Origin of the sequence: Sinobaca qinghaiensis, from assembly GCF_003610495.1 — a bacterium.
Taxonomy (GTDB): domain Bacteria; phylum Bacillota; class Bacilli; order Bacillales; family Marinococcaceae; genus Sinobaca; species Sinobaca qinghaiensis.
Genome location: NZ_RAPK01000006.1, coordinates 290,643 through 348,313 on the forward strand (window position 1 = coordinate 290,643; position 57,671 = coordinate 348,313).

The 57,671-nt window shown below is 46.3% G+C and carries 53 protein-coding genes (1 of these 53 only partly in view); 42 read left to right on the forward strand and 11 right to left on the reverse strand.

Annotation, left to right across the window (positions count from 1 at the left end):
• The 3 genes in view from ATL39_RS01810 to ATL39_RS01820 are tightly spaced (at most 59 nt apart) and all read left to right on the forward strand, a layout consistent with a single transcriptional unit that may run on beyond the window.
• Window positions 1-778 carry the 3' portion of a LutB/LldF family L-lactate oxidation iron-sulfur protein gene (locus ATL39_RS01810; protein ID WP_120191577.1) on the forward strand. It extends 647 nt beyond the left edge of the window, so the window shows 778 of its 1,425 coding nt (coding positions 648-1,425); its start codon lies beyond the left edge, outside the window; its stop codon occupies window positions 776-778.
• Window positions 778-1,482, forward strand: a complete 705-nt coding sequence (locus ATL39_RS01815; protein ID WP_120191578.1) for a LutC/YkgG family protein — start codon at window positions 778-780, stop codon at window positions 1,480-1,482. Before ATL39_RS01810 ends, ATL39_RS01815 begins: the two co-directional genes overlap by 1 nt.
• 59 nt (window positions 1,483-1,541) lie before the next feature.
• The gene (locus ATL39_RS01820) at window positions 1,542-2,258 is read left to right on the forward strand and encodes a FadR/GntR family transcriptional regulator (RefSeq protein ID WP_120191579.1); all 717 of its coding nucleotides are present in this window, start codon (window positions 1,542-1,544) and stop codon (window positions 2,256-2,258) included.
• Window positions 2,259-2,619: 361 nt separating this feature from the next.
• Here ATL39_RS01820 and ATL39_RS01825 read toward each other — a convergent pair whose 3' ends face one another.
• The gene (locus ATL39_RS01825; RefSeq protein ID WP_120191580.1) at window positions 2,620-4,059 is read right to left on the reverse strand and encodes a carbon starvation CstA family protein; all 1,440 of its coding nucleotides are present in this window, start codon (window positions 4,057-4,059) and stop codon (window positions 2,620-2,622) included.
• Between the two features lie 255 nt (window positions 4,060-4,314).
• Between ATL39_RS01825 and ATL39_RS01830 the strand changes: the two genes are divergently transcribed.
• The gene (locus ATL39_RS01830) at window positions 4,315-6,108 is read left to right on the forward strand and encodes a solute:sodium symporter family transporter (protein ID WP_120191581.1); all 1,794 of its coding nucleotides are present in this window, start codon (window positions 4,315-4,317) and stop codon (window positions 6,106-6,108) included.
• 9 nt (window positions 6,109-6,117) lie between these two features.
• Here ATL39_RS01830 and ATL39_RS01835 read toward each other — a convergent pair whose 3' ends face one another.
• From ATL39_RS01835 to ATL39_RS01845, 3 genes are all read right to left on the reverse strand, one after another.
• Window positions 6,118-6,375 carry a hypothetical protein gene (locus ATL39_RS01835; RefSeq protein ID WP_120191582.1) on the reverse strand — a complete coding sequence of 86 codons (258 nt, stop codon included), beginning with the start codon at window positions 6,373-6,375 and terminating at the stop codon, window positions 6,118-6,120.
• Window positions 6,376-7,120: 745 nt separating this feature from the next.
• Complete coding sequence (locus ATL39_RS01840; protein ID WP_120191583.1) at window positions 7,121-8,275, reverse strand: ABC transporter ATP-binding protein; 1,155 nt, start codon at window positions 8,273-8,275, stop codon at window positions 7,121-7,123.
• A gap of 118 nt (window positions 8,276-8,393) precedes the next feature.
• Window positions 8,394-9,299 carry a PucR family transcriptional regulator gene (locus ATL39_RS01845; RefSeq protein ID WP_120191584.1) on the reverse strand — a complete coding sequence of 302 codons (906 nt, stop codon included), beginning with the start codon at window positions 9,297-9,299 and terminating at the stop codon, window positions 8,394-8,396.
• 173 nt (window positions 9,300-9,472) lie between these two features.
• Between ATL39_RS01845 and ATL39_RS01850 the strand changes: the two genes are divergently transcribed.
• From ATL39_RS01850 to ATL39_RS01905, 12 genes are all read left to right on the forward strand, one after another.
• Window positions 9,473-10,657, forward strand: coding sequence for a galactokinase (locus ATL39_RS01850; protein WP_211326957.1), 1,185 nt, complete (start codon window positions 9,473-9,475; stop codon window positions 10,655-10,657).
• The gene (gene galE / locus ATL39_RS01855; RefSeq protein ID WP_120191586.1) at window positions 10,654-11,655 is read left to right on the forward strand and encodes a UDP-glucose 4-epimerase GalE; all 1,002 of its coding nucleotides are present in this window, start codon (window positions 10,654-10,656) and stop codon (window positions 11,653-11,655) included. The genes ATL39_RS01850 and galE overlap by 4 nt, the downstream gene beginning before the upstream one ends.
• A complete protein-coding gene (locus ATL39_RS01860; RefSeq protein ID WP_120191587.1) occupies window positions 11,652-13,139 on the forward strand; it encodes a UDP-glucose--hexose-1-phosphate uridylyltransferase in 1,488 nt (495 codons plus the stop codon). Before galE ends, ATL39_RS01860 begins: the two co-directional genes overlap by 4 nt.
• Before the next feature lie 29 nt (window positions 13,140-13,168).
• Window positions 13,169-14,170 (forward strand): LacI family DNA-binding transcriptional regulator, encoded by a 1,002-nt coding sequence (locus ATL39_RS01865; RefSeq protein WP_120191588.1) that lies wholly within the window; start codon window positions 13,169-13,171, stop codon window positions 14,168-14,170.
• A 332-nt stretch (window positions 14,171-14,502) separates the two neighbouring features.
• Window positions 14,503-15,543, forward strand: coding sequence for a LacI family DNA-binding transcriptional regulator (locus tag ATL39_RS01870; protein WP_120191589.1), 1,041 nt, complete (start codon window positions 14,503-14,505; stop codon window positions 15,541-15,543).
• Window positions 15,544-15,557: 14 nt separating this feature from the next.
• Window positions 15,558-16,889 (forward strand): ABC transporter substrate-binding protein, encoded by a 1,332-nt coding sequence (locus tag ATL39_RS01875; protein WP_211326958.1) that lies wholly within the window; start codon window positions 15,558-15,560, stop codon window positions 16,887-16,889.
• Window positions 16,890-16,986: 97 nt separating this feature from the next.
• A complete protein-coding gene (locus tag ATL39_RS01880; RefSeq protein WP_120191591.1) occupies window positions 16,987-17,919 on the forward strand; it encodes a carbohydrate ABC transporter permease in 933 nt (310 codons plus the stop codon).
• Window positions 17,919-18,746, forward strand: coding sequence for a carbohydrate ABC transporter permease (locus ATL39_RS01885; RefSeq protein WP_120191592.1), 828 nt, complete (start codon window positions 17,919-17,921; stop codon window positions 18,744-18,746). The genes ATL39_RS01880 and ATL39_RS01885 overlap by 1 nt, the downstream gene beginning before the upstream one ends.
• A gap of 25 nt (window positions 18,747-18,771) precedes the next feature.
• Window positions 18,772-20,979 carry an alpha-galactosidase gene (locus ATL39_RS01890; RefSeq protein WP_120191593.1) on the forward strand — a complete coding sequence of 736 codons (2,208 nt, stop codon included), beginning with the start codon at window positions 18,772-18,774 and terminating at the stop codon, window positions 20,977-20,979.
• Window positions 20,980-21,001: 22 nt separating this feature from the next.
• On the forward strand, window positions 21,002-22,303 hold the full coding sequence (melA, locus tag ATL39_RS01895; protein ID WP_120191994.1) for an alpha-glucosidase/alpha-galactosidase: 1,302 nt from the start codon (window positions 21,002-21,004) through the stop codon (window positions 22,301-22,303).
• Window positions 22,304-22,457: 154 nt separating this feature from the next.
• Window positions 22,458-24,047 (forward strand): solute:sodium symporter family transporter, encoded by a 1,590-nt coding sequence (locus tag ATL39_RS01900; protein WP_120191594.1) that lies wholly within the window; start codon window positions 22,458-22,460, stop codon window positions 24,045-24,047.
• 22 nt (window positions 24,048-24,069) lie between these two features.
• Complete coding sequence (locus tag ATL39_RS01905) at window positions 24,070-26,112, forward strand: beta-galactosidase (protein WP_120191595.1); 2,043 nt, start codon at window positions 24,070-24,072, stop codon at window positions 26,110-26,112.
• Window positions 26,113-26,339: 227 nt separating this feature from the next.
• On the opposite strand, the gene ATL39_RS01910 is transcribed toward ATL39_RS01905, so the two are convergent.
• Entirely contained in the window at window positions 26,340-27,392 is a 1,053-nt protein-coding gene (locus ATL39_RS01910; protein WP_120191596.1) for an alcohol dehydrogenase catalytic domain-containing protein, read from the reverse strand.
• On the reverse strand, window positions 27,389-29,032 hold the full coding sequence (locus ATL39_RS01915; protein WP_120191597.1) for a glycerol-3-phosphate dehydrogenase/oxidase: 1,644 nt from the start codon (window positions 29,030-29,032) through the stop codon (window positions 27,389-27,391). The genes ATL39_RS01910 and ATL39_RS01915 overlap by 4 nt, the downstream gene beginning before the upstream one ends.
• 215 nt (window positions 29,033-29,247) lie before the next feature.
• Between ATL39_RS01915 and ATL39_RS01920 the strand changes: the two genes are divergently transcribed.
• From ATL39_RS01920 to ATL39_RS01985, 14 genes are all read left to right on the forward strand, one after another.
• On the forward strand, window positions 29,248-30,225 hold the full coding sequence (locus ATL39_RS01920) for a thiamine pyrophosphate-dependent dehydrogenase E1 component subunit alpha (RefSeq protein WP_120191598.1): 978 nt from the start codon (window positions 29,248-29,250) through the stop codon (window positions 30,223-30,225).
• 18 nt (window positions 30,226-30,243) lie between these two features.
• Window positions 30,244-31,227 carry an alpha-ketoacid dehydrogenase subunit beta gene (locus tag ATL39_RS01925; protein ID WP_120191599.1) on the forward strand — a complete coding sequence of 328 codons (984 nt, stop codon included), beginning with the start codon at window positions 30,244-30,246 and terminating at the stop codon, window positions 31,225-31,227.
• A 13-nt stretch (window positions 31,228-31,240) separates the two neighbouring features.
• Window positions 31,241-32,557, forward strand: coding sequence for a dihydrolipoamide acetyltransferase family protein (locus ATL39_RS01930; RefSeq protein WP_120191600.1), 1,317 nt, complete (start codon window positions 31,241-31,243; stop codon window positions 32,555-32,557).
• A gap of 12 nt (window positions 32,558-32,569) precedes the next feature.
• The gene (gene lpdA / locus ATL39_RS01935; RefSeq protein ID WP_120191601.1) at window positions 32,570-33,931 is read left to right on the forward strand and encodes a dihydrolipoyl dehydrogenase; all 1,362 of its coding nucleotides are present in this window, start codon (window positions 32,570-32,572) and stop codon (window positions 33,929-33,931) included.
• Window positions 33,932-34,035: 104 nt separating this feature from the next.
• Complete coding sequence (locus ATL39_RS01940; RefSeq protein ID WP_120191602.1) at window positions 34,036-34,980, forward strand: sugar-binding transcriptional regulator; 945 nt, start codon at window positions 34,036-34,038, stop codon at window positions 34,978-34,980.
• Window positions 34,981-35,110: 130 nt separating this feature from the next.
• The gene (locus ATL39_RS01945) at window positions 35,111-35,512 is read left to right on the forward strand and encodes a transcriptional regulator GutM (protein ID WP_120191603.1); all 402 of its coding nucleotides are present in this window, start codon (window positions 35,111-35,113) and stop codon (window positions 35,510-35,512) included.
• Window positions 35,500-36,051 carry a PTS glucitol/sorbitol transporter subunit IIC gene (gene srlA, locus ATL39_RS01950; protein ID WP_120191604.1) on the forward strand — a complete coding sequence of 184 codons (552 nt, stop codon included), beginning with the start codon at window positions 35,500-35,502 and terminating at the stop codon, window positions 36,049-36,051. Before ATL39_RS01945 ends, srlA begins: the two co-directional genes overlap by 13 nt.
• A 15-nt stretch (window positions 36,052-36,066) precedes the next feature.
• Window positions 36,067-37,107, forward strand: coding sequence for a PTS glucitol/sorbitol transporter subunit IIB (gene srlE, locus ATL39_RS01955; protein WP_120191605.1), 1,041 nt, complete (start codon window positions 36,067-36,069; stop codon window positions 37,105-37,107).
• 23 nt (window positions 37,108-37,130) lie between these two features.
• On the forward strand, window positions 37,131-37,514 hold the full coding sequence (locus ATL39_RS01960; RefSeq protein WP_245960889.1) for a PTS glucitol/sorbitol transporter subunit IIA: 384 nt from the start codon (window positions 37,131-37,133) through the stop codon (window positions 37,512-37,514).
• Between the two features lie 24 nt (window positions 37,515-37,538).
• The gene (locus ATL39_RS01965; protein WP_120191606.1) at window positions 37,539-38,876 is read left to right on the forward strand and encodes an NAD(P)H-dependent oxidoreductase; all 1,338 of its coding nucleotides are present in this window, start codon (window positions 37,539-37,541) and stop codon (window positions 38,874-38,876) included.
• Window positions 38,877-38,894: 18 nt separating this feature from the next.
• Entirely contained in the window at window positions 38,895-39,239 is a 345-nt protein-coding gene (locus ATL39_RS01970; RefSeq protein ID WP_120191607.1) for a bh protein, read from the forward strand.
• 134 nt (window positions 39,240-39,373) lie between these two features.
• Window positions 39,374-40,642, forward strand: coding sequence for an aspartate aminotransferase type Ic (locus ATL39_RS01975; RefSeq protein WP_120191608.1), 1,269 nt, complete (start codon window positions 39,374-39,376; stop codon window positions 40,640-40,642).
• A 270-nt stretch (window positions 40,643-40,912) separates the two neighbouring features.
• Complete coding sequence (locus ATL39_RS01980; RefSeq protein ID WP_120191609.1) at window positions 40,913-41,137, forward strand: hypothetical protein; 225 nt, start codon at window positions 40,913-40,915, stop codon at window positions 41,135-41,137.
• A gap of 84 nt (window positions 41,138-41,221) precedes the next feature.
• Window positions 41,222-42,076, forward strand: a complete 855-nt coding sequence (locus tag ATL39_RS01985; RefSeq protein ID WP_120191610.1) for an alpha/beta hydrolase — start codon at window positions 41,222-41,224, stop codon at window positions 42,074-42,076.
• 334 nt (window positions 42,077-42,410) lie between these two features.
• Here ATL39_RS01985 and ATL39_RS01990 read toward each other — a convergent pair whose 3' ends face one another.
• Window positions 42,411-43,310 (reverse strand): hydroxymethylglutaryl-CoA lyase, encoded by a 900-nt coding sequence (locus tag ATL39_RS01990; RefSeq protein WP_120191611.1) that lies wholly within the window; start codon window positions 43,308-43,310, stop codon window positions 42,411-42,413.
• Window positions 43,303-43,953: a GntR family transcriptional regulator gene (locus tag ATL39_RS01995; protein ID WP_120191612.1), complete on the reverse strand. Its 651-nt coding sequence runs from the start codon at window positions 43,951-43,953 to the stop codon at window positions 43,303-43,305. Before ATL39_RS01995 ends, ATL39_RS01990 begins: the two co-directional genes overlap by 8 nt.
• A gap of 279 nt (window positions 43,954-44,232) precedes the next feature.
• Between ATL39_RS01995 and ATL39_RS02000 the strand changes: the two genes are divergently transcribed.
• The 6 genes from ATL39_RS02000 (at window position 44,233) to ATL39_RS02025 (ending at window position 49,960) form a co-directional block, all read left to right on the forward strand.
• Window positions 44,233-45,477 carry a CaiB/BaiF CoA transferase family protein gene (locus ATL39_RS02000; protein ID WP_120191613.1) on the forward strand — a complete coding sequence of 415 codons (1,245 nt, stop codon included), beginning with the start codon at window positions 44,233-44,235 and terminating at the stop codon, window positions 45,475-45,477.
• Window positions 45,478-45,550: 73 nt separating this feature from the next.
• Entirely contained in the window at window positions 45,551-45,808 is a 258-nt protein-coding gene (locus ATL39_RS02005; RefSeq protein ID WP_120191614.1) for a hypothetical protein, read from the forward strand.
• Window positions 45,805-47,340 carry a sodium:solute symporter family protein gene (locus ATL39_RS02010; RefSeq protein WP_120191615.1) on the forward strand — a complete coding sequence of 512 codons (1,536 nt, stop codon included), beginning with the start codon at window positions 45,805-45,807 and terminating at the stop codon, window positions 47,338-47,340. The genes ATL39_RS02005 and ATL39_RS02010 overlap by 4 nt, the downstream gene beginning before the upstream one ends.
• Window positions 47,341-47,381: 41 nt before the next feature.
• On the forward strand, window positions 47,382-48,644 hold the full coding sequence (locus ATL39_RS02015) for an MFS transporter (protein ID WP_120191616.1): 1,263 nt from the start codon (window positions 47,382-47,384) through the stop codon (window positions 48,642-48,644).
• Entirely contained in the window at window positions 48,631-49,251 is a 621-nt protein-coding gene (locus ATL39_RS02020; RefSeq protein WP_120191617.1) for a flavin reductase family protein, read from the forward strand. The genes ATL39_RS02015 and ATL39_RS02020 overlap by 14 nt, the downstream gene beginning before the upstream one ends.
• A 193-nt stretch (window positions 49,252-49,444) precedes the next feature.
• On the forward strand, window positions 49,445-49,960 hold the full coding sequence (locus ATL39_RS02025; protein ID WP_120191618.1) for a winged helix-turn-helix domain-containing protein: 516 nt from the start codon (window positions 49,445-49,447) through the stop codon (window positions 49,958-49,960).
• On the opposite strand, the gene ATL39_RS02030 is transcribed toward ATL39_RS02025, so the two are convergent.
• Entirely contained in the window at window positions 49,930-50,352 is a 423-nt protein-coding gene (locus tag ATL39_RS02030) for a VanZ family protein (RefSeq protein ID WP_120191619.1), read from the reverse strand. The two genes, ATL39_RS02025 and ATL39_RS02030, sit on opposite strands and share 31 nt — an antisense overlap.
• Before the next feature lie 82 nt (window positions 50,353-50,434).
• On the reverse strand, window positions 50,435-50,857 hold the full coding sequence (locus ATL39_RS02035) for a VanZ family protein (RefSeq protein ID WP_120191620.1): 423 nt from the start codon (window positions 50,855-50,857) through the stop codon (window positions 50,435-50,437).
• 157 nt (window positions 50,858-51,014) lie between these two features.
• On the opposite strand from ATL39_RS02035, the gene ATL39_RS02040 reads away from it, so the two are divergent.
• The 3 genes from ATL39_RS02040 to ATL39_RS02050 all read left to right on the forward strand — a co-directional run bounded on the left by ATL39_RS02040 (window position 51,015) and on the right by ATL39_RS02050 (window position 54,028).
• Complete coding sequence (locus ATL39_RS02040; RefSeq protein WP_120191621.1) at window positions 51,015-52,400, forward strand: cobyrinic acid a,c-diamide synthase CobB; 1,386 nt, start codon at window positions 51,015-51,017, stop codon at window positions 52,398-52,400.
• 157 nt (window positions 52,401-52,557) lie between these two features.
• Window positions 52,558-53,739, forward strand: coding sequence for a formamidase (gene fmdA / locus ATL39_RS02045; protein WP_120191622.1), 1,182 nt, complete (start codon window positions 52,558-52,560; stop codon window positions 53,737-53,739).
• A gap of 13 nt (window positions 53,740-53,752) precedes the next feature.
• A complete protein-coding gene (locus ATL39_RS02050) occupies window positions 53,753-54,028 on the forward strand; it encodes an FmdB family zinc ribbon protein (RefSeq protein ID WP_170146806.1) in 276 nt (91 codons plus the stop codon).
• Between the two features lie 260 nt (window positions 54,029-54,288).
• On the opposite strand, the gene dinB is transcribed toward ATL39_RS02050, so the two are convergent.
• Window positions 54,289-55,401 (reverse strand): DNA polymerase IV, encoded by a 1,113-nt coding sequence (gene dinB / locus ATL39_RS02055; protein WP_120191624.1) that lies wholly within the window; start codon window positions 55,399-55,401, stop codon window positions 54,289-54,291.
• Between the two features lie 199 nt (window positions 55,402-55,600).
• On the opposite strand from dinB, the gene ATL39_RS02060 reads away from it, so the two are divergent.
• The 3 genes from ATL39_RS02060 (at window position 55,601) to ATL39_RS02070 (ending at window position 57,593) form a co-directional block, all read left to right on the forward strand.
• Complete coding sequence (locus tag ATL39_RS02060; RefSeq protein WP_120191625.1) at window positions 55,601-56,392, forward strand: SGNH/GDSL hydrolase family protein; 792 nt, start codon at window positions 55,601-55,603, stop codon at window positions 56,390-56,392.
• 86 nt (window positions 56,393-56,478) lie between these two features.
• A complete protein-coding gene (locus tag ATL39_RS02065) occupies window positions 56,479-57,177 on the forward strand; it encodes a CpsD/CapB family tyrosine-protein kinase (protein ID WP_120191626.1) in 699 nt (232 codons plus the stop codon).
• 173 nt (window positions 57,178-57,350) lie between these two features.
• Window positions 57,351-57,593 carry a DUF5683 domain-containing protein gene (locus tag ATL39_RS02070; RefSeq protein WP_120191627.1) on the forward strand — a complete coding sequence of 81 codons (243 nt, stop codon included), beginning with the start codon at window positions 57,351-57,353 and terminating at the stop codon, window positions 57,591-57,593.
• Window positions 57,594-57,671 lie beyond the last annotated feature (78 nt).

Consider the following 57,671-nt stretch of genomic DNA (forward strand, 5'->3'; position numbering starts at 1 on the left):
TGTAGCGCTGGTTACCAATGAAGGAAATGCACGGCTCTCGACAACCATTCCGAAGACCCACATTGCCGTGATGGGGATGGAGCGTATTGTGCCAACGTGGGAGGAGCTTGAGGTTCTTGTTACAATGCTATGCCGCAGCGCGGTCGGCCAGAAGCTGACCAGTTATGTGACAGGGTTGAGCGGTCCGAGAGAAGAAGGAGATCTGGACGGTCCGGAAGAATTTCATCTGGTGATTGTTGATAATGGAAGGTCCAACATCCTTGGCACCGCCTTTCAATCTGCCCTGCACTGCATCCGCTGTGCGGCCTGCATTAACGTCTGTCCGGTATACCGCCATGTCGGCGGGCATTCCTACGGATCTATCTACCCGGGTCCGATTGGTGCTGTGCTGACGCCGCTGCTCGAAGGGTATGACGATCATAAAGATCTGCCGTATGCTTCAAGCCTCTGCGCTGCCTGTACAGATGCCTGTCCCGTGAAGATTCCACTGCATGAACTGCTGATCGAACATCGGAAAGTAATTACCGAGCAGGAAAAAATGACGACGCTCTCTGAACGATTTGCGATGAAAGGATTTGGCATGCTTGCTAGCTCTCCGGCTTTGTTTCATATGGCTGAACAGGCGGCTCCGGCAATGATGTCGCCATTTACTAAAAACGGAAAAATAGAAAGTGGCCCGGGGCCGTTAAAAGACTGGACGAACGTCAGGGATTTTCCCGTTCCGGAAAAAGAGAGCTTTCGTAAATGGTTTCAAAACCGCGGCAAGGAGGAGTCATAATGGCAAAAGGCACGGTACAAAACCAGGATGCTTTTCTGCAGAACATTGCAGATAAGCTGGGGCGGGAACGCCGTTCAGAAGGGGTAAAGCGTCCTCAGTATAAACACAGCCCGCAGCATGATATTCTGCGCGGTGCGACCATAAAAGAGATGGTTGAGGTGTTAAAAGAGCAGTGTCTCGCTATTCATACCGATGTTAAAGAATCGAGTAAAGCGGATCTGGAAAACGTTCTCGAGGAAGTAATGAAAGAGTATGGGGCGGATAAAGCGGTGGCCTGGGACGATCCCAGGTTCACCGAATACGGCCTGGAGTCCTTTCTGCAGCGTCCGAATATGACGATCTGGGGAAGTGGACCGGATGAGGATAATATTAGGATCACTGAACAGGCAGAAGCCGGCATTACGTTTGCAGATTATACGCTGGCGGAATCCGGTACCGTCGTTTTGATGAACGGAGGTGGCAGAGGCCAGTCGGTCAGCCTGCTGCCTACGTACTATATCGCGATAATTCCATACAGTACGATTGTGCCGAGAATAACCCAGGCTGCCGGAGAAATTCACCGCCGCGTAGAGAAGGGAGAAAGAATACCTTCCTGTATAAACTTCATATCGGGACCAAGCAACAGCGCCGACATCGAAATGAATCTGGTGGTAGGTGTTCACGGGCCCGTGCGTGCCTGCTATATATTAGTTGATGATATGTAGAACGGGATTTCTTCTGTGATATACTTTTGAGTAACCAACAGAAAAGGGAGTAAAGGCGGATGGCATTTAAGCAGATAGAAACGAAAAAAATATCGGAAATCGTGCGGGCACAGATCGAAGAAATGATTAAACGCGGCGATGTCCAGCCCGGCGAAAAGCTTGATTCAGTTGTACAGCTTGCCAGTCAGTTTCAGGTCAGCCGTTCAGCCGTCCGGGAGGCATTGAGCGCACTTCGGGCTGTCGGCCTTGTAACAATCAAGCAGGGAGACGGCACGTTTGTAAATAAATATGATTTTTCCGGTGTGGTTGATTCAATGAAAGCAGAACGTATTATTTCGAAAAAAGAAATGATGGAGCTGTTTGAAATTCGGAAGATCATTGAAGTAGGGGCAGCTGAACTGGCTTCCATGAATCGAAAAGAAGAGCATCTCGAAGCAATGGAAGCGGCACTTGCTGCTATGGAACGGGCCTCCGGCGGGGAAAACCTTGGAGAAAATGCCGATATGGCCTTTCATATGGCTCTGGCTTCCGGCACCGGTAACAGCATTATGGCGGATATGATGCATCAGCTCTCTGACACGCTTCAAAAAACGATGTTTGAAACACGAAGAATCTGGCTGTATTCAGAAAAGAAAACATTACAGCGGCTGTATGAAGAGCACGAGAATATATACGAGGCTGTAAAAAACCGGGACGCATCCGCCGCCCGCGAGAAAATGCTGGAGCATTTAACGCATGTAGAATCAACAATGATACAAGGAATAGAAAAAGAATAAATCAAAGGGCTGTCCCAAAACCTATTTTGTGGATTTGATTTTCCATTTCATTAGAAAAAAAGAGGGCCATCAAGAAACCTCGTATTCCTTTTGAAAGGAATACGAGGTTTCTTGTATTATCATGGTGGCCCCCTTTGCTGAAACGAAGGAAAACCGCAAATGAAACAAAGATCAGGCGGGGACTCTGGCAGAACAGCCATCGGTGAGGATAAAGGGGTGTTTTTTCTCTTTAGCTGAGGCATGGCCTGCCGAAAGCTTCCGCCTGGTCCTGTTTCTCTTTTTTTATAAAAGCACCATGTAAAGGTTTCGTCTCTTAATGGACTTTTAGGACAGCCCCTTTTTAGTAATATACAATTTTCGTTTAGGAAGCTCTGGCGATTTTGTCTTCATGAGCCAGTCTTTTTCTAGTCACTACAATTTGTTTAATATACCAGGCCAGTACGAGAAGCGTCAGTCCGCCCCCGATCAGCATGGAAGGCTGGTAAGGCATGGCAAGTCCTTCAGGCGCGTAAAAGATATACGTGCAGACAACCGCGGTCATAAACATAGCCGGTATCCCGCATATCCAGTGAAATTTACCGGATTTAAGCAGGTACATACATGCCGTCCAGAGCATAACTGTCGCAACAAGCTGGTTGGTCCATCCCACATATCTCCATAAGAACGTGTAATCAATCAGCGATAAAAAGATAGTAGGAATCACGACCGGGATGGTGAGGAGCATCAGCGCTATTTTGCCTTTTGTGTGGAAAAAGCGGCTTAATAATTCAGCAAGCATCATTCGTGAAGAGCGCAGCGCGGTATCTCCTGTTGTAATCGGAAGTATAATAACTCCAAGTATAGCGAGAATGCCACCGAGCCCTCCAAGAAGAGAAATGGAAATATCATTAACAGCACCCGCCGGTCCGCCATTGGCAAGAGCTGTACCTAACCCGTCTGTGCCGCCGAAAAAAGTCATGCCGGCCGCAGCCCAGATGAGAGCAATAATGCCTTCGGCGATCATCGTGCCAAAGAAAATCTTTCTGCCTTCTGATTCCTTTTTCATCGTTCTGGCAATAATCGGGCTCTGGGTGCTGTGAAATCCGGAAATAGCACCGCAGGAAATAGTAACCATAAGGAGCGGCCAGAGCGGCAGATTCTCCGGATGAAGATTGGAGAACGTTAAATTTGGAATCGACTGCCCGGAAAAAACAAGGGCCCCCGCAATAGATACGGCCATAAAAATAAGAATACCGCCGAGGATAGGATAAATTTTTCCGATAATACGGTTAACCGGAAGCACCGAAGCGAGAAAGAAATAAACGAATATAATTGCAATCGCGGCTCCAAATGAAAGCGGGGACAGCTCAGCAATCAGCTGTGCCGGTCCTGCAATAAAAGCGGCAGCCACGAGAATCATTAAGCAGATACTTACTATGTTAATACCGACCTGCATAGGTTTCCCTAAGTATTTACCGACTAGCGTCGGGTACTGGGCTCCGTTATGGCGAAGCGAGAGCATTCCTGAGAAATAGTCATGCACGGCTCCGGCGAAAATACAGCCAATGACGATCCATATAAAAGCGACAGGCCCGTACAGCGCACCTAAAAGTGCTCCGAATATCGGCCCGAGTCCGGCAATATTTAACAGCTGGATTAAGCTGCCCTTCCACCAGCTGAGCGGCGCATAATCAGAATCGCCGGGGTTCTCGTAGGCGGGGGTCTGTTTATTATTATCGATCCCGAAGACTTTTTCGACAAAAGAAGCATAAAAAATATACCCTGCGATAAGCAAGGCAATAGACACAAAAAACGTAATCATGACGACAAGCCTCCAGATAATAGATTGCACGATTCCTTTGCTTTGATAAAGGATAAAAGTGTTCGTCAAAAAGTCTAACAACTTCCCTGCGTCGGTGCAAGGGTATTTTGACAAAAAAATTAGAAAATTCAGGAAAACGCTTCCTTTTTATTGTATGGAAATGTCTGTAAAAAGGTTTACACTCCACCAGAATCGTGAATAAATAATTAATTGGAAAAGCTGCCGGAGCAGACATTAAGGAGAGGAAGTAAAGCAATGAACAGCCTTGTATTTACCATCATTTCCTGTCTTTTTTTTATGGGGCTTATTGCCGTTTATTCTTACATAAAAACAAAAAACCAGGTAAACAGCTCGGATGGCTATTTTTTAGCCGGGAGGGGACTGACGGGGGGATTTATCGCAGGTTCTCTTTTATTAACCAACCTTTCTGCCGAGCAGTTAATCGGCTTGAACGGCCAGGCCTACAGTGCCAATATGTCTAATATGGCCTGGGAGGTAACCGCGGGATTTTCCGTTATTATTCTCGCCCTCGTCCTGCTGCCGAGATATTTAGGGGGAGCTTTTTCTACGCTGCCGGGTTTTCTGAGCAGCCGGTTTGATGACGGTGTCCGCCGCTATGTCGTTGTGTTATTTATGCTCGGATACGGCCTGGTCACGATTCCTTCTGTACTGTATTCGGGAGCGATTGCCGTGCTGCAGCTGTTTGATCTGCCGGGGTTGATGGGCATTTCTATCGATCAGGCCGTATGGATTATGGTTTGGATGATTGGGTTAATAGGAGCGGCTTACGCCATTTTCGGAGGGCTGAAAGCCGTGGCTATTTCGGACACGCTGAATGGCATAGGCCTTCTGCTCATTGGATTGACAGTACCTGTTATTGGATTGATCAGTCTGGGCAGCGGTAATTTTTTAGATGGCATTTATACGATAACGACAACCAATCCGGAAAAGCTCAATGCTGTAGGATCCAGAGACGATGCGATTCCTTTCGGCACTATTTTTACCGGTATGATATTTATGAATCTTTTTTATTGGGGAACCAATCAATATGTTATCCAGAGGACGCTCGGCGCAAAAAGCCTGGCAGAAGGGCAGAAAGGAGCCCTTTTAACGGGGTTTTATAAACTGCTCGTGCCGCTGTTAATGATGATACCCGGCGTTATTGCGTTTCATTTGTACGGCGGAGAACTGGATCCGATTGATTTAGCCTATCCAACGATAGTAGCGAATCTGCTGCCGGGCTTTCTTTCCGGATTTTTTCTGGCCATGCTTCTCGGCGCCGTATTTTCGAGCTTTAATTCCTTATTGAACAGTGCATCTACTATGTTTGCCTATGACATTTATAAAGCAGGGATTAACCCGCAGGCGACCGATACCCAGATGATCCGGGTGAGCAAATGGTTTGGTACGATTCTGGCTCTTATGTCCTTTTTCGTCGCCCCGATGTTAATGAATGCACCGGACGGATTATGGAATATTATCAGGGAGTTTACCGGCTTTTTTAACATTCCTATTATTACGATTGTGCTTGTTGGCATCTTTACGAAAAGGGTGCCCGCGGTGGGAGCAAAAATTGTTATTATTTTTCATGTGATCAGCTACTATTTTCTTATCTGGGGGCTGCCAACGTTTTTTGGAGTCGAAATCCCTATCAGCTTTGTCCATATTTCGGCGGTGCTTTTCGTTATTGAAACAGGAATTATGCTTACAGCGGGCCGGATCCGCCCATTGGAAAAAGAACATCATTTTTACGCCAACGCAAAAGTAGATATGACTCCGTGGAAATACAGCCTGCCTGTCACTGTCATTCTTTTCAGCCTGATCATTTTGGCTTACCTTGTATTTTCACCGATCGGCGCAGCCTATGCAGGAGGTGTTGTTTCCGGCTGGTTTTTCCCTGCGGTTGGCGCGCTGCTGCTTTTAACCGCTGTATTCTATGTGAAAGCCCTGCAAAGCTGGAGAGATAAATACGAACACTTTGTGCATACGACGCATGAAGAAGCAGTTCAGCGGACATTGGAACGTGAAAGGGATGAAAATTTGGGATAATAAAGGCGGTTAAGGCATCGTCAACGCATTGGCGGCTGCCAGAAGAAAGCAGAAAAAGAAAAAAAGGCTGATTCTTTTAAAAAAACGGGCTTTTTTTTCCCGGCCCTCTTCCTTCATCCGGCTGGAACGAAATAAATAGGTCAGCGTGAAAAGAAGGGATACAGACACGGCGAGCGCCGTAAGATCCTGGATGATTACAGCAATCAATGATGCAGCTGCAGCGATGAGCATGCCCAGCAGCCAGAGGGTTTCGAGTGACGCATTCATCGACTTTTCTCCTTTTTGGAAGTTTGTGTTTAGCATATCGGGATAGGGGGAATCTGTCTACTACGTGAATAGGCTGGACAATTTCCTTTTCCTCTTGTATAATGAAGAATTGTTATATGCGAAGAAAAAATATATAATGTGAAAATATAAAGATAAACAAATATTTTGGCATTCAACCTAAGGTTTATGAATAGAAACATTTTAATCACCTGGATCGGCTAAAGAGCCGTAAGAATGTAAGAGAAGGTAGGGCTTACATTGTTTAAGACGTTTTACTGAACGATAATGGTGAATTTAACCGCGGCAGCACATTATATACAGCAAAAGCAGTAACCAACAGCCTTACTGCTTCAGCACTCTATGTAAAAATGGAAATTTTATTCTATTCGCAGCACAAAGGCGCCCCTACAGTGGATAACCACTCGGGGGCGCCTTTTCCAATGCATCAGGCAGAATTTGTGCATAAAGAAAAGCATTCGGCTCGTACAAACGAGCCGAATGCTTTTCTATTGTCCAGCTGTGATCTCCAGCCCCATAAGCCTTCTTCCCATCTGTCAGCGAGTCGCGGGCTCCTCTTGCAGATGGTCCAGAAGCTAAGGGGCTGAACGGAAATCTCCGCCTTTCTTATTGTCCAGTTTCAGCGGCTAAACGCTTGGGGATTCTTCCCATTCTTCTCCGGAAGCAGGCTTCCTGCGCGAATGGTCCAGAACCCGGCGCGTCTGTACGAGCCGCTTACGCTTTTCTTTTAATAGTTAACGGATTCTTTTTCAGCATCTTTAGCCTGCTGAAGCACATCCTGATCGGTAATGGACTGTTTTGTTTCTTTATCGAAAAAGTGTACTTTGTTCATATCGATCGCTACTTTTAGGTTGTCCCCGACCGATACGTTATCGCGGGAATCGACGCGGGCGATAACTTCCTGGCCGCCCAGGTTACTGTAAAGGATAACGTCTGCTCCGTTCATTTCCGCCACTTCAATCGGGAGGGTAAACGTAGAATCCGGGAAGGAGTCTGTAAACAGCACTTCGGAATGAATATCTTCCGGACGGACGCCGAGTACAAGCTCTTTCTCGTTAAATCCGCCCTGGCGGATTTTTTTCATTGTACCTTCCGGAACCGTCAGTTCAGTTTCGCCGACGCGGAATTTGTTTTCTACAAGCTTTCCTTCCAGGAAGTTCATCGCAGGGGAGCCGATAAAGCCTGCCACGAACATATTAACCGGATGATCATATACGTGCTTTGGCGACCCGACCTGCTGAACAAAACCGTCTTTCATAATAACGATACGGGTGGCCATCGTCATAGCTTCTGTCTGGTCGTGCGTTACATAAATAGTCGTGGACTGCAGGCGCTTATGGAGTTTGATAATTTCTGCTCTCATCTGTACGCGCAGCTTTGCGTCCAGGTTGGAAAGCGGCTCATCCATTAAGAACACTTTCGGGTCTCTAACGATTGCGCGGCCAAGAGCAACACGCTGACGCTGACCACCTGATAACGCTTTCGGTTTTCTTTTTAAGTATTCTTCGAGTCCCAGAATAGAAGCAGCATTCTGAACGCGCTTATCGATTTCTTCTTTTTTGAATTTCTTAAGCTTGAGGCCGAAAGCCATATTGTCGTATACGCTCATATGTGGATACAAAGCGTAGTTTTGGAATACCATCGCGATATCGCGGTCTTTTGGAGGCAGGTCGTTTACTTTAACGTCATCTATAACCAGATCGCCGTCTGAAATGTCCTCGAGTCCTGCGATCATACGAAGCGTCGTAGACTTTCCGCACCCGGATGGGCCGACAAATACGATAAATTCCTTATCTTCAATATTTAAATTAAAATCCGTTACGGCGTTTGTGTCTCCTCCGTCGTAGCTTTTGTAGATATTTTTTAAGTCGATCGTTGCCATGTATATGTTCCCCTTTCGGTTATGTGTGATAGGTTTTATTGTAAGCGTTATCTTTACGCAAATATACAGACAAATTTCACAAAAATAAGCATAAAGCCTTCGTCATTTTGACGAAGGCTCAGCGTATAGCATCGGCGAACATTGTTTTGATCACATAATAATAGGCCGCTGCATTAGGGAAAAAGCGCACATCAATGCCGGTTATCCCCGTTATTTTGTCAATTCGATACTGCAGCGTATTACGATGCAGGTGTAGTGTTTTCGCAGCAAGACTGACATTCATACTGGATAAGAAAAAATGATACAGCGTATAAATCGTTTCCGAATCTGTCTCGAGCCGTGCAAACAAATAAGCGGCTGCTATGCGCTTGTTGGACTCAGAAAGGCCGGGAAACACAAACAGCAGATGTTCTGCTGTTTTAAACCCGCGGTATGCAGGAAACAGACGCTGGTAGGAAATAAACAAGAGGGCTTCAAACTCATACAGCTCAACGAGATTCTCCGTATGGTGCAGGTAGCGTCCTACATATATCTTCATATCAGTGAGAAGATCACTGGTCATAATTTCCGCTAATTCAACTGGATGAAACCCGCTGTACTCAAAAGGCTCCCGGCTCATAAGAATAACCAGAACCTGCCTGCGGCTGATCTCAAGAATAGTGAACGACTGCTGAAAATAAGAGTCAATAATTGCGTGAATATCCTGTCGGGAAGCTGCAATATCCTTTCCTTCTATATGAAGAAACTGGAAATAGCTGTACGTGTCCAGATCTTTAGGACGGCTGGTGCCGGCTCTTTTTAAATAAGATTCCCAGCTGTCTGCCGGAATGTCGGGCAGTTTCATGTCATCGGAAGTCAGAAAAAATTCCAGTATTTCCAGCTCGCGTCTAGTCAGGCTGCCGGGCTCCACGGCCACCCTGTCACCGTCATCAAGTGTAAAAAATAGATAATCTCCTGCTTTTTCATTGGAAACATCGGAAGTGTGCTGGATACTGGGAATGATGGATTTTAGTTCTGCAAACATAACAGGGCTCCTTTGTATGTAATACCCCAAGTGTAGCGTATGCAGAAATAAAATGAAAAGGATGTCTTAATAGAATAAAAAAGAAAAGACTAACTAAAATTTTAGTAAAATTTATTGAGTTTTTACTAATGGTTCGCTATACTTAGCAAAAGAAGGTTTAAAAAGGAGCGATTATGATGAATATAGATGATTTGGAAGTCTTCGAAGACCTGTTTGGTCGTCGGGCGGAACGAAGTTTTTTTGCACCGGGACGAGTAAATGTTATTGGGGAACATACAGATTATAACGGAGGATATGTGTTTCCCTGCGCCATTACCATTGGTACCTATGTATATGCAGCACCACGTTTGGACGATACCTGTCGATTTTATTCAGGTAATTTTTTATCGAAAGGAATGATTACGTTTACATTAGAGGACACCACCTATAAGAAAGAGCACAGCTGGGCTAACTATCCTAAGAGCATTATATCTATCCTTCAGAAGAACGGCTTTAGTCTTTCTCATGGGTATGATATTTATTTTATAGGAAACATACCAAATGGCGCCGGATTATCATCTTCTGCTTCTATAGAACTCGCCGCAGCCTATTTATTTAATGAATGGGAAGAATGGGGCCTTTCGATAAAGCAGCTGGTACTTTACGCACAGCAGGCGGAAAACGAGTACATTGGTGTACAAAGTGGCATTATGGACCAATTTGCTATCGGGTTCGGTAAAAAAGGACATGCCATGCAGCTTGACTGTCAATCGCTGGAATACACGTATGCCCCGCTGCCGGTCGATACCCATACATTACTTATTATGAATACAAATAAAGAAAGAACACTTGCAGGTTCTGCTTATAATGAAAGACGAAAAGAATGTGAAGAAGCTCTTCAAATTCTGCAGGATCATATAAGTATTCAAAGCCTTGGAGAAGTAACATCAAACATGTGGGAAGAACTGAATCATACGATTGAAAAAGCAACGGTGTTTAAACGGGCAGCGCATGTTATTTCGGAAAATGAACGGACAAAAAGAGCAGTAAGTGCCCTGCAGAGTCAAGATTGGAAGTCTTTCGGAGAGTTGCTGAATGCTTCGCATGAATCACTGAAAAATGACTATGAAGTAACCGGTCCAGAGTTGGATACACTTGTGGAAGCTGCCTGGAAACAGCCTGGAGTAAATGGAGCCAGAATGACAGGCGCAGGATTTGGCGGATGTGCCATTGCTTTTGTAGAAAATGAACATGTGGATGCGTTTATTAAAAATGTGGGAGCTGCGTATTTAAATAAAATCGGATATGAAGCTTCTTTTTATCCAGCTGCTGCTGGAGATGGTGTCAAAGAGTTGAAAATGGAAGGGGTGCAGGGATGACTATTTTAGTTGCTGGAGGCGCTGGTTATATTGGCTCTCATGCGGTTCGTCAGCTGATAGACCGTGGGGAACGTGTTGTTGTACTTGATGCGTTATTAACCGGCCATAAGGCTTCTATTCCGGAAGCGGCTGTTTTTTATGAAGGAGACCTGCGGGATCGTGAGTTAGTTGAACGTGTATTTACAGAGGAAGACATTGAGCACGTTATGATGTTTGCAGCTTTTTCGTTGGTAGGAGAATCAACGGAAAAGCCATTGGCCTATTATGATAATAATGTACACGGCACCCAGGTATTACTTGAAGCAATGGCGGCGCACGGAGTCTCTTCCATTGTGTTTTCTTCTACTGCAGCTGTTTATGGAGAGCCTGCTTATACACCAATAGAAGAAAGCGCAGATACCAAACCGGAAAGTCCCTATGGAGAAACAAAGCTGGCAATGGAAAAAATGATGAAATGGTGCGAAAAAGCATATGGCATCCGTTATGTATCATTGCGCTATTTTAATGTAGGTGGAGCCAGAGAGAATGGTGAAATTGGTGAGGATCATAATCCTGAAACACATCTTATTCCCATTATTCTGCAGACAGCTTTAGGGCAGCGGGAGCATATAACAATATTCGGTGAAGATTACCCAACACCGGATGGTACATGTATTCGCGATTATGTTCATGTAGAGGATTTAATTGAAGCGCATATCCTTGCTTTGGATTATTTAAAGCGCGGTGAAAAAAGCAATGTGTTCAACCTTGGGAGCAGCGCTGGATTTAGTGTGAAACAGATGATAGAGGCAGCTCGAAAAATAACCGGTTGTGCGATACCTGTTCGTGTGGGGGAAAGAAGATCTGGAGACCCGGCTCAGCTGGTGGCTTCTTCAAATAGAGCAAAAGACATACTGGGATGGAATCCACAGCGCACGACGATAGATAAAATTATCGCGGATGCATGGAACTGGCACCAGCGCTCCCCCAATGGCTATCAGGAAAGGGTGGAAAGATGACTACAATAAACGAGGACGCCTATGCTTTAGTACAGGCGGCAGTAAAAGCAGGCTTGATTGAAAATAGAGACGAACGCTATGCTCTTAATCAGGTTACGGATAAAATGCAGCTGTCCGCAGCTCCGGTCCCAGAAACAAAGGCCGATGAGGCTGTTCCTGTATTATTGAAGAAGCTGACTGAATATGCCGTATCTCAATACCTTATAGAAGATCTGTTGGATTTTCGTGAGAAATGGAAAGCGGATTTAATGAATATCTTTCTGCCAAGTCCTTCCCAAATTCAAAAAACATTTGAGGCTTTCTACGAAGAAGCTCCTGTAAAAGCAACAGATTATTTTTATAAGCTGAGCAAAGACTCCTATTATATTCCAATGGACCGTATTGAAAAAAATGTTCATTTTTTTCACGAAACGCCTTACGGCAAACTTGATATTACGATTAATCTCTCAAAACCTGAAAAGGATCCTAAAGATATAGAAGCTGAAAAATACGCCAAAGTGAAAAATGCCTACCCGCAATGCCTGCTTTGTATGGAAAATGAAGGATACGGCGGGCGCGTAGGTCATCCGGCGCGGTCAAATCATCGATTAATAGAAATGTCTTTAGAAGGAGAAGCCTGGTATCTGCAGTATTCGCCTTATATATATTACAGTGAACACTCGATACTATTAAGCGGTACGCATCGGGACATGGTCATAGGACGTCTTGCTTTTCAAAGGTTATTAGCTTTCGTAGAAAAATTTCCGCATTATTTTATGGGTTCCAATGCAGATCTTCCTATTGTAGGAGGCTCGATTCTTTCCCATGATCACTATCAGGGCGGCCGATATTCTTTTGCTTTAGAAAGAGCGGAAAAAGATTTCTCTTTCAACCTGCCTGGATTTTCTGTAGAAGCAGAAACAGTAAAATGGCCGATGAGTGTCATCCGCCTTCGTTCAGAAAGCATCGATTCTTTAGTGGAAGCATCGGTGCACGTATTGGAAAAGTGGAAAACGTACAAAGATGAAACTAGAATGATTCTTCCCTTTACTGGAAGTGTCCCGCATAATACAATTACACCAATTGCCAGAAAAAAAGGCACAGCGTATGAAATCGATTTAGTACTCCGGAATAATAGAACAACTGACACCTATCCAGATGGCATTTTTCATCCGCACCAGGATGTTCACCACATTAAAAAGGAAAACATCGGCCTAATTGAAGTAATGGGACTGGCGGTTCTTCCTAAACGTTTGATTGAAGAACTGGCTGAGATCAGACAGTTTATTCAGGGAGAAGTGAATACGGTCGCTGCTAAGCATTTAGAATGGGCAGAAGAGTTAAAATGGCGGTACAAAGAGACAAACGAACAGGATATAGAGGGTTACCTTCAAAAAGCTGTTGGTGAAAAATTTCTTAGAGTGCTGCATGATGCCGGTGTATTTAAAAGAAATGCCGATGGACAGGAAGGATTCCAATCTTTTGTCCAGAGAATAGGCCGATAGCTTTCAAGCAGGGAAAGGATGACATAAATATGACGACCATTAAGGACATCGCTGAAAAAGCAGGGGTGTCCATTGCTACTGTATCAAGAGTTTTGAATTACGATGAGACCCTATCTGTAGCGGAATCGACGAAAAAACGGATTTTTCAGGCAGCTGAAGAGCTGAACTATAAGAAACATACAAAAAAGAAACCTCAGAATGGATCGATTACTATTATTCACTGGTATACGGAAAAAGAAGAGCTGGAGGACCTGTACTATATGTCCATCCGTCTCGGTATTGAAAATCGCTGCCAGGACCTGCAGATAAACTACAATAAATACGTTTATGATGATTTTATTAAACAGGATCATGACGGAATCAAAGCAATTGTTGCAGTTGGGAAGTTCAGTCCCGGTCAGGCAGAGAAGCTTGGAAGCTATACTGATGCTATCGTATTTGTAGATTCGAACCCTGCTGCGGAAACTCATGATGCAGTCATTGCCAATTTTAAAAAGGTTACCCGTAAAATTATGGATCATCTGACAGTCAGCGGACACCGCAATATTGGCTACATAGGAGGTCGTGAAACATACCGCCTTGAAGAGCATCCCATTAAGGACCAACGGGAAACAACTTTCAAAAAGTACATGCAGGCTCGTGATCTGGATACCTCAATTATGTATACAGGGCGGTTTAGTGTTGAGGACGGGTACAACCTGACCAAACAGCTCCTTCAGGAGGTTGATAAAGAAAAACGTCCTACCGCCTTGTTTTTGGCGAACGATACGATGGCGGTTGGCTGTATGCGTGCGCTGCACGAGGAAAATCAGCACATCCCTAATGACATCAGCCTTGTAAGTGTCAACGATATTAGTATTTCCAAATTTATGTATCCTCCGCTTTCTACAGTGAAAGTATACACGGAATTAATGGGCGAGACAGCAGTAGATTTAGTGAACGAGCGGCTTTCTGGCCGCAGGGAAGTAAGTAAAACCGTGGAAGTAGCCACGGACTTGATTATAAGGGAAAGCAGTAAAAGTGTGAAATAGTTACTAGAAATGAATTGAGTAATTAAAAAATTCAATAATTCAATAATAAATTAAAAAACAGCTTAGGGTTATGCCTAAGCTGTTTTTCTTTATGCGACAGTTGAAGTAAACATTTACCTTTTTAATCTATTTTGTTTACTTAGTTTTACTAATAAACTTAGTGTATTTTATTATGTTAATACGCATAAAATACTATTAAATAAAGGTTTATCTATATTTTTATGTAGTAAATAAAATAAAATAAATTTTCTAAAATCATGGTTGTAAGCGTTTGCTTTATATGATAATCTAGTAAAAACAAGTAAAAAATTTACTAAAGAGGCGAGGGAGTCATGACAACGATACGCGATATTGCGAAAAATGCTAAAGTATCCAGTTCTACGGTTTCAAGAGTCTTAAATAAAGACAGCACTCTCTCTGTAAGCGAAGAAACAAAGAGCAAAATTATTATGATTGCCGATGAATTAGGCTATCAAACAATGCGCAAGCGTAAGTATAAAGAGCAAAAAAATAAACATACAGGAAAGGTAGCTATCGTTTCATTTCAGACACAGCTTGAAGAGCAGAATGATCCTTATTTCCTTCCTCTGCGTCAGGGAATTGAAGAAGAGCTCGCGGCAAATGGATTTCATGATATTCAAACGATCAGACTCCCACAGGTTTTTACGGAAACCTCTGTGGATAATATCGACGGATTCGTAGTAATGGGGAATATTCATATAGACGTGTTGAGAAAGCTCGGTGCCGAAAATAACAATATCGTTTATGTGAACTACAGTGGCAGCAGTCAAACTCAGGAATTTGATTTTGTACATTTTGATTTTAACAAAGCAACCCGGCAGGCACTCATGCATTTAGCATCGTTGGGACATAATGATATTGGATTTATAGGAGGTGCTGAACATGAATACAGTCTTCTTGGAAGCAGGGAATGTCTGGAGCAGAGAAGAGAAGTGTATAAGGATTTTATGAAGGAAAAGGGATTAACTGAATATATCCAAATATATTCAGGGTACTTTTCCATGGCAGACGGCTATAGGTTAATGAAAAAAATGATCAGCGATGGCCGGATGCCTGAAGCGTTGTTTGCAGCAAGTGATTCAATGGCCATTGGAGCTATACGGGCGTTGAGGGAAATGTCTCTTCGTATCCCAGAAGATATAGCGGTAGTAAGTTTCAATGATGTAGAAACATCTGCTTATATGACACCGGCCCTTACGACCGTTAAGGTACACAAGAAAGAGATGGGAAAGCGGAGCGTTCAGCTCCTGCTGGAGCGAGTCAAAGGAAGAAACATTCCATTAACAATCACATATCCAACGGAGTTAATTGTTCGTGAAAGCTGCGGACATCACATAAAAAAAGCTAAATAATCTGGGAGGGTTTTATGATGAAAAAGTGGATAATGCCAGTACCGTTTGTAACTGCAGCAGTAGTATTAGCTGGATGCGGCGGGGGATCAAGCAGTGGGGAAAATGGAGAACTTACGCTATTTTCTTCTATTACAAATGAATCAGAAAAGCAGGCGTTTGAGGAGCTTGTCAGCGAATTTGAGGAGGAGTCTGGAATTGCAGTGGATGTTAACCTGCCGGGTGCTGAATATGAGAGTATGCTCCGGGTGCGAATGGCTTCCAATGATATGCCGGACTTATTTGACACCCACGGATGGTCGCAAACACGCTACGGTGACTACACAGAGGATTTGGCAGGTGAAGAATGGGCAGAGCGCCTGGATGAAACCATGGACGGGGTTTTGAAAGACGAAGATGGAAAATTGTATGCTTTTCCACTCAATCAGGCATTGGATGGTATCAGCTATAACGCTACCCTTTTAGAAGAATACGGAATTGAACCTCCCAACACGTTTGATGAACTTATGGAAGCAATGCGAACGTTGAAAGAGGAAAGCGGCGGAGAAGTGACTCCGATGTTCATGGCACAATCAGAAGCAGGTGCTGTTGCCCAGTATTTTGATCAGATGGCCACCCCTTTGCTAACGGTTGATGAAGAAGAAAACTATGAAGAAGAATTAATGAATGGAACATTCGACTGGTCAAACTATACGTTTCTCCCGGAACAATTAAAAATCATGCAGGAAGAAGAATTAATTAACGAGGATGCAGTGACGGCCCGTGGAGGCCAGGCGGTAGAACTGATGGCCCAAAATGAAATTGCCTTTATATTTGCGGGAGGATCTTTCGGAGCAGACGTTACTGAATTGAATCCGGACGTTGAGGTGGGGGCTATCCCAGTGCCGTCTATCCATGGTGAAGACGGACAGCGCTGGATCGGAGGAGAGCGCCATACTCTTGCGGTATGGAATGAATCCGAAGCCAAAGAAGAAGCGCTCCAGTTCCTTGATTTCATGGCCGAAGATGAAAATGCAGCACGTATTGCAGAAGCCACCTCGATGCCGTCGCCATTGGATGGAGTCGACGTAAATCACTATTATGAAGAATCCATGGAACCATATGCAGATGTGGAAGTGGAGCCTTATTTTGACCGCGTTTATCTACCAAGTGGCATGTGGGATGTGATTGGTAATACAGGCGAGGAGCTGCTTGCAGACTCTATGACACCTGAACAGGTTTCAGATCAGATGGCATCAGAATATCAACGCCTGCGTGAAGAAGTCGGTGTAGAAGAAGGAGAAAGTCTGGAAGATGCAGAGGAAGAAGAATTGAGTGAAGAAGAAGTCGAAGAACTAGAACAGGAATAATGACAATCATTAACTAATTAGAGCTCATTGATTGAGCTCTTCCTCTTTTCAGACAGCTTGTCAGTTGTATGATGCACAGAATGGGAGTGAGTAAACAATGAATAAAGTAGAATCGCTTGATAAAAATCTGGCCGCTGCCAAAACGAAAAAACCGAAAGTGAAGAACAAAAAAGAATCTTCCCTATGGATAATGTATCTGCCGGCTTTAGCATTCATTTTTATTTTTATTGTATTTCCATTTATCAGCGGACTTCGTATTTCATTTACAGACTGGGATGGTTTTTCCCAGACGATGAACTTTGTAGGGCTCGACCAATACACAAGAATGTTTAGTGATCCCACGACTTGGCTTGTGGCAGGTAACACCTTGCTGTACGGGGTAGGGAGTACTTTTTTTCAAATGACGATTGGTTTATTATACGCAATGCTGCTGGTGCAGAGTATAAAAATGAAGGCTATTACGCGGACGATCGTATATCTGCCGGTAATTATCAGTCCTCTCATTATGGGGTACATCTGGTATTTTATGTTTGCCTACCAGGGCGGGGCCATTAATGACCTTGTTATGGCACTTGGTTTTGAACGAATGAACTTATTAAACAATCCTAGCCTGAATCCATGGATCATTGTATTCATTAATACGTATCAGTTTGTTGGTATTTCTATGATTATTTTCTTGGCAGGGCTGCAGAGTATATCTAAAGAATATTATGAAGCTGCACGTATGGACGGCGCTTCGAAACTGGCACAGTTTAAAAACATTACTATTCCTCTCTTAATGCCTTCTATAACTATTAATGTGGTTCTTAATATTATCGGCGGTCTGAAATTGTTTGATGTGATTATAGCATTGACAGGAGGCGGGCCGGGAAATGCTTCCCAGTCTATGTCGACCTTTATGTATACCCTCTATTTCGATAGGCAGGATGCCGGTTATGCAGCCACCCAGGGGGTTCTGATGGTCGCATTAATTCTTGTTATTACGGTCACTGCGGTTATTTACTTAAGACGTAAGGAGGTAGAAGCGTAATGAAAACCATCAGCAGAAAACAAAGAATTGTGCTTAATACCCTGGCAGCTTTAATCTCGATTCTTCATATTATTCCACTTTATATTCTAATTACTACGGCATTTAAAGCACCCGGAGATTTCAGCTCTATGTGGGCCCTGCCGGAACAAATAAGCTTTGAGAACTTTGTAACGGCCTGGGAAAGAGCAGATTTGGGTCTTGCTTTGTTTAACTCAGCTACTATTACATTTTTTGCTGCTGTTCTGCTTATTGTCTGCGGATCACTGGCGGCTTATCCTCTGGCACGCAGGCAGACAAAGTTGAATAAGTTTGTTTACATTTTCTTTATAGCGATTATGATTGTACCGCCGCTTACCGTTCTCGTACCGCTCTACCAAATGGTAGTTGACTGGGGGCTTATGAATACTAGATCGGTAGCGGTATTTAATAACGTTGCGGCATTCTTATCAATGACTATCTTTCTATATGCCGGATTTATTCGTGCCACCATTCCTAAAGAATTAGAGGAAGCAGCAAAAATTGATGGAGCGGGTACCTTAACCATCTTCTTTAAAATAGTTTTTCCATTGCTTAAGCCTATCACAGCAACGGTTTTAATCATTTCCTGTGTATACATTTGGAACGATTTTCAATTTGCAATCTTCTTTTTGCAGGACTCAAGCGTACAGACATTGACTGTAGCATTAAATAGCTTTTTTGGAGAAAACACATCCAATTTGAGTCTGGTTGCAGCCGCTTCGTTAATTGCACTGCTGCCTATGACCATTTTATTTCTAGTGCTGCAGCGTTTCTTCATTGAGGGACTGTCGCAGGGTTCTATTAAATAATATTGTTTATTTTGGGGGATTACTTATGCCAATTCATTATACTTCGTCGACACAAACGTTTCATTTACAGTCCAAGCAGGTCAGCTATATATTTAGAGTTCTTCAAAATGGACAGCTGGGCCATCTGTATTATGGAAAAAAACTGACCCACCGCGAAGATTATTCTCATTTACATCGGATAGAAGCAAGGTCCAACACCGCTGCTGTTTATGAAGGCAATCTCGACTTTTCCCTGGAGACGATCAGACAAGAGTTTCCTTCTTATGGCACTACAGATTTCAGAGAACCGGCTTTCCAGGTCGAACAGCCGGATGGCAGCCGGATTACCCAGTTTGAATTTATGGATTATGCCATTTCCGCCGGAAAGCCAAAATTGGAGGGACTTCCGGCTGTTTATACAGAAAAGGACAAAGAGGCCTCTACATTGATTATTCGACTACATGACGACAGGCTGAATATGGATATACATCTGTCTTATACCATATTTGAAAAAACAGGTGTTATTACCCGAAGTAGTTCTTTTACCAACCGTGGAAGCGATACGGTGAAACTTTCCAAAGGAATGAGCCTGAGTGTGGACATGCCGGATTACGATTACGAAATGGTTCATTTATCAGGAGCGTGGGCCCGGGAGCGGCACGTAAAAACGAGACAGCTTGAAGAGGGAATTCAGCAGATTGGCAGTACAAGAGGGATAAGCAGCGCCCAGCACAATCCATTTTTTGCCCTGAAGCGCCCTCATACTACCGAGCATACGGGAGAAGTATTTGGCTTTAGTCTGGTATACAGCGGGAATTTTAAAGCTCAGGTAGAAGTCGATCACTTTGGAACAAGTCGTGCGATGATTGGACTGAATGATTTTGATTTTTCCTGGCAGCTGCAGGAGGGAGAGACCTTTCAGACACCGGAAGCAGTAATGGTTTATTCCAGTTCAGGTATGAACGGGTTGAGCCATGCGTTTCATGACTTATTTTCGAAACGTTTAGTACGTGGGAAATGGCGTGATAAAGAGCGGCCGGTGCTTATTAATAATTGGGAAGGTACTTACTTTAACTTTACAGAGGATAAAATTGTAGAAATGGCAGAACAGGCCAAAGAGTGTGGCATTGAGCTGTTTGTGCTCGATGATGGCTGGTTTGGAAAGCGGGATGATGATACTACATCATTAGGAGACTGGTCCGCGGATGAGCGGAAGCTTCCTAATGGGGTGAAAGGCCTGGCTGATAAAGTGAAGGCTGCAGGAATGGACTTTGGTCTTTGGTTTGAGCCGGAAATGATTTCCAAGGAAAGTGAATTGTATAAAGCGCATCCTGATTGGCTGCTGCAGGCTGAAGGCCGACGTTCGTCTCATGGAAGAAATCAATTTGTTCTCGACTTTTCCAGAAAAGAAGTAGTCGATCATATGTACAATCAGATAGCTGATGTGCTGAAAGGTGCTCCGATAAGCTATATAAAATGGGATATGAACCGACCGCTGACAGAAATAATGTCTTCAGGGTATCCGGCAGAAAGACAGCAGGAAATTGCCCACCGATATGTGCTGGGTGTATATGATCTTTATGAGCGTCTCACATCAGATTTTCCGGATGTATTATTTGAATCCTGTGCCAGTGGGGGCTGTCGTTTCGATCCCGGCATGCTTTACTATGCTCCACAGACATGGACAAGTGATAATACAGATGCAATAGAACGTTTGAAAATACAATATGGTACTTCCTTTTTATATCCTATTAAAACAATGGGAGCGCACGTCTCTGATGTGCCGAACCATCAAGTACACAGGATAACCAGCCTTGAGACAAGAGCCCGCGTTTCCTTTTTCGGAAATTTTGGCTACGAGCTTGATATTACGAAAGAAAAAGATTTAAGTGTGTTGAAAGATCAAGTGAGCTTTTACAAGAAACATCGGACAGTTCTGCAGGAAGGCCGCTTTTATCGATTGGAAAGTCCTTTCGAAGGAGATGGTAATGTAACCAGCTGGATGGTTGTAGATGAGCATCAGCAGCAGGCAGTAGCTGCCAGATACCAGGTGCTGGAGAAGCCGAATTCCGGATTGCCGCGTTTTTACTTCAAAGGTCTTTTGGAAGATGTGCTTTATCAAGTAGAGGGCAGCGATGAATCGTTTTATGGATCGGAGCTTATGCACGCGGGGCTTCCGCTGCAGCATAAATATACATGGAAGAAACAAGGAGACTATCAAACCACATTACTTGTGCTGAATGCCATCAAGTGATGAAGAAGGAGACGTGAATATAATGGCTAAATTAACTTTTGTGGGAGCAGGAAGCACCGTTTTTGTAAAGAATATACTGGGGGATTGTATGCTCACCCCTGCATTGAAAGGGATGGAATTTGCATTATATGATATTGATGAAAGAAGACTGGACGAATCCTATCAGCTTCTGCAGCATTTAAAAAAGCAGCTGGGAGCCGATGTCCATATTCATAAATATACAAATCGGAAAGAAGCTTTAAAAGGATCTTCTTATGTTATTAATGCCATCCAGGTCGGTGGTTATAAGCCATCTACGGTTATTGATTTTGAAGTTCCTAAAAAATACGGACTTCAGCAGACAATCGGAGACACCATAGGAATAGGCGGCTTATTTCGGACTCTCCGTACAGCTCCGGCGATGCTTGATATTGCAGCGGATATAGAAGAAGTCTGCCCGGACGCCTGGCTGTTGAATTACACAAATCCGATGGCGGCACTAACGGGAATTATTGCAAAGGAAACAAATGTACAAGCGGTAGGCTTGTGTCACAGCGTTCAGGTGTGTGTACCGGAATTGTTTGATCATCTGGATATATCCCAAAAAGATGTAAAAGCCACTATTGCCGGAATTAACCACATGGCCTGGCTTCTTGAGGTCTCAAGAAACGGAGAAGATCTTTATCCTGAAATAAAAAAGCGTGCGGCAGAAAAACAAAAAGGAAAACATGAGGACATGGTGCGTTTTGAGTTGATGGATAAATTCGGTTATTATGTTACGGAATCCTCAGAACATAATGCAGAGTATCATCCTTATTTCATTAAATCAGCTTACCCGGAATTAATTGAGAGGTTCAATATTCCTTTGGATGAGTATCCGAGACGCTGTGAAACACAAATTTCAGAATGGGAAGCGAGGAGGGACAGTATCATTCATGATGAGTCGATGACTCATGAACGTTCACGAGAATATGCTTCTCATATTATCGAAGCAATGGAAACCGATAGCCCTGTACGTATTGCTGGAAATGTATTAAATACAGAGGGGCTGATTAGTAATCTTCCTTCTGATTCAGTAGTGGAAGTTCCCTGCCTCGTAGATCGTAATGGAGTAACTCCTACTCATGCCGGGAGGCTGCCGGAACAGCTAGCTGCATTAAATCGAACAAATATTAACACCCAGCTGTTAACGATGGAAGCCAATAAGACTAGAAAAAAAGAGTATGTCTACCAGGCAGCTATGCTTGATCCCCATACTTCAGCAGAATTATCATTAGATGATATTGTTTCACTTTGTGACGATTTATTCGAGGCGCACGGTGCGTGGCTTCCACAGTATAAATAAACTAGTTTAGAAGTACCTGGACGTAACAAGTCCAGGTTTTTTTATTGAGTTTTTGAAAAAATATTGTAAACGGTTACTTGGTGTGGTATCTTAATTATTAAGTAAAATTTTACTAAAATATTTATGCGGTAAATATCAGAAAGAAGGAATAGAGATGGGCGTATTAACAATTTTATCCTTTTTGTTTTTTACTTTGCTTGTAGCGTTAATATCTTACTTTAAAACAAGGAAAGAGGACCTGGAAACTTCAGATGGTTATTTTTTAGGAGGAAGAAGCTTGACGGCATGGGTAATAGGCGGTTCGTTAATGCTGACTAATTTATCTACTGAACAGTTAATTGGTTTAAACGCCGAAGGCTATGAGTTCAATATGTCATCGATGGGATGGGAAGTCGGTTCGGCTATCGCTTTGGTTATTGTAGCTTTTTACTTTCTGCCTAAATACTTAAAAGGTGGTATTACCACGATTCCTGACTTTTTAGAGGAACGATTTGATAGCGCTACCAAGCAATTTGTTACGATACTTTTCCTTTTTGGATTTATATTTAATCTGCTTCCGCCTATTCTTTATTCCGGAGCTGTTGCATTAAGTACAATGTTTAATGTGCCTGAAATGCTTGGTGTCAGCTCAACTACAGCATTATGGATAACGGTGTGGGTAGTTGGAACGGTAGGTTCGTTATATGCCATATTCGGTGGATTAAAAGCCGTTGCAGTATCCGATACTATTAACGGAATCGGCTTAATCTTAGGAGGATTGTTAATTCCGCTGCTTGGATTAATGGCATTGGGAGATGGCTCTCCGGTCACTGGATTTAGAAGTATTATGGACAACACCCCTGAAAAGTTAAATGCTGTTGGAGGGGAAAGCGATCCGGTGCCATTTGGAACAATGTTTACTGGGATGATTTTAGTAAATTTATACTACTGGGGAATGTCTCAGCATATTATGCAGCGGGCAATCGCGGCAAAAAACTTGAAGGAAGGGCAGAAAGGTCTTTTGATTGCAGCTTTTCTAAAGCTTGCGGGTCCTATTTTTCTTATTTTACCGGGGATCATTGCTTATAATATGTTTGGTGCGAATATGACTTCCATGGAAGCGTATCCAGCGCTCGTTAATGAGGTACTTCCTCTGCCTCTCGTTGGATTTTTCGCAGCGGTTCTATTTGGAGCCATCCTATCTTCGTTTAACTCTGTTTTAAATTCGACGGTTACATTAATTGTGCTTAATATTTATAAACCGTATTTTAAGCCCAATGCTCCAGACTCTAAGCTAATTAGGGACGGTAAGGTTATCGGTACGTTATTAGCGATATTTGCCATGAGTGTAGCACCTTTAATTGCTTTGGTACCGCAGGGATTTTTTCAGTATCTGCAAATGGTAAACGGTTTCTATAATGTCCCAATATTTACTGTTATATTAATTGGTTATTTAACGAAACGGGTCCCGGCGATTGCAGCCAAAATATCGTTAGTGTTGTTTATCAGCGTTTACGCAACTACTCAGCTCTTTTGGGACACAGGTCTTCACTTTCTCCATATTCTTGCTGTAATGTTTGTCGTTTGCACATTATTAATGCTGGTGATCGGTAAAATAAAGCCTAGAGAAACGGCATATAAGCTGGAAGATAAAAAAGTAGTTGATATGACACCATGGAGATTGGTCTATCCAGTCGGCTTTGCAGCGGTAATAGCAATGCTTATTGTATTTCTTATTTTCTCAGAAGCAGGAATCGCTGCTTAAATAATAATAAAGGGGCAAAATCATGACAAACACACGATCTTATTTTCCTAATTTACTGCACGGAGCAGACTACAATCCGGAGCAATGGCTCCACCGTCCGGATATACTTGAAGAAGATGTGCGATTGATGAAGCTGGCTAAATGCAATGTGATGTCGGTAGGAATATTTTCATGGGTGTCGCTCGAACCAGAAGAAAATCACTATACATTCGAATGGATGCAAAACGTGTTGGATCGTCTGTATGAAAATGATATCAGCGTGTTTTTAGCGACGCCAAGTGGCTCAAGGCCTGCCTGGATGTCAGAGAAATATCCTGAAGTACTGCGGACAAATGCCGATCGAACAAAAAATCTGCATGGGCTTCGTCATAACCACTGTTTAACTTCTCCGGTTTATCGAAAAAAAGTGAGACAGATGGCTGAGCAGCTGGCCGCCGGATTTGGAGATCATCCTGCCGTCATAGGCTGGCATATATCCAACGAATATGGAGGAGACTGCCATTGTTCAACCTGCCAGGCTTCGTTTCGTCACTGGCTCAAAGAAAAATACGAAACACTGGATGCTCTGAACAGTGCATGGTGGACAACGTTCTGGAGTCATACATATACAAGCTGGAACCAAATTGAATCACCGTCTCCTCTGGGCGAGTCGCTGGTCCACGGTCTTACTTTAGATTGGAAGCGTTATACAACGGACCAGACCGTGGATTTTTACCAGTGGGAAGCAGCCCCGTTAAAAGAAAAGCGGCCTGATCTTCCGGCTACAACAAATTTTATGGAAGAATACGAAGGATTGGATTATTGGAAGTTTAAAGATGTGGTGGATATCGTCTCCTGGGATGCCTATCCGACCTGGCACGATAATGAGGAAGAAGCGGTTCAGGCAGCCAGGACAGCTTTTCTGCATGATATTAAACGAAGCATCAAAGGCGGCCAGCCGTTTTTACTTATGGAAAGTACACCAAGTAATACTAACTGGCAGCCTTTAAGTACACTGAAAAAGCCGGGAATGCATCATTTGTCCTCTCTTCAGGCAGTTGCCCACGGTTCCGACTCTGTCCAGTATTTTCAATGGAGAAAGAGCCAGGGGTCGAGTGAAAAGTTTCATGGGGCTGTGGTGGATCATGTAGGGCACGAAAATACAAGAGTGTTCAAAGAAGTGGCTCAAGTGGGAAAATCACTGGAAAGACTTAAGGAAATTACAGGGGCTGAAAGCCATCCGAAGACGGCACTTGTGTACGATTGGGAAAATAGATGGGCTATTAATGAAGCGCAGGGACCAAGGAATATCGGGCCCGGCTACGAAGATACGGTTCAGAAATTTTACCGTCCTCTGTGGGATATGGGGATCGCTGTTGATGTAATTGATTCGGAGCAAAGCCTTGAGCAGTATGACCTGATTGTTATGCCAATGCTCTATATGATAAAGCCGGGTACAGCAGAGAGAATTGAAGCCTTTGTAAAAAGAGGGGGCACCCTTGTTACGACATACTGGTCAGGGATCGTAGATGAAAATGATCTTGTATGGCTGGGAGGGCTTCCGGGTCCTCTTCGAAACGTGCTTGGCATTTGGTCGGAAGAAATTGATTCCCTGCATGACGGGCAGACCAATCAATTAACATTTACTTCAGGAAATCTGAGCAGCCAATCCTACCAGCTTAAAGAGCTGTGTGATTTGATTCATCTGGAATCAGCACGTTCCCTTGCTTCCTATGATGAAGACTTCTATCAAGGCAGGCCTGCTGTAACAGTGAATGCTTTTGGAGAAGGAAAAGCCTATTATATCGCGGCTCGTACAGAAGAAGCCTTCTATACTGATTTTCTGAAGCAGGTAGTAGAAGAGGCAGGGATTGAGAAGAATATACAAACAGAGCTTCCCCGTGGAGTGACTGTGCAGCGGAGAGTGAAGGGTGAACGTTCATACCTGTTTTTATTAAATTTCACAAAAGAAGAAAAAACATTCTCGCTGCATGATAAAAAAGGGTGGGATTTGATTCATCAGGAATCTGTGCAGGGTGATTGTTCGCTTGAACCTTATGGAGTGCGGGTTGTAAGAGAAGAATAAAATGAAGAAATAAAAAAACTTTATCTACCCTTGAAGGGGGGATGAAGTTTTTTTGTCATGGAAACATTAATTTTATTAAAAAACCTAGGACGAACGCGCGAAATAACCAGACGTCGACTCGGGCAGAACAGCCATTGCCTGCCGAAAGCGTACGTCTGGTGATGGAATTGAACACCTGGTTGTATTGCGTTGTTGTCTATTTTTCTTTTCTTTATATAAGCCTTTCGTTAGCCCTCTCCGTGAGGAGTAATCACACATTTTAGTCCGTCTTTTCCGAGGGCCGCTTGAAATCCAGATTCGGTTTCAGAGAGAGGGAACGTATGGGTGATGAGCTGTGCAAACGGAAGCCGGCGTTCGTTAATCCACTGCACCGCTTCGAAATGACAGGCTCTGGATGCTCCATGGGTTCCGCAGACGTTCAGCTCTTTGTACAAAATAAGGTTGGTGTTCAGCTCCCCTGCTGTTCCTTTTGGAAGCCCGGCAAAGAACAGCACATTGCCAAGGGTTTTCACGATCGTGAGCGCTTCCTGCTGTACCGCTGAAGAGGGGGCGGTCACGATAACGGTATCGCAGCCATAGCCGTTCGTCTCTTCCATTATTCTTTGTTCCACATTCTCTGAAGCAGGGTCCAGACAGAGGTCCGCTCCAAAATCCAACGCAAATTGACGTCTTGGGGCAGAACGCTGCACGGCAATTACTTTTTCAGCCCCGATCTTCTTTAACGCTGCGATATACATACATCCGATCGCCCCGGCACCGTAAACAACGACAGTCTGACCGGCCGCGGCATTTACTTTTTTCAGTCCGCTTAATACACAGGCGAACGGCTCGGACAGGCTTGCTTCCGAAAAAGAAACACCGGCTGCCACCCGCTGAATCGATCCCCGTTCCACAAAAGCTCTAGGCAGGAGCATATATTCTGCAAATCCGCCGTCTGTCTGATAGCCGATTGATTCCCCGTACCGGCAGTGGTGTCCCAGATCCTGAAGGCAGTACCGGCATGTTCCGCAGGGGATATGAGCACCAAGCGTCACGATGTCTCCTTTTTTCCATAAGGTTGTTTCACTGCCGGCCGCTGCAATTTCTCCCGCTATTTCATGGCCGGTAATGCGCGGGAACTGCACCCGTTTATCGCCGTTTTTAAAAATTCGCAGATCTGATCCGCAGATTCCCACGGCGCCTACTTTTAACAGCAGCTCATGGGGGCCGGGGCGGGGGGCTTCTGTCTGCCTGTATGCGAGCGTTTCTTTGTCCGTTAAATACACAGCATTCATCATCATGCCTGCCTCGCTTCCTGTTTGAACTGAAGGGACTCCTGCATAAACCGGCGGACACTTTCTATTTCTAAAGAGATTCGTGCTGGATCCCAATGAAGGCGTGCGGCGAAAACTTCGGCTGCATCCTCGAGGGAAGACGCGGCTCTATTGGGATCAAACAGCACCAGGCTTGTGCGCCGTTCAAAAAAATCCATCAGCGTGCACGCTGACTCATGTTCGATCGTATAGGCGGCTTCGCCTTTCATCAAATGACCGTCTGCCTCACGGATGAACTGCATGACTGTTTCCGCGTGCCGCCCGTAGCGGTAAAAGTACTCTTCCACAGCCTGAACGGGCAGGTATGCTGCTTCTTTTGAGGCTTTCAGCTCCTGAAGGGACGATTCGAAATGAAAATCACTGCCGAAACTCCCGCCGGTTAAAGGGATATCCTCTGTGCGTGAAGGAGAAGACAACAGGTTTCCCTTTTCGCAGACAAAGGAAAGAACCCGTTCTGCCATTTTCCGGTAGCCGGTCAGCTTGCCGCCTGCAATCGTAACCAGACCGGAATCGGAATAAAAAATGTCGTCGTGGCGGGACAGCTCCGAGGGCGGCCTGCCTTTTTCTCCTATCAGCGGACGGACCCCCGCCCAGCTTGAAATAATATTGTCCATGGTTAAAGAGAGGGAGGGGAATGCTGCGTGCAGACATGCCAGCAGGTATTCAGCCTCCTCCTGTTCTACAAGAATATGTTCGATGTCTTCTTCATATAGAGATTCGGTCGATCCGACGTAAGTGCAGCCATCTCTTGGAATGACGGCAATCATCCGCCCTTTGTGCTGAAAATAAATCGATTCTTTCACCGGGAGCACATCATGGGGGAAAACAAGATGAATGCCTTTAGCCAGGACCATATGCTTTCCGGTAACAGGAGCATCTTTTACTCTTACCATATCCACCCAAGGACCGGCTGCGTTCACGATAAAGTCAGCGTATATGCGGTAAGAACGTCCGGTTTCCCCATCTACAGCTTTTACTCCGATTGCTTTTCCCGCCTCATCTTTAATTAGCTCTTCCATCGTCACGTAATTTGCGGCAAGGGCCCCGTGTTCCGCTGCGGTCTTTACGACTTCAAGCGTCAGCCGGCTGTCATCAGTCCGGTATTCGACATAGCGGCCGCTTCCTTTAGTTGTCTCTGGATTGAGCAGCGGTTCTTTTTGAAGCGTCTTCCGGCGGGATAACACTTCGTGGCGTTCCTCGTCGCGCACGCCTGCCAGCTGGTCATAGACGGTAAGGCCCAGCTTCAACGTTGGAAGCGTGAAGGATTCCTTCTTTATTAAAGGAAAGAGCATCCGGATCGGACGAACCAGATGACGGGCATTGCGGTAGACAATATCCCGTTCCCTGCCGGTTTCCCTGATAACGGCAAAGTCCAGCTGCTGCAGGTATTTTAATCCGCCGTGGATCAGCTTGCCTGACTTGCTGCTTGTTCCGGAAGCGAAATCCTTTTTTTCGATCAGCCCGGTGCGCATGCCGCGCGAAGCTGCATCAAGCGCAATCCCGCTTCCTGTAATACCGCCTCCGATGATTAGAATATCGAGCGGCCGTGCGGCCATTTTTTCTAAAAGGGACTGGCGGCTGCGTGCAGAAAAATCAGATGGTGTCATAATTGCCTCCTTTTACATTTGTTCATTAACTATTCATATGAAACAAAGTTTACGCTAATAATATAGCGCTTTCATTTTTTCGTCAATATAATTCATATTTATTATCTGTTGATTTAACAAAATAAAAGAAGTTTTTGTTGACAAAAAGAGAAAATCTCCTTACGATATTTACAAACGTCACAATATAGAACAATTGTAAAAAGGAGAGGGTTTATATGACGGATTGGGCAGGCAGACAGTCGGACGAGGTAGTAAAAGACTGGCTTAGGCAGATGCATTTGATTCGTTTTTTTGATGAAAAGGTAGATGAATTTTTTGCCAAAGGTATGATTCATGGGACCACGCACCTTTGTGTCGGGCAGGAAGCGTCGGCAGTCGGCGCCTGCGCTCCATTAAAAGACGACGACATGATTACGAGCACGCACCGCGGCCACGGCCACTGTATTGCCAAAGGCGCAGAGCCGGACCGGATGATGGCCGAGCTGTTCGGACGGGTGACCGGTTACTGCAAGGGCAAAGGCGGATCGATGCACATTGCGGATGTGGATAAAGGAAATCTCGGGGCAAACGGCATTGTTGGAGGCGGCATTCCTCTGGCGGTAGGCGCCGCGCTGACCTCGCAGATGAAAAAGCAGGGCAAGGTCGCCGTATGCTTTTTCGGGGATGGTGCAACCAATGAAGGCAGCTTTCACGAGTCGCTGAACCTGGCCTCCATCTGGAAGCTGCCGGTTGTGTTTGTCTGTGAAAACAACCAGTACGGCATGTCCGGCCCGGTAAAGGACATGGTTAATATCGAAGACATCGCTGACCGTGGTGCTTCCTACGGCATTCCCGGCAGAGTCGTGGACGGCAACAACCTGCTGGAAATGGCTGATGTGATGGAAGAAGCCGTCATGCAGGCCAGATCCGGAAGCGGTCCGGTATTAATTGAAGCAAAAACCTACCGCTGGAAAGGCCACTCCAAGAGTGACGCCAAAAAATACCGCACGCGGGAAGAAGAAAAAGACTGGCGGACCAATAAAGATCCAATTAAGCGCTTTGAAGAATGGCTGCTTGAGGAAGGCCGGATTACAAAAGAAGAAGCAGAAACGATCAGGCAGTCTGCACTGGACGAAATTAACCGGGCGGTTGAATTCGCAGAAAACAGCGAAGAACCATCCATGGATACCATTTTAGAAGACGTGTACGCGTAATTATAAGGAGGGTGTGTCGTGAGAGAGATAACATATGCAGAAGCGGTGAGAGAAGGACTGAGCCAGCGCATGCGTGAAGACAGTGACGTATTTGTGCTTGGAGAAGATATAGGTGTATACGGCGGAGCTTTCGGCGTTACGAGAGGAATGATTGAAGAATTCGGTCCCGAACGGATCCGCAACACGCCGATTTCAGAGGCGGCGATTACCGGTGCTGCGGTAGGTGCCGCGCTGACCGGCATGAAGCCCGTACTGGAGCTGCAGTTTTCTGACTTTATTACGATTGCGATGGATCAGCTCGTAAACCAGGCGGCCAAAGTGCGCTACATGTATGGCGGGAAAGGCCATGTGCCTATGGTCGTACGGACCCCTTCCGGCTCCGGCACGGGTGCGGCGGCCCAGCATTCCCAGAGCCTCGAAGCCTGGGTAGCCCATATTCCGGGACTGAAAGTAGTACAGCCCTCCACTGCCTATGACGCCAAAGGCCTTTTAAAAGCGGCAATGGAGGATCCGAACCCGGTTATTTTCTACGAGCATAAGGTACTGTACAAATCAAAATCGGACGTGCCGGAAGAAGAGTATACGATTCCGCTTGGAAAAGCAGACGTAAAAAAAGAAGGAACGGACGTTACGATTATCGCGACCGCCATTATGGTGCACAAGGCACTCGAAGCAGCAGAGGAGCTCGAAAAACGCGGCATAAGTGTGGAAGTCGTGGATCCAAGGACGCTCGTGCCGCTTGACGAAGAAACAATTATTGCTTCCGTATCAAAAACCGGACGGGTGATTATTGTCCACGAAGCAGTAAAACGGGGAGGCTTCGGCGGTGAAATTGCCGGAGTGATTGCAGAAAGCGAAGCATTCGACTATCTGGATGCCCCGATCCGGCGCCTGGGAGCCCTCCCGATTCCGGTTCCTTATAATCCCGTGCTGGAAAAAGCGATGATTCCACAGGTGGAGGATATTATTAAAGCGGTGGAAGAAACCATGCGCGGAGCGTAAAGGAGGGAATACCATGGCGAAGGAAATTTTCATGCCGAAATTAAGCAGCACGATGGAAACGGGTACCCTGCTGCAGTGGTTTAAAGAAGAAGGAGATCAGGTGGACGTAGGAGATCCGGTTTTTGAAATCATGACTGATAAGATAAATATAGAAGTGGAAGCCTATGAAGAAGGTATTCTGCTCAAAAGATACTATGGAGTGGATGAAGAAGTCCCGGTGAACGGTATTGTTGGCTACATTGGAAAAGAGGGGGAGGAAGTTCCCGATCAGCCCGGAGAAACACCGGAGGATCCTGCAGTAGAAAAAGCGGAAGAAAAAGAAGCCGTCATTGAAAACACTTCGTCTTCAGAAACAGAAGTGTCTTCTGACAAAAAGGTACGGGCTACGCCGGCAGCGAGAAAAAAAGCCGGTGAAACAGGAGTGCCGCTTCATACTTTACAGGGGAGCGGTCCAAACGGACGGATTCATAAAAAAGATGTAGAAGTGTCCGGGCAGCAGCAAGAGCGCGTTACGCCGCTTGCAGAAAAAGTAGCCGCCGATAAGGGAGTAGATCTGGCCGGCGTTCAAGGAAGCGGACCGAATGGGAAAATCTACCGCAGGGACGTAGAGCTCCCGGCTGAAGAACAGGTTCCGGCAGCGGAAACGATTTCAACCGCCTATGAAGGTACACGCCGATTTATCGGAGACCGGATGCAGCAGAGCAGCAGCGAAATTCCTCATGTCACATTAAATACTGAAATAGACGCTTCTGTATTGAAGAAGATGAGGGCTGAGCTGCTTCCTGTCATTGAAAAGAAAACCGGAAAACGCCTGTCTTACAACGACATTCTAGTGAAAGCGCTCGGAGAAGTGCTGATTTCCCATCCGCAGGTAAATGCTACGTTTGAAAATAACAGCATTACCCGGCATCAGGAATCTCATATCGGCATAGCCGTTGCGGCTGATTTTGGGCTGATGGTTCCTGTGCTGCGGGATGTAGAGAAAAAGAGCCTGTCTTTGATTGTGCAGGAGAGCAAAGAGCTTGCTGTGAAAGCCAGGGAAGGACGGACCAGGCCGGACGACATGAAGCAGGGCACTTTTACGATCAGCAACCTGGGAATGTACGCGGTCGATCATTTTAATCCAATTATTAATCAGCCTCAGGCGGCTATTCTTGGAGTAGGAAGGCTGCATGATAAAGTAATTGCTGTAAACGGCACGGCGGAGGTCCGGCCTGTTCTGTCTCTCAGCCTTTCCTTTGATCATAGAATAATTGACGGGGCACCGGCTGCGGCTTTTCTAACAGAGCTGAAAGAAAAGCTGGAATCCCCATACCAGCTTTTAATATAGGAGGCGGAAGAAATGCAGACATACGATATTGTGATTGTTGGAGGAGGCCCGGGCGGCTACACGGCTGCGTCCCGGGCGGCTGCCCTCGGAAAGAAAACAGCGCTGGTGGAGGCGGCTGACCTTGGCGGAACGTGCCTGAACAGGGGATGTATCCCTTCCAAGACATATCTTCGTCATGCAGAAGCATACAGGGAAGTGCTTCACGCCGGTCAATTCGGCATTGAAACAGGAGAGATCCGCTTTTCCTATGATTCCATGCTGAAGCGGAAAAACGATGTTATTCAGACGCTGCGCGGGGGCGTGGCGTCTTTAATGAAAGCCGGGAAAATTGATGTAATGGCAGGCTGGGGCACGATTCATCCGGATTTAACCGTCAGCGTGGAGAGTGCCGGCACGAAAACCGTCATTCAGGGGAAGAAAATTATTGCTGCGATGGGCTCAACGCCTGCCGTGCCTCCGATTAAAGGTATAGAGCAGGCCTCTTATCATACAAGCGATACTATTTTTGATATGGACCGCATGCCGGAGCGTTTGACGATTATCGGGGCCGGCTATATTGGCGTGGAGTTTGCCAGTATTTATGCCGCATTTGGTGTCGAGGTCACGCTTGTAGAAATGGCCGACCGGATTATTCCGCTTGAAGACAGCGATGCCGGCGATGAACTGAAGCGGACCCTGCTTGATCAAAACGTAACGATCCTTACGAATACCGCAGTAGAGGAAATAAAAGACGGCACTAATACAGTCATTAATAAAGATGGCAGCCGCTCTGTTCTGGAAGCGGATGTGCTGCTGATTTCCACGGGAAGGCGTGCCAATCTGCAGGCACTGAAGGAATTGGATCTGGAAAAGGACGGGCCATATGTTAGAACCAATAAAGCTATGCAGACAAGCCATCCGGATATCTACGCAATAGGGGATCTCGCGGGAGGGTGGCAGCTGGCCCATGCTGCGAGCGCAGAAGGGACTATTGCAGCCGAACACGCCTCCGGCAGAACGCCGAATATTAATATGCAGCTGATTCCACGATGCATTTACACGTATCCGGAAGTTGCCTCCGTCGGCTTCAGCGAAGCAGAGCTGTTAAAAGAAGGACGTGCCTACAAAACGAGCAGAACACCGCTCCGTATAAATGGAAAATCGCTCACCGCAGGCAATACAAAAGGATTTATGAAGCTTTTTTCTGATGAAAAATACGGGGAAATTCTGGGAGCTGTACTGGTAGGCCCGCACGTAACGGAAATGATAGCCGAACCGGAAGCTTTTATGCAGCTCGAAGGTACGCTCGAAGAGTGGAAGGCGATGGTTCACCCTCATCCGACGCTTTCGGAAAGTCTGCATGATACAGCAGTTTCTCTTCTGAATAAACTATAAAAGTTTATTTTTGTTTTTTATTAGAACATATGTAACCAGGCAGACCGGACTAATGATATACTGGGAAAAAGTTTATTATGTCTAATAGAAAAAGGAAGAGAAAGATGCTGAACTGGGAAGAACGCAGAATGATCGTGAAAGCGGCGAAGCTCTACTATGCAGAGGGGTGGACACAGGCTCAGATTGCCAAGAAAAACGGTGTATCAAGACCTGTGATATCAAAGCTTTTAAACCGGGCGAAAGAAGAAGGTATTGTAGAAGTATATATTAAAGATAAAACCGTACAGACAGTAGAGCTCGAACAGAAGCTTGAAAAAAAATACGGGCTGAAAGAAGTTATTGTTACAGCCGGCGCTGGGTATACCCCGGAAATGGTACTGCGCCAGCTCGGCAAAGCCGGCGCTTCCTACTTATCGAAACGTTTAACAGGAAACAAAAAAATCGGTATCTCCTGGGGGGCATCCGTTCACGCACTGATAACGGAATATCCGTATGAGCGCAAAGAGCAGGTGCATGTGGTGCCGCTTATTGGAGGAATGGGTAATAATTTTGTGCATCTGCACTCCAATCAGCTGAGCTTTCATTTTGCCCAGAAGCTTAACACGAGCTGTTCCTACTTATATGCTCCTGCCATGGTGGAGTCCGATGACTTAAAGAACCGGCTCACTGCCTCCAAAGACATAGCGGAAGTATTGGAAGAGGGAAGGAACGTCGATATAGCGGTCGTTGGAATTGGCAATCCCGTCGTACAGTCGACGATGGAGAAAATGGGCTACATTCACGAAAATGACATTGCCTCCTTAAAAAAATCACAGGCAGTAGGCGATATTAATTCCAGCTTTTTTGATTCGCTCGGCCATAAAATTGATCATCCATTAAATGACCGCGTTATCGGTCTGAATTTGGAAGAAATCAACCAGATTCCTGAAGTGGTCGCAATTGTAGAAGGTGCCCATAAAATAAACAGTGTGCATGCCGCTTTAACAGGCGGTTATATTGATGTATTGATTACTGACGACAGCATGGCACAGGCGCTTGCAGAAGAATAATGCGGTGGCCCGTGCCTGCGGCATAAAGATAATTTTTTTAATTTTCCAAAAAGGGTTGACTTAAAATTGAAAGCGCTTTATTATATTTACAAACGTAACTAACCATTACAAATGTAAATGAGGTGGCAGTATGTGGGGAACTTTTATTTTCATTTTTGCCGGCATGTGGACGCTGCAGTTTTTAATGACGCAATGGCAGGTGAAGCAGTACAAGGCGAAGGTGAATATGCTCAGCAGCAAAAAGACAGGGTTTCTTGGCACCGGCTATTACAAAAAGCGCTTTGGCTTTGGAGCGGTAGCTATTTTAATAAGCGACACAGAAGGATTTATCAAAGAAGCCCACGTGATGAGAGGGCTGACCATTTTTGCGAAATTCAAGGAAAAGCCTGAATGGAAAGGGTTGTCTTTGGAGGAATGCCGCTTTTACCAGGGTGGAAAAGAGAAAGAGCGCTTTGCCGTACAGAATGCGCTCGAACTAATTATTAAAGAAAAGGCAAGCAGAGACAAGGAGGAGAGAGTATGGATTTCTTAATCGCAGTAGCAGAAGGCTTTATCGGCATGTTTCAGGCCGGCGGGGATACGTTTGTCGGACTCGTTACAGGCATTATTCCGCTTTTAATCTGTTTAATTACCGCTGTTAACGCACTCATCAAGTTTATCGGGGAAGAGAGGGTGTTCGCTTTCGCACAGAAATGTACGAAGAACATTATCCTGCGCTATACGATCTTCCCGCTCATGGCCGTTTTCTTTCTAACCAACCCGATGTGCTACACATTCGGACGGTTCCTGCCGGAGCGCCAGAAGCCGGCTTTCTATGACGCTTCTGTTTCCTTCGTTCACCCTATTACCGGGCTTTTCCCGCACGCCAATCCGGCGGAACTATTTGTTTACACTGGAATTGCTGCCGGAATTACGCAGCTTGGATTGTCGCTCGGGCCGCTCGCGATTCGTTTTTTCATTGTTGGGATCATTGTAATGCTGCTTCGCGGCATTGTAACGGAGCTTATTTCAAACAGAATGTTCAAAAACAAAGAGCGGGAAGCGGCAGAAGCACAAGCCGCCTCTTCATAAGCGGAGGGAAAAATCATGGCAGAGTATAAAGCAGTTAAAGTATCCAAAGGGCCGACAGGATGGGGCAAGGGCTTGATTATTCGTCCGTCGGATGAAAAGAAATACGTTATTTCTGTTACCGGCGGCGGCATTCATCCCGTAGCCCAGGAGATAGCAGATAGAACCGGCGCGACACCGGTGGACAGCTTCGCCACTTCCGTTCCGAAAGAAGAAATTGCCTGCGCCGTTATTGACTGCGGCGGTACGGCCCGAAGCGGCGTTTACCCGAGAATGGGGGTAAAAACCGTTAACACATATGGGAATTCACCTTCCGGCCCGCTGATGAAATTTATTAACGAAGACAACTTCGTTTCAGGGGTCGGGGTAAAAAATATTTCTGATCTGGACGGCTCTGAAGAAGACGCAATAGAAGCAGACAACGAAAAAATAGAGCAGAAAGAATCGCTTCTTAATAAAGACGTTGCCCAGAAAGTAAAAGAAGACGCCAAGCAGAAGGCAGCTGTTGATCATCCGCGCAAAAAGAACAAAGTCAACTCCATGATTCAAAAGCTCGGCGGCGCGATGGGAAATATCATCAGTATTTTTTATCAGGCCGGCCGCGATACGATCGATACCGTTATCAAAAATATTCTTCCTTTTATGGCTTTTGTCAGTACGTTAATTGGAATTATCACATTTACAGGAATCGGCGACCTGATCGCAAACTTTGTAACCCCTCTGGCAAGCAGCCTGACGGGTATGCTGATCCTGTCGCTCCTGTGCTCGATTCCGCTTATTTCCCCAATGCTTGCGCCGGGGGCCGTTATTGCCCAGGTAGTAGGTGTGCTGATCGGCGTGGAAATCGGACGCGGCAACATCCCGCCGGAAATGGCGCTGCCTGCATTATTTGCCATTAATCCCCAGGTTGGAACAGACTTCGTTCCTGTAGGCTTAACGCTCGGCGAAGCCGAAACCGAAACCATAGAAGTCGGCGTACCGGCTGTGCTGTTTTCCCGCCTGATCACCGGCCCGATTGCTGTAGTAATTGCCTATTTCTTCAGTATTGGAATGTATTAATCGAAAATAGGGGAGGAAATTAAATGAAGGAGACGGTTACGATGTCTGAGTACTTTAAAGCAAAAGTAGAATATGTAGGAGAAGAAGCGGATCTGATGTGGGAAGAGAAGATGGTCATTCTCTTTAACAATACGGTTCCCCAGGATTTAAAAGATATTGCGATTGTGCACGACGGGGGAACACTCGCTGCGCCGATTGAAGAAGGCGATGAAATGCTTATCGGTGATACTTCTTTTACCCTTCTATTTGTAGGGGACAAAGCCAACGAAACGATGACGGATCTCGGCCATGCGACATTTCATTTCAACGGTTCCGCTTCGGCTGACCAGCCGGGGACCATCTGCCTGGAAGATAAAGAAATCCCTGTTATTGAGCCCGGAATGATCATTACATTTCGAAAAAAATAAATAGAAAATAAGGAGTGGACAGCAATGCTCGGAACGAATAGAAAGCTGATCGAACTGGAAAAACAGGGAAAATCGATTCGCGTGGGATTAGTCGGTGCCGGCCAGATGGGACGGGGAATGATTGCCCAAATTGAGAAAATGAAAGGCATGAAAGTCGTAATCACTGCTGATATCGCTGTGGAAAACGTAGTGAAGGCCTATGAAAATGCCGGCATTAAAAAAGCAGATCTGGTCGTAACGGATAACAAAAGCAAAGCAGCAGAAGCAGTCCGCTCCGGGTTTGTCGTAGCAACAGCGGATGCTTCGCTTGTAAGCGGCCTGGCAGACGTGGATGTCGTAGTGGATGCCACGGGCGTTCCAAATGTAGGTGCGGAGATTGCCTGGAAATCGATTACGAACAAAAAGCATATCGTTATGCTGAACGTAGAAGCAGATATTACGGTAGGGCCTATTTTAAAACAGATGGCCGATGCTGCAGGCGTAGTATATACAGGCTCGGCGGGAGACGAGCCCGGCGCGATCATGGAGCTGTTTGATTTTTCCGAAGCGCTCGGCTTTGAAACGGTCGCTCTTGGCAAAGGCAAGAACAATCCGCTGAACGTGGAAGCAAATCCGGATACGGCGGCCCAGGAAGCCGCAGAGAAGAAGTCGAGTCCGAAAATGCTTGCTTCGTTCCAGGATGGCACAAAAACGATGGTAGAAATGAACGCGGTAGCCAACGCCACCGGTTTTCTTCCCGATAAGCCCGGCATGCACGGCCTTAAAGGAGAAGTGAAAGATCTCCCGGCTTTTTTTGAAACAAAAGAAAACGGTGGAAAAGTATCGAAGGAAAAAGTAGTCGAATACATTAATGGCATTGCGCCGGGGGTATTTGCGATTATCCGCTCCGAACAGGAGGAAGTAAACGCAGAGCTCACCTATCTGAAAATGGGGGACGGCCCAAATTACGTGCTTTACCGCCCATATCACCTGACAAGTCTGGAAACGCCGCTTTCCATCGCGAAAGCCTATCTGGATCACGTACCAACGATTGCTCCTTACAAAGGACGGATCGCTGAGACGGCAACCGTGGCGAAAAAAGATCTGGCGGAGGGGGATTACCTGGATTCTATCGGAGGATTTACAGTGTACGGCACGATATTGACAGCAGAAGATTCCGACGCTATGGAAGCCCTCCCGATCGGATTGGTGGATCGTCACATAAAAATGAGAAAAGCGGTCAAAAAAGGAGAAATTATCCGTATGAGTGACATTATCCATGAAAGGGACACGACAATCTGGAAGCTGCGTGAACTGCAGAATACGTTCGGCACGGTTTCTGCAGAGGATAGTGGTATAATAAAAGAAGCACCGGTAGTATAAAATAAAGAGGGGATCGTCATGAAAAAGAATATTATGATTGGTGATCTATTTTGTGAAAGCTGCAAGGAAGAAGTGCCACACCGCATCGAATATGTAAATAACGAAATTTCTACGATAACGTGTGAAGTCTGTGACCGAAACATTCAAATTAACCGGGATATGATGAAGGAATTTTATGAAGAAATTTATGAGCGTGTGTCTTCAAAGCCTCATCGGATCACGGAAGAATACAAGCAGGATTTAAATCACTTCATTACGGGGTTTCCATTCCGCATCGTCAGCAAACCATACCGTTTAATTAAAGATATGAACCAGACGCACCAGATTTTAAAAGAACACCGGGAGAAGCATCCCCGGCATTAATAAAATGGGGAGCCTTTTTTCTTCTATAGAAAAGAAGGCTTTTTCTTTTGTGGAAAAAAGGAACGCCATTCACATACAGGCCCGGATAGGTATATAATAAAATAGTGAAAACAAGCAGAAGGAGACGATAACGCATGAGTATGCATAAAAACGAGGAGCGCCTCGAATCGCTTCAGAAAAGCTATGAACAGTATAAAAGCCAGAATCTGAATTTAAATATGGCCCGGGGAAAGCCGTGCCCGGAGCAGATGGATCTTTCCAACGGCATGATGGATGTTCTTACGTCAAAAGACAGCCTGAAAAGCACTGATGGCACTGATCTCCGCAATTACGGCGGACTTGACGGTCTTCCGGAAGCCAAGGAGCTTTTCTCGAAAATTCTGGATGTAGATACAGATGAAATCGTCATCGGCGGCAACTCCAGCCTGTCTATGATGCATGATTCGATTGCGCAGGCAATGATGCACGGCGTGGCGGGAGGAGAAATGCCGTGGGCGAAGCAGGATAAAGTGAAATTTCTCTGTCCCAGCCCTGGATACGACCGCCATTTCGCTATCTGCGAACTTTTTAATATTGAAATGATTATCGTGGATATGAAAGAAGACGGTCCGGATATGGACCAGGTGGAGAAGCTGGTTCGTGTAGATGAGTCGGTGAAAGGAATCTGGTGCGTGCCGAAATACAGCAATCCTACCGGTATTGTTTATTCTGATGAAGTCGTAGAGCGTCTGGCTTCCATGGAAACAAAAGCCGCGGATTTCCGGATTTTCTGGGATAATGCCTATGCCATTCATCATTTAACCGACGAACCTAAAGAAATCAAAAACCTGCTGGAAGAATGCAAAAAGCAGGGCAGCCCGAACCGGGTGCTGATGTTCAGCTCCACGTCCAAAGTGACGTTCCCGGGATCAGGCGTTGCGATGCTTGCTGCCAGTCAGGAAAATCTGGATACGTACCGGAAGAATATTTCTTTCCAGACAATAGGACCGGACAAGCTCAATCAAAAGCGTCATGTGGAATTCTTTAAAAACGTGGATGGTTTGAAGGCCCATATGAAAAAGCACGCGGAGATTATTGAACCGAAGTTCCGTGCCGTGATTGAAATCCTCGATCAGCAGCTCGGCGGCAAAGACATCGCTTCCTGGGACCGTCCGGATGGAGGCTATTTCATCAGCCTGGACACCCCGGAAGGATGCGCAAAGGAAGTAGTAGGTATGGCCTCGGAACTTGGCGTTACATTAACGGGCGCAGGCGCGACGTTCCCCTACAATAACGACCCGAAGGACCAGAATATCCGTATTGCCCCGACGTTTCCTTCAGAAGCGGAGCTCCGCAAAGCAATTGAGGTTCTCTGTGTCTGCATTGAACTCGCCAGCCTGAAAAAAACCGTCCGGGCCTCCTGATCAAAGGAACTGTTCTGTTTCGGAAAGAGCGGTTGCGTTACAAGGTTCTCTGCGTTAAGATAGTAAATATACATGAGCGGTACATCTTTTTTGAATTAAATACATGGCAGCAATAAATAGACTAAAGCGCTATTTTATAAGCCGGAAAACGAGTAGAACCTACTCGTTTTCTGGCTTTTTTTCGTCTTTGTGCAAAAAAGAACACGGTTTGGCTTCAGGCAGCCGGGTTTTACCGCTTTTTCAAGGAATAGAGAAGGAGGCACATATAAGATGAACTATATGATTGATCACAAGAACAAAATGATTCATAACGGTCGTTTCGCAGGAGACTACTGTGGACTGTCGCAGATTGAAGACAATGATAAAGAGCACGTGAGCACTCAAAGTACAGTAGATATGCTGGTGAATACAAAAGACTACGAAAAATGTTCATACTGCTGCGGCTCTTTCATTCCGGGATTTATACAGAGCGTAACCGAATCGAAAACAGAATAAAGCATTTTGCCGGCCTTCGGCTGGTTTTTTTGTGGGAAAAAACGGAGGCGGAATTTGTTATAATGAGAAAAAAGGAGGCGGGAGATGCTCACACATCAGCGGATACAGGAATATTTACAGGCATATGCACTTCAGGACCGGCGTTGGAAGCATCAATGGCAGGAGCTGCCGGAAACCGAATCCTGTCCTTCTTTATATGTGCAGAGCTTCGAGCCGGAGGTTTATGAAAAAACAGTGCTGGTGATCCACGGTTATTTTGACCACAGCGCTACGAACCGCCTGCTGCTTTTTCATTTGCTGGAGCAGGGCTTCCGCGTGCTTCTTTTTGACCTGCCCGGCCACGGGCTCTCAGGTGGGAAGCGCCACGAAGTGGAGACCTTTTCCGTTTACCAGATCGCTTTGAACCGGGTGATTAATATCGAAGAGGGGACGTTGTACGCGATCGGCCATAGTACGGGAGGCGGGCTGCTCGCTGAGTATATGCTGAACGGCGGGCAGAAACTGCAGAAAGCAGCGCTGGTAGCTCCGCTGCTTCGTTCGAGTCCCTGGTGGCCGAGCCGGGCCGGCGCTTTCGTTCTGGGCCCTTTTAAGCAGACGCACCCGCGCCGGTTTAGGATGCATGTAGGGTTTCCGGGGTTTATGGAAGAACTGAAGCGGGATCCGCTCCAGGGAGCCGCGATTTCGTTCACGTGGGCCCGGGCTTTAGTTCAATGGGAGCGTTATATGAGAAGTCTTTCTCCTCTGCCGGGCAGAAATGTGCAGATTCTGCAGGGTAACAATGATGAGACCATTGACTGGACGTTTAACATGCAGGCTTATCACCGGCTGTTCCCGCAGGCGGAAAAGATATTTATTGAAAACGGAAGTCATGCGCTTTTAAATGAACACAGTCACATCCGAGCTGTCGTTTTTCATCTTCTGCTTCGTTTTTTGAAATAGTGTCTGCGCATTTCATGCAGATAAAGATATAAGGAGGGGGAAGCCGGATGCAGGAACCGGTTGGGAACTGCTGTTTATGCGGTCGGATCGTCTATTGTATGGATGGATTTTTAAATGGAGTTTATATAGATAACGACTTATACTGCTTTCCATGTAGAAAAGAACAACCTCTCCTGTGAGAAGTTGTTCTTTTCCGGCTGTTGAAAAAATACGTATGTGCATACATAAACCTGTACAAGGGGCGCTTTCCGCAGGCCATGCCTCAGCTGAAGAGAGAAGCGCTCTTCAGCTTCACCGATGGCTGTTCTGCAGGAGTCGCCCCTCTTTGTTTTTCCTAGGCTTTTGCAAGCTCACTCGTTTTGCCGGCTTTCATTACCATGCCGTCGAGTGGTTTACCCATCCAATATTCAATCTGGCGTGCCAGATCAATCATTTTATCCAGATCCACTCCGGTAGGGACTCCCATTTCTTCGAACATATGAATCATATCTTCCGAGGACACATTGCCAACAGCATTAGGCGCAAAGGGACAGCCGCCGAGGCCGCCGACCGAAGCATCAAACCGGATGATGCCGGCTTCGTATCCCGCAAACACATTAGCCAGTCCCAGGCCGCGGGTATTGTGAAAATGAAGACCCAGCTGTATATCCTCTCCGACTGCCTTCTGCACGGAGGCAACGCGTTCTTTGACGGAAATTGGGTTGGCCATGCCTGTTGTATCGGCAAGCACCACGCTGTCGGCGCCGGCTTTCACGAAAGCCTGGGCAGCCTGAATGACCTGCTTTTCTGTTACTTCTCCTTCATATGGACATCCAAATGATGTGGCCAGTACTGCTGTAAAGGGACGTTCTCCTTTTGCTTCTTTTAGAGCGTGTGTCAGTTCCTGTATTCCTTCTTTAGTCGTGCGTCTGGCATTTTTTTTGTTGAACGTGTCGCTTACAGCAAGCGTCGCATGCAGGCGGTCGATCGAAGTTGAGAGAGCACGGTCAATGCCTGAAGCGCTGAGAACCAGTCCTGCAATTTCCGTTCCTTCCCGTTTTTCGAGCTGATCTACCACAATTTCAGCATCAGCCATCTGCGGCACGACTTTAGGGTTCACGAAAGAAACAGCTTCTACTTTTCTAACCCCTGCCCCAATAGCCCGTTCAATCATTTCTACTTTCTGACCGGTCGTTAAAAGCACCTTTTCATTTTGAATACCGTCCCTTGGTCCTACTTCGCATAGTTCAATCATCTGTTCCGCCTCCTTCATAATAATGAAGCACGTAATCCCTGCCGCGGAAAATATGTTCGGTCATCGCGGCCTTTGCCCGTTCTACATCTCCGGATTCAACGGCCCGCAGGATCGTATGGTGATTCTGCAGGGAATAAAAAAGATTTTTTTCATCGAACCAGTAAAAAGACCGGAAAATAAGGGGTAATACAACTACTTTGGAAATCAGCTCCCGGACATGGTCGTTGCGGCTTGCTTCGAAAACCGCGTCGTGAAATACGTGATTGGCCTTTACAATAGCGTCAATACGTTCGACGTGTTCCTGCCCCTGCTTTTCCAACGCCATTTCGTAGGAATCGTTTGCCTGTTTCATTTTTTCCAGGTGGCCGTTTGTCCGGTGAATCGATGCCTGTCCCGCCGCGTAGCTTTCCAGCATGGCCCGCAGGTCGTATACCTGGCGGACATCCTCTTTTGAGAAAACTCTTACGCTGAAGCCCCGTTTTAATGGGGTGATCAGCCCGTCGAATTCAAGCTGTTTCAGCGCTTCCCGAATGGGAGTCCGGCTTACTTCCCAGTCTTTTGTCAGGCTTTCCTCTGTTAATCTGTGACCCGGCTTGTACAGACCGGTAACGATAGCTTGTTTGATTTTTTCATAAACGTTCATGGGCAGCACCTCTATCCCCATTGTATACAAGCGGGCAGAGAAAACCAAATGGTGGTTTATTGTATACAATAACGGATGTAAATAATAAAAACAGCTGATTCTTTATTTATAACAGGAAATTAAAGGTTGTCAATATAGGATAAATGAATTATTTTTAAATAGTTTGACAATTTAACTTGATAGTTTGTATACAAAGTGCTAATTTATAAGAAACAAAAGCCGTTTTTAGAATTAAATTATGTAAAGGCTTACAATTGAAAAAGAAGGTAGGTGCGCAGCATGGCGCAAATAGACGAAAAGACGAAAACGGAATCAACCGCCGGGGAGGAAACGAAACTTCCGTTGGAAGGAATTCGTGTGCTGGAAATGGGAACGCTGCTGGCGGGTCCTTTTGCCGGCAGGCTGCTGGCTGATTTTGGAGCGGAGGTTATTAAAATTGAGCCGCCGGACAAAGCAGATCCGATGCGGAGCTGGGGAAAAAGCAAGGATGGAGTAGGGCTGTGGTGGCCGATTCAATCACGTAACAAAAAGTCCATCACCTTAAATATGAGAGAAGAAGAAGGCCAGAAGCTGTTTCGCCAGCTTGCAGCTGAATCAGACATCGTCATTGAAAACTTCAGACCCGGCACGATGGAAAAATGGGGGGCCTCCTACGAAGAATTATCGGCGGATAACCCCGGCCTGATTATGATGAGAACGTCCGGATTCGGCCAGACCGGTCCTTATAAAAAGCGGGCCGGATTTGGCAGCGTGGGCGAAGCAATGGGAGGGCTCCGCCACGTAACCGGGTTCGAAGACCGACCGCCTTCGCGTATTGGTATATCAATTGGCGATACGCTGGCTGCTCTGTTTGCGACGATCGGATGCCTGACGGCAGTTCATGAACGTCATACATCCGGAAAAGGCCAGGTGATTGACACAGCCATTTATGAGTCGGTCTTTTCCGTGATGGAGAGCATTATTCCGGATTACCTGCTGGCCGATTATGTGCGCGAGCGGATGGGCAACATTCTGCCGGGCGTCGCCCCATCCAACATTTACTTTACACAGGACGAAACGTATATTGTCATCGGTGCGAACGCGGACGGGGTATTCCGGCGCCTCTGCGAAGCAATGGGAGAGCCGGAGCTTGCGGATCATCCCGATTATCACACGCATGAAGGCCGCGGCAGAAATATGAAAGCGCTGGATCTCCGGATCGAAGAATGGACCAAATCGCTGCCCGCAGAAGAGGCACTCGCTATTTTGGAGGAAAAAGGCGTCCCTTCCGGAAAGATATTTTCGGCTGAAGACATTGTAGACGACCCGCATTATAAAGAAAGAGAAATGATTGTACCTGTGGAGCACCCGGAGCTTGGGAGTTTTCCGATGCCGGGAATTGTGCCGAAATTGAGCCGCACTCCGGGCCGGATCAAAAAACCCGGCGCCGGAACAATGGGAGCTGACAATGAAGAAGTATACGGAACCATTTTGGAAATAAAAGAAGAACAGCTTAAACAGTTAAAAGACAACCATATTATTTAAAGGGCCGGAGCTGCATCCGGCTTTTGTTTCCCTAGATAATGTAAGCGCTTTTATTTGAAAGGAGAGAATGAAGATGCAAAAGAAAGTAAAAGAGCCGATCCGCAAGCCCTGGATCTGGATTACGATGGGACTGCTCGTCCTGTTTAATGCGCCGTGGTACCTCCCGGTCGGAAGCATGGAACCCTATATATTAGGCGTTCCCTACTGGGTGCTCATTTCCACTGTCCTTTCTCTTGTGCTCTGCGGCTTTTTAAGCTGGCTCTGCCTGCATGAGTGGGATATTGTAGAGGATTTGGAGGAGGAAGGCCGGGAGAGGAGCGGGAATAAATGAATCTAACGTTTTCAGGCGCAGACGGGATAATCATTCTGGTTGTTTATGCTGTTATTATGCTTGTTGTCGGCTACCTGGCCGGAAGAGGAAAAAAATTAAATGAATCGCTGAATGACTACTACCTGGCCGGAAAAAATCTGGGGATTATTGCTTTGTTTTTTACGTTATACGCCACCCAGTACAGCGGCAACACAGTAGTCGGATATGCCCCAAATGCGTATCGGGAAGGATTTTCCTGGCTGCAGTCGATTCCGTTTATGACTATTATCGTCGGAGTCTATTTGATGTTTGCGCCAAGGCTGTACGCCATTTCCAAGCGGGCCAATTTCATTACGCCTACTGACTGGGTCACGTACCGTTTCCGCAATAAAGCGGTCACGATTCTTGCGATTATTCTTATGCTGTGGGGTCTTGGTAACTATCTGCTGGAGCAGCTTGTAGCTATAGGTCAGGCTGCATCCGGTCTGACCGGCGGCACGATTCCCTATGAGTATGCGGTTATCGGCTTTGTGTTTGTCATGCTGACGTACGAATGGCTTGGTGGAATGAAGGCAGTGGCCTTCACGGACGTGATGCAGGGCATCGTGCTGATGGTAGGCATTATTGTGCTGCTCATAGGTGCGCTTACGCTGACAGGAGGCGGGATATCAAGCCTTACGTCGGACATCGCGACAACTGCACCGGAGAAAATCGGCGTTCCTGATTCTATAACGTCGGTGAACTGGCTCAGTATGATTCTGCTCGTTGGATTCGGTGCCGCTATTTATCCGCATGCCGTCCAGCGGATTTATTCTTCGCAGAGCGAGCGGACGCTGAAACGTTCTCTGTCCCGCATTGCGCTGATGCCGCCGATTACAACAGGATTTGTGTTGATTATCGGTATTATTGGCATTCAGTTGTTTCCCGATCTTGATACGGCTGCCTCTGAACAGCTCGTCGGCCTGATGGCCAATGAAGTCGCTGCTATTAACGGCTTTTACTACTGGATGATGGTTATCCTGTTCGGCGGGATTGTAGCTGCGATTGTTTCCACGGCGGACTCGGCGCTGCTCAGCTTTTCTTCCATGGTATCCAATGATATTTACGGCAAATATATTAACCCGGATGCGCCGGAAAAGAAAAAGGTGAAAGTAGGGAAATTCGCCGGAATAGGAGTGATTGCTCTGCTTTTATGGATTGCCTGGAACCCGCCCGGTACACTGTATCAGATTTTTGTACTGAAATTTGAACTGCTCGTGCAGGTGTTTCCGGCTTTTGTACTTGGACTTTACTGGAAAAGACTCGCGGCCGTGCCGGTCTTCTGGGGCATGCTCACCGGTGCCATTATTGCAGCAGCCATGACGTTGACGGGAAACAGCACGCTGTTGGGGGTTCACGGCGGTGTCATTGGGCTTGCAGCTAACTTCTTTATCTGCACGGTTGGTTCGCTTCTCATACCGGCCAGCCAGGCGAAACAGGATGAAGCAGAGGAAAGAAGCTCGATGAAACTGGAAGAAATCAAGTATAATGAAAAAACAGGTTCATTAGGATAGAGCCTTTCTGCTTTTAAACTGATGCAAAGAAGGTCCTGTTTATGACTTTATCACCGCTTACTGATGCATCAAATGAACTAACGGGCAACAAGCCGTGGATCATGCTTGGCTGGCTGCTGTTCGCACAGATTTTAGTGGCATTTGTAGGTAGAAGCCTCTCGCCGCTCGGAGTTTTCATCGGAGACAGCCTGGCGCTGACCAATGCCCAAATCGGCATGCTGCCGGCAGCCTTGTTTTTTGGGCAGTTTGCGGCAGCCATTCCCGCAGGTATTTATGTGGACAGAATCGGCACAAGGCCGCTGCTGCTGGCACTCTCCCTGTGTCTTGGCATCAGCCTTTTCCTGGCATCGATGACAACCAATTTTACAATGCTTCTGCTTCTCATCATTATCGGCGGTTTCGGTTACGGAGCCATGCATCCAACATCCAACCGCGGCATTATTTACTGGTTCGGGCATAAAAGCCGGGGCACGGCGATGGGCATTAAACAGATGGGGGTGACGGCGGGATCGGGGCTGGCCGCGCTTCTGCTCGTGCCGCTTGCCGGCTGGTACGGCTGGCGGCCGGTCGTTATGCTCGCGGCCCTGCTGTTGATTGGAGCAGGACTGCTCAGCTTCTGGCGGTACCGCGATACGAAAGAAGCAACGCTGATCCGCGGCACCCCGCAGGAAAAAGGGGAAACATTTAAGCGGCTCAAGGCAATGGGCCGTAATCGTCCGCTTCTGCTGATGAGCGGAGGCGCGATGGGCATCAATGGAGCCCAGATGTGTCTGAATACGTATATGATTATTTATGCGATTCAAATCATCGGACTCCCCATTTACCAGGCGGGCCTGCTTTTGGTCGTGTCAGAAATCGCAGGATCCCTTGGGCGTGTGGGATGGGGAACGGTCAGCGACCGCTTGTTCCACGGGAACCGCTTGATTATCCTGAGTATTATTGCAGTCGTTTCTGCCGTCTGCTCTGTTATTATGGCGGGGTTCTCGCCCGGTGCATCATTTTTATCCATGGCTGTTCTTGCCTTTTTCTTCGGAAGCTGTGTTTCCGGGTTTAATGGCTTGTGGATGAATGCCGCGACAGAGCTTGTCCCGGCAAAAGAAGCAGGACTTGCGAGCGGCTTTAGTATCAGCGTCGGTTCCTGGGGTGTTATTATCGGACCGCCTCTTTTTGGACTGATTACGGATGTTACCGGTGCTTTTACAGCCGGCTGGTACAGTCTTGCAGGCCTGCTCGGACTAATAGGATGTTTATTTATCTATCTTCATATTTCAACAAGAAAGGACGAAACCTATGCCCGGCCATGACGCTTTATCCTTTATACCGGAAGACTTAAATGACAAAGATATGTATAAGCTGTTAATCGGATCAATTGTCCCAAGGCCGATTGCATGGATCAGCTCCAAAGATAAAGAAGGAGTGCTTAATCTGGCGCCTTTCAGCTTTTTTACCGTTGCTTCAAGAAAGCCGCCGACCCTGCTTGTGTCGATCGGTCCAGGTGTCAATGAACGCGAAGGTACCGTCAAAGATACGTTGGAAAACATACGTGCGACAGAAGAATATGTTATTAATATTGTGCCGGAAAGCCTCGGCAGCAAAATGCACCGTTCATCAAAAAGCGTAGATTCGTCCATTGATGAATTTGAAATGACGGGACTGACAAAAGAACCGTCTTATCTGGTCAGCGTCCCCTCCGTAAAGGAATCGCCGATCGCTTTTGAATGCCGGCTCTCGCAGATTATTCCCGTAGGCAGTGACCATCTGGTGCTGGGAGAAGTCAAGCACGTGCGTATGAACGAAGATGTGTACTTAGGCAATTACAAAACAGACATCGATTACTGGAAGCCTCTTGGACGCCTGGCAGGAGACTATGCCGGCCTGACAGACTCGTATCCACTGCCGCAGGACGATTGATCCGGCGGTTTGATAGAAAGCGCCGCCTGGAAATTTTATACTGATCCATCCGCCCCCTCCCTGTGAGGGGTCTTTTTGTATACTTGTGAAATTTTATTGACATTTTTTTACTGGAGCACTGGAAAAACAGGATACCCTGCCGATATTAAGGAAGACAATTCGAAACGTTTATCATATAAAAAAGGGGCCCATTATGCTGAGACAACTAATCACCTCCAAAACAAGGCTGCGCCTGCTTCTTAAATTTTTTGTCAGATCAGAAAATGAAGCATACCTCCGCCAGCTTGCAAAAGAATTTAATGATTCCGCCAACGCCGTCCGAGTGGAACTTCTGCGTCTGACAAGTGAAGAACTGCTGCTTACAAGAGATGCAGGCAACACGATCATGTACCGGGCCAATAAGGATCACGAATATTTTGAAGACATACAGCGTCTCGTATGGCGTTTCACGAAGTGGGAAGAGATGAAGGAAATCTGTGAATCTCCAGCCGTAAAACAAATATATCTTGGAGAATTTAACGAAGAAAAATCATTTGAATACATAGTAGTTCACGACATGGATCAGGCGGGTGCCGGCCATATGATTTTTCCAAAACAGGGGGCGCCCATCTCTATGATGAGCCAGGAGCAGTTCGAGGAACAAAAAAAAAGCAGGACATCCTGCTTTAAAATCTGGGATTATTCGTATCTCAGCCAGTTAACAAAATGAATAATCTGAACGGCTGCAAAAGCAATGAACAGAGTAAATGCAGCGGCAGAAGAATTTAGAATAACGTCGCTGAAAGCGGCGCTGCGGCCGTCTATGAAAAACTGATGAATTTCATCAGCTAAGCCTACAAAGCTTGCGCCGGCCCAGCCAATCACGTACGACCATTTTGATTTGGAGAACGTGCGCCATAAAATAAGAGCGATTCCGCTGAAGACCATAATGTGGGCCGTTTTGCGGACGACAAAATTCAACGGCTCTGTCGGAACAAGCGGAATGATCGACAAGATGCGTTCCGTGCTCGATCCGGTAGCCACAGAAGAAGATGTCAGTGCATATAGTGCTATTACAAGGGCTGCACCAATAAGAAGCCAATGCCATCGTACCATTGCCATAATAAGTGCCTCCCATTTTTTGTCTGTAGAATCAATCAGTATATAATGCTTTTCAAGGAAAGTCCACTTTTTCTAACGGCTGTTACGTAAACAGCCGTTTTTTGCTTTGTCTACGCCGTACAAATAAAACGAGTCCCACGGCAAGCAGGGCTGCTGCGGCGCCGGCGGCGTTAATTAGAACGTCGGTAAACAGGGCGGTCCGCTCCGGCATAAAGGACTGGTGCCATTCATCAACCAGACCGTATCCGGCAGCCAGGGCCCACGCTTTTATGAAACGAAGCGAAGCTCCCCGGAGAGCCAGCCAGCATAATACAGCCAGCAGGCCGAACGCGGCCAGATGGACCGATTTTCTAAGAAAAAAGTTCACAACCGCGGCATCAAGAAACGGATTGGTAAACATCCGTTCCGTCGAGCTCCCTGTAAAAAATGTCATCCGTGTAGCCGCTGCAATAATAAGACACCAGCCGAGTGCCGCTGTCCCCCAAATATATTTTGTATTCCACATGTCTGCATCACCTGTAGAGAAGTATAAAGCAGGAAAAAAAGAAAGTCACGCAGACTTTTGCTGAAATGGTATTTATTGAAAATAGTGTTATTATTGCTTTTATAAGCAGATAAATGACGCTTCAACCAGACTTTATTTTAAAAAAGGACGTGAAGGCATGAACCCAAGAATTGTGATCGCCGGAACAGGCAGCGGAAGCGGGAAAACGACCGTTACCGTCGGCCTGCTTCAGGCATTTAAAAATAAAGGGCTGCAGGCACAGGGATTTAAATGCGGACCCGATTATATTGACCCAAGCTATCATACAGCGGTGACCGGACGGGCTTCAAGAAACACAGACAGCTGGATGCTCGGGGAAGAAGGAATGAAGGATGTGTTCCGCCGCGGCAGCGGGGACGCAGATATTTCAGTGATTGAAGGGGTGATGGGCATGTACGATGGAAAAAGTCCAACATCCGATCAAGGCAGCACAGCAGAAGTCAGTCAAATGCTAGAAGCTCCGGTCATTCTGGTTGTCAATATTTCCAGCATGGCAAGAAGCGCCGCGGCTATTGTTAAAGGATTTCAGTCCCTGTCCGACTCCAGCCGCATTGCCGGCGTGCTGCTTAACATGGCAGGAAGTGAAGGACACGCCAAACTCTGCCAGACAGCTATTGAACAGGAATGTAATGTACCTGTTGTCGGCTTTCTGCTTCGGGGGGATGCTCCGGCTATTCCGGAACGCCACTTAGGACTGATCCCTGCTATTGAGCGGGGGGAGCTGGACAGCTTTTTTGCTGAGCTCGGTACGGTAATGGCAGAGCGGATAGACCTGGACCGGATCTATGAAATTGCAGCTTCTGCCCCTGATAGAGAATGGCCGGTCCGGAAACCTGTTGAGCCTAAGCATCATGCAGTTATTGCTGTAGCGTATGACGCGGCATTTAATTTTTATTACCCGGAAAACCTGGAGCTGTTGGAAGAAAGCGGGGCTGAGCTGGTCTACTTCAAGCCGCTGGCAGACGAACCGCTTCCTTCTCAGGCAGATGGTCTTTATATCGGCGGCGGTTTCCCGGAGGAATTCGCGGAAGAGCTGGCCGGGAATCAGAAAACAAAAACGTCCATCCGCGAAGCGTTGAAAGAAAAGCTTCCCGTTTATGCAGAATGCGGAGGCTACATGTATCTGGGAGACACGCTGACAACCACAGACGGTATTCCGCATGAGATGCTCGGTATTATACCGGTGGCTGTTACGATGCAGACGAAGCTTGCATCCCTCGGATACCGGGAAATAACGGCTTTGGATGATTCCGTTATTATGCGCCGGGGCACGGTGGCAAAAGGCCACGAATTTCATTACTCCACCGCGGAGGAAAAAGCAGACTGGCCCCCTCACCACGAAGTAAAGGCGATGAGAGGAACAAAGCAGGAAGGCTACTATACCGATCACATCACCGCAGGCTACACGCATCTTCATTTTGGTTCCAACCCCTCCATCCCGGCCCGTTTTGTAGAGAAAGCCGCCGCCTGGCGGGAAAAGAAAGAGAATAAACAACAAGTTTGATGTTTGCTGAGCAGGAGCGGAAAGGGCAGCCTTTCTGCTCTTTTTTTATGCTTATTTCCTTTTGTACATTTTCTCCCATTAAAATTCTGATTTTTCTGATATAAAACAAAGATTTAAGGGAATAATAACTAAACTATACAAAAGGAGGAATAAATATATGCCCGAAAAATTATTTAAAGTGGATTTGTCAAAACCGATGGATAAGCAGGATATTCCCGGCCACAACAGGTGGCACCCGGACATTCCCGCTGCGTTTTCAGTCGATCCCGGCCAGTCTTTCCGCATGGAGTGCCTGGACTGGACCGACGGACAGATCAAAAATAATGATGACCCGTCCGACATCCGCGATGTGAACCTGAATCGGGTGCATGTGCTGAGCGGCCCGGTTCATGTAAACGGGGTGGAGCCGGGAGATCTGCTTGTAGTGGATATACTTAACGTTGGTGCTCTGCAGGAACAGGAGTGGGGATTTAACGGCGTATTTGCAAAAGAAAACGGCGGCAGCTTCCTCGTGGAGCACTTTCCGGAAGCACAGAAATCAATATGGGATTTTCACGGTATCTACACGACGTCCCGGCACATTCCGGGAGTGAAGTTCGCCGGCATTATTCATCCCGGCCTTATTGGCGTAGCCCCGTCGCATGAGCTGCTGGCAGAATGGAACAGGCGGGAAGAAGAGCTTGTCAAAACCGATCCGGACCGGGTTCCACCGCTTGCCAACCTGCCGGATAAAGACAGCGTTGTGCTTGGAACATTAAAAGGAGAAGCATTTGATAAAGTAGCGAAAGAAGGAGCAAGAACCGTTCCTCCCCGGGAAAATGGAGGCAACTGCGATATTAAAAACCTTTCGCTCGGCTCGAGAATATACTTTCCAGTGTTTGTGGAAGGTGCAAAGCTTTCTGTCGGCGATCTTCATTTCTCCCAGGGGGACGGGGAAATTACGTTCTGCGGCGGGATTGAAATGCCGGGCTGGATTGATCTTCATGTAGAAGTGATAAAAGGCGGCATGGAGAAAAACCATATCCATAAAAATCCGGTTTTCCAGCCGGGGCCGATGGATCCCCAATACAGTGAATACCTTGTATTTGAAGGAATTTCCGTCAATAAATCCGATGGGAAACAGAGCTACCTGGATTCCAATATTGCCTATCAGAATGCCTGCCTGAATGCGATTGAATATTTGAAAACAAAAGGCTATACCGCAGAGCAGGCTTACATGCTGCTTGGAACAGCTCCGGTGGAAGGCCATATTGCGGGTATTGTAGATATACCAAATGCCTGCTGCACCGTGTCGATTCCGAAAGCTATTTTTGATAAATCGATGGATCCGTCAGAATAAGGAGGGAAGGCCTGTGCCTGTATATACATTTGAGTGTGGGAACGGAGATAGATTTGATGAGTTTCATTCCTCAACAAAAGGAGACAAAAGCCGTGCGGTATGTCCTTCCTGCGGTGGGGAGGCGAAGCGTTTATTCTTTGCTCCATCAGTTTATAAAATGAACAGCACCGTGAAACAGAAAATAGACAGCGGCGCCGAACCACGTCTTCGGAAAAAAGGAGAGCAGACCGGTACGCCCATCCGCAAAAAACGTCCAGCTGTATCAAGGCCGTGGCAGATCGGTGGTTAAAAAGCAGCCCATGCGGCTTTTTAGAGTGTCGTGAAACCATTTCATCTTGTATATTTATACATGATTTCGAGATTATTTAACTCTTTGTAGAAAAATAAAAAGGAGCGTCTCCTGCAGAACAGCCATCGGTGAAGATGAAGAGTGTTTTTCTCTTCAGCTGAGGCATGGCCTGCGGAAAGCGCTCCGTTTTACAAATTTCTATATAAAATACGTATTTTTATTTTTCACCAGACGGAGCAGCCCATGCGGCTGCTTTTTTGTTAGAACAGCCTCAGCTGTTCGTAGCGTGTCGTTTTGTACACCTTGCCTCTGCCTCCAGCGGCATCGCCTGCTCCGTGGAAATCAGAGGTCGTTACGCCGAGGAGTCTTACTTCCCGGCCGAGCGAGGCGATATGTTCCAGCTGTTCACCCAGCGCGGCAAGCAGCACCTCCTGATCGTCGGTCGGATCATCGAGCGTGGTCCGCCGGGTGATCTGCTTAAAATCATAAAATTTCACTTTCAGCACGACGCACTTCACGCGGATCCGGTCCGCCTGCAGACGGCTGAGCACCTGCTGCAGAAGGTCCTTTACGATAGGAAGCATGTCTTCATATTCGCTGATATTGTGCGGAAGCGTCGTTTCCCGGCCCATGGACTTGCGCTCCCGATAGGGATTGACTTCCCGTTCGTCAATGCCCCGGGAATTGTTGTAAAATGTATGGCCGCGTTTGTGAAAGATGCGTACCAGATCCTCTTCGCTCCACGACAGCAGATCAGAGCCTGTATGCACGCCCATTTCCAGAAATTTTTCTTTTGTGGATTTTCCGACTCCACGGAAGTCACCGATCGGAAGCTCGCGGATAAAGGCGGGAGCTTTTTCGGGTGTCACTACGGTCAGACCGTCCGGTTTATCATAGTCGGAAGCAATTTTTGCGAGAAATTTATTATAAGACACGCCGGCAGATGCATTCAGTCCGGTCTTTTCTTTAATTCTTTTTTTTATTTCACGTGCTACATACGTTGCCGAAGGATAGCCCAGCTTGTTTTCCGTCACATCCAAATAAGCCTCATCAAGAGAGAGCGGCTCGACCAGGTCGGTTATTTCATAAAAAATATCCATAATCCCCTTGGAAACCTCCCGGTATTTCTGCATGTTGCCCCGCACAAATACAGCCTGGGGACAGCGCTTATAGGCTTCATGGGAGGCCATCGCCGAATGAATGCCAAACGGTCTTGCTTCGTAGGAGCAGGTAGCCACCACTCCTCTGGAATGAGGGCTTCCCCCTACCACTACCGGCTTCCCGCGGAGTTCGGGACGGTCCCGCTGCTCGATGGATGCATAGAAGGCATCCATATCTATATGAATTATTTTCCGAATCGGAGAGGTATCCATGTTTTATCACCTTTTTTCCGTTTCCATATCGTTTCCTCCATTATATAGAGGGAATGCCATAAAAACAAACGCACGTTCGTTATGAGTATAAAAGGAAAATATTTCCTTTGTTCTTTATATAGTCCTTTGAATTTACCACTCTTTTAGGTAAGATAAGAGAAGTGGCAGTTTCATTATTATGAAAAATTGGGGCGTAAGTATGAAAAAAATTGGTTTTGCAGCATTATTAATCGTATTTATAGCTGTAATGGTATACGGGAAAATTCACTATGACCAGAAAATTGCTTCGACGGTACAGTCCGACGGAGAACATACAGAAGAAGAATCATCAGTATCGGGAGCAGAAACGACCGCAGCAAATGAAGCTCCTTTAGAAGGAGCGCAGGAAGAGTTCGGTCAGAAACTGCAGGAAAGCATGGATGCAGGCGAGGAGCTTACAATTGTGCTCTCAGGCTCCGGAGCGCTGGAGTCAGCAGAGGAAAATGTTCCTGCCCTGCTTCAGGAAAAGCTTCGCAGCTATTATGATACGGACAGCATATCAGTGCGTGCCTCGACGTTTGGAAGCAGCACGTCGCTGGAAGTCATGGCAGCAGACGGGGACGTAACGGCCGCCGGGCTGGAACCGGATGTGCTTGTTTTTGAACCATTTGTTCTCAACGATAATGGAGAAGTGAGCGTAGAGGATACTCTCTTTAATACCAATGCTTTTGTGAACACGGTGGAAGCTGCCAATCCGGAAGCTGCTGTCTTTATACAGCCGCCGCAGCCGGTATACGAAGCAAGATATTACATTGACCAGGTAGAGGCACTGCGGGCAAACGCCGGGGAAAACAACCTGAATTATATTAACCATTGGGAAGCCTGGCCGGATACAGACAATGCAGAACTAAACGAAGAGTACTTAGAAGAAAACGGCGATCCATCTGCGGCCGGGCACGAACTTTGGGCCCAGGCGCTTACTGATTATTTCACAGGGGAAGAAGCTCTATAAATAAGCCAAATCTCCTGGAGACTGTGTGGTACACTGGAAATATTGAAAAGAGATACATAAAAGAATAGACAGCAGGAGTGTGTAAAATGGCAAAACGCAAGAAGGATCAAACCGGGCAGAGCAGCCGTAAGTTGGTTACCTGGTTCAACAGCAAGTCACCAGTAGCCGAGCAGTACCGGACGATTCGGACGAACCTTCAGTATGCATCAGTCGATAATAATGTACAGACCATTGCGATTACATCAGCAGGCCCGGGCGAGGGCAAGTCAACGACAGTCGCAAATCTCGCCGTAACGATGGCCCAGCAGGGAAAGAAAACTATCCTCGTCGACGCAGACTTAAGAAAGCCGACGGTGCATTACACGTTCCGCCGTACGAATACAAATGGGTTGATTAACGTGCTGGCCAACAAAGAGCCCTTTCATACGTTTACCCAGAAAACCGAAGTGCCGGATCTGGATATTCTTCCAAGCGGACCGATTCCGCCGAACCCGGCTGAAATTCTTGGCACAACGGCTATGGAGAATCTGGTAAATGATTTAAAAAAGGAATACGATATTATTTTATTTGATGCCCCGCCTGTACTCGCTGTAACGGATGTACAGGTTATATCAAAATACTGTGATGGAACCATCCTTGTTATTAAAAGCGGAGACACAGAGAAAGATTCAGCTGTTAAAGCAAAAGAACTGCTTGAAGTGACAGGAGTGCCTATACTCGGCTGCATTTTGAACCAGGTTAAAGGCATGGATCAGCGCTACTACTATTATTACGGAGAATCGTAATAATAATTATTGACAGATGGCTTCGAGTAATATAATATTTAACCAATCAACGCGTTTCTCTAATAGAGAAGCGCGTTTTTCTACGTCCTGGGACGTATTTGTGGAAAATAAGCGTAAATGCCTGGAAAAAAGGGTAAAGATAAATAGTAATTATTATTAGAAAAGGCAGCGTGATGAATATGATGAAAAGTCCCGGTCTTGCCGCCGTATTGAGTTTTTTAATTCCCGGCTTAGGGCAGATTTATAATGGACAAATTTTTAAAGGGTTAATTATTATTGCAATTCAGGCTGTGAATATTCTTCTGATGGCTATTCTTATTGGATATGTTACCTACTTTATTTTCTGGGTCTATGCAATTTATGATGCTTACCGCAGAGCGGATAAGGATAACAAGCGGGCAGGAGCCAGGCGGTAAATATAAACCATTCGTGGTTGTCCCATAATTTATTTTGTAGATTTTATTCTATGTTGTAATAAAAAAAAGACAAACCAA

Excerpts from the sequence above, each read along its gene's own strand:
- ATL39_RS01815 (WP_120191578.1), top strand. The coding sequence starts at position 778 with ATGGCAAAAGGCACGGTACAAAACCAGGATGCTTTTCTGCAGAACATT.
- ATL39_RS01820 (WP_120191579.1), top strand. The coding sequence starts at position 1,542 with ATGGCATTTAAGCAGATAGAAACGAAAAAAATATCGGAAATCGTGCGG.
- ATL39_RS01825 (WP_120191580.1), bottom strand. The coding sequence starts at position 4,059 with ATGATTACGTTTTTTGTGTCTATTGCCTTGCTTATCGCAGGGTATATT.
- ATL39_RS01830 (WP_120191581.1), top strand. The coding sequence starts at position 4,315 with ATGAACAGCCTTGTATTTACCATCATTTCCTGTCTTTTTTTTATGGGG.
- ATL39_RS01835 (WP_120191582.1), bottom strand. The coding sequence starts at position 6,375 with ATGAATGCGTCACTCGAAACCCTCTGGCTGCTGGGCATGCTCATCGCT.
- ATL39_RS01840 (WP_120191583.1), bottom strand. The coding sequence starts at position 8,275 with ATGGCAACGATCGACTTAAAAAATATCTACAAAAGCTACGACGGAGGA.
- ATL39_RS01845 (WP_120191584.1), bottom strand. The coding sequence starts at position 9,299 with ATGTTTGCAGAACTAAAATCCATCATTCCCAGTATCCAGCACACTTCC.
- ATL39_RS01850 (WP_211326957.1), top strand. The coding sequence starts at position 9,473 with ATGATGAATATAGATGATTTGGAAGTCTTCGAAGACCTGTTTGGTCGT.
- galE (WP_120191586.1), top strand. The coding sequence starts at position 10,654 with ATGACTATTTTAGTTGCTGGAGGCGCTGGTTATATTGGCTCTCATGCG.
- ATL39_RS01860 (WP_120191587.1), top strand. The coding sequence starts at position 11,652 with ATGACTACAATAAACGAGGACGCCTATGCTTTAGTACAGGCGGCAGTA.
- ATL39_RS01865 (WP_120191588.1), top strand. The coding sequence starts at position 13,169 with ATGACGACCATTAAGGACATCGCTGAAAAAGCAGGGGTGTCCATTGCT.
- ATL39_RS01870 (WP_120191589.1), top strand. The coding sequence starts at position 14,503 with ATGACAACGATACGCGATATTGCGAAAAATGCTAAAGTATCCAGTTCT.
- ATL39_RS01875 (WP_211326958.1), top strand. The coding sequence starts at position 15,558 with ATGATGAAAAAGTGGATAATGCCAGTACCGTTTGTAACTGCAGCAGTA.
- ATL39_RS01880 (WP_120191591.1), top strand. The coding sequence starts at position 16,987 with ATGAATAAAGTAGAATCGCTTGATAAAAATCTGGCCGCTGCCAAAACG.
- ATL39_RS01885 (WP_120191592.1), top strand. The coding sequence starts at position 17,919 with ATGAAAACCATCAGCAGAAAACAAAGAATTGTGCTTAATACCCTGGCA.
- ATL39_RS01890 (WP_120191593.1), top strand. The coding sequence starts at position 18,772 with ATGCCAATTCATTATACTTCGTCGACACAAACGTTTCATTTACAGTCC.
- melA (WP_120191994.1), top strand. The coding sequence starts at position 21,002 with ATGGCTAAATTAACTTTTGTGGGAGCAGGAAGCACCGTTTTTGTAAAG.
- ATL39_RS01900 (WP_120191594.1), top strand. The coding sequence starts at position 22,458 with ATGGGCGTATTAACAATTTTATCCTTTTTGTTTTTTACTTTGCTTGTA.
- ATL39_RS01905 (WP_120191595.1), top strand. The coding sequence starts at position 24,070 with ATGACAAACACACGATCTTATTTTCCTAATTTACTGCACGGAGCAGAC.
- ATL39_RS01910 (WP_120191596.1), bottom strand. The coding sequence starts at position 27,392 with ATGATGATGAATGCTGTGTATTTAACGGACAAAGAAACGCTCGCATAC.
- ATL39_RS01915 (WP_120191597.1), bottom strand. The coding sequence starts at position 29,032 with ATGACACCATCTGATTTTTCTGCACGCAGCCGCCAGTCCCTTTTAGAA.
- ATL39_RS01920 (WP_120191598.1), top strand. The coding sequence starts at position 29,248 with ATGACGGATTGGGCAGGCAGACAGTCGGACGAGGTAGTAAAAGACTGG.
- ATL39_RS01930 (WP_120191600.1), top strand. The coding sequence starts at position 31,241 with ATGGCGAAGGAAATTTTCATGCCGAAATTAAGCAGCACGATGGAAACG.
- lpdA (WP_120191601.1), top strand. The coding sequence starts at position 32,570 with ATGCAGACATACGATATTGTGATTGTTGGAGGAGGCCCGGGCGGCTAC.
- ATL39_RS01940 (WP_120191602.1), top strand. The coding sequence starts at position 34,036 with ATGCTGAACTGGGAAGAACGCAGAATGATCGTGAAAGCGGCGAAGCTC.
- ATL39_RS01945 (WP_120191603.1), top strand. The coding sequence starts at position 35,111 with ATGTGGGGAACTTTTATTTTCATTTTTGCCGGCATGTGGACGCTGCAG.
- srlA (WP_120191604.1), top strand. The coding sequence starts at position 35,500 with ATGGATTTCTTAATCGCAGTAGCAGAAGGCTTTATCGGCATGTTTCAG.
- srlE (WP_120191605.1), top strand. The coding sequence starts at position 36,067 with ATGGCAGAGTATAAAGCAGTTAAAGTATCCAAAGGGCCGACAGGATGG.
- ATL39_RS01960 (WP_245960889.1), top strand. The coding sequence starts at position 37,131 with ATGAAGGAGACGGTTACGATGTCTGAGTACTTTAAAGCAAAAGTAGAA.
- ATL39_RS01965 (WP_120191606.1), top strand. The coding sequence starts at position 37,539 with ATGCTCGGAACGAATAGAAAGCTGATCGAACTGGAAAAACAGGGAAAA.
- ATL39_RS01970 (WP_120191607.1), top strand. The coding sequence starts at position 38,895 with ATGAAAAAGAATATTATGATTGGTGATCTATTTTGTGAAAGCTGCAAG.
- ATL39_RS01975 (WP_120191608.1), top strand. The coding sequence starts at position 39,374 with ATGAGTATGCATAAAAACGAGGAGCGCCTCGAATCGCTTCAGAAAAGC.
- ATL39_RS01980 (WP_120191609.1), top strand. The coding sequence starts at position 40,913 with ATGAACTATATGATTGATCACAAGAACAAAATGATTCATAACGGTCGT.
- ATL39_RS01985 (WP_120191610.1), top strand. The coding sequence starts at position 41,222 with ATGCTCACACATCAGCGGATACAGGAATATTTACAGGCATATGCACTT.
- ATL39_RS01990 (WP_120191611.1), bottom strand. The coding sequence starts at position 43,310 with ATGATTGAACTATGCGAAGTAGGACCAAGGGACGGTATTCAAAATGAA.
- ATL39_RS01995 (WP_120191612.1), bottom strand. The coding sequence starts at position 43,953 with ATGAACGTTTATGAAAAAATCAAACAAGCTATCGTTACCGGTCTGTAC.
- ATL39_RS02000 (WP_120191613.1), top strand. The coding sequence starts at position 44,233 with ATGGCGCAAATAGACGAAAAGACGAAAACGGAATCAACCGCCGGGGAG.
- ATL39_RS02005 (WP_120191614.1), top strand. The coding sequence starts at position 45,551 with ATGCAAAAGAAAGTAAAAGAGCCGATCCGCAAGCCCTGGATCTGGATT.
- ATL39_RS02010 (WP_120191615.1), top strand. The coding sequence starts at position 45,805 with ATGAATCTAACGTTTTCAGGCGCAGACGGGATAATCATTCTGGTTGTT.
- ATL39_RS02015 (WP_120191616.1), top strand. The coding sequence starts at position 47,382 with ATGACTTTATCACCGCTTACTGATGCATCAAATGAACTAACGGGCAAC.
- ATL39_RS02020 (WP_120191617.1), top strand. The coding sequence starts at position 48,631 with ATGCCCGGCCATGACGCTTTATCCTTTATACCGGAAGACTTAAATGAC.
- ATL39_RS02025 (WP_120191618.1), top strand. The coding sequence starts at position 49,445 with ATGCTGAGACAACTAATCACCTCCAAAACAAGGCTGCGCCTGCTTCTT.
- ATL39_RS02030 (WP_120191619.1), bottom strand. The coding sequence starts at position 50,352 with ATGGCAATGGTACGATGGCATTGGCTTCTTATTGGTGCAGCCCTTGTA.
- ATL39_RS02035 (WP_120191620.1), bottom strand. The coding sequence starts at position 50,857 with ATGTGGAATACAAAATATATTTGGGGGACAGCGGCACTCGGCTGGTGT.
- ATL39_RS02040 (WP_120191621.1), top strand. The coding sequence starts at position 51,015 with ATGAACCCAAGAATTGTGATCGCCGGAACAGGCAGCGGAAGCGGGAAA.
- fmdA (WP_120191622.1), top strand. The coding sequence starts at position 52,558 with ATGCCCGAAAAATTATTTAAAGTGGATTTGTCAAAACCGATGGATAAG.
- dinB (WP_120191624.1), bottom strand. The coding sequence starts at position 55,401 with ATGGATACCTCTCCGATTCGGAAAATAATTCATATAGATATGGATGCC.
- ATL39_RS02060 (WP_120191625.1), top strand. The coding sequence starts at position 55,601 with ATGAAAAAAATTGGTTTTGCAGCATTATTAATCGTATTTATAGCTGTA.
- ATL39_RS02065 (WP_120191626.1), top strand. The coding sequence starts at position 56,479 with ATGGCAAAACGCAAGAAGGATCAAACCGGGCAGAGCAGCCGTAAGTTG.
- ATL39_RS02070 (WP_120191627.1), top strand. The coding sequence starts at position 57,351 with ATGAATATGATGAAAAGTCCCGGTCTTGCCGCCGTATTGAGTTTTTTA.